Origin of the sequence: Companilactobacillus musae, assembly GCF_003967595.1 — a bacterium.
GTDB lineage: Bacteria > Bacillota > Bacilli > Lactobacillales > Lactobacillaceae > Companilactobacillus > Companilactobacillus musae.
In genome coordinates, this window is sequence record NZ_BIFW01000001.1 from 519042 (window position 1) to 576712 (window position 57671).

A 57671-nucleotide genomic window follows, 5' to 3' on the forward strand; every position below is an offset into this window, starting at 1 on the left:
TAAATCAGGATCAGCTAAATCTCCTAATTGATTAGTCAACAACTGACTTGCAAACATAGAATCATCGATCTTGTTTGGATCTATTGAACCATTAACTGCTTTAATAGCCAAGTTTTGAGCCGCATGAATAATTTCAGCACGGCCACCATAATTAAAAGCAAAATTGAGGATCATACCAGTGTTATCCTTGGTGTCCTCAACAGCTTTCAAAACTACTTTTCTCGTTCTATCAGGTAAATGGTCCGTAAATCCGGTTACCAATACTTTTATATTTTCCTTAATTAGATCTGGCATAAATGTTCCAAAAAAATCAACCGGTAAACGCATCAAAAAATTGACTTCTTTACTTGGTCGACTCCAGTTTTCAGTTGAGAAGGCATACAAACTTAATACCTTAACACCTAAATGACTGGCAGCAGTAGCAATTGTTTTGACATTATTCATGCCTTCTTTGTGTCCAGCAATTCTTGGTTGACCTTTTTTCTTAGCCCAACGACCATTACCATCCATAATGATTGCAACATGCTTTGGAATAGACATTTCAGGATCTAATTGTTTCTTTATATCCTCTGTCATTGAATTACCCTTCAGTAATTTCCTTTTCCTTGTCCGCAGCCAATTGATCGACTTGAGCAATAGCGTCATCAGTTACTTTTTGAACATCTTTTTCAAGAGTGTGGAATTCATCCTCAGTAACATCACTAGCTTTTAATTGTTTCTTCAAATCGTCCATAGCTTCACGACGCACGTTTCTAATGGCAATACGGCCACCTTCAGCTTCCTTACCTACTTGCTTAGCAATTTCTTGTCTACGTTCACCAGTAAGTTGTGGGATAACCAAGCGAATAACGTTACCATCATTAGCAGGATTCAAACCAAGATCAGATGAGTTGATTGCATGTTCAATATCATCAAGCGCTGTCTTGTCATAAGGTGTGATCATCAAAACACGTGCTTCTGGAATATTGATTGAGGCAACTTGATTCAATGGCACTTCAGTACCATAGTACATAACCTTAACATTGCTCAAAATTGAGGCATTAGCTTTACCAGCACGGATATTAGCCAATTCACGATTCAAAACATCGATTGATTTCGACATATTTTCTTTTGCTTTTGTAATAGCTTTATTTGTCATCATTACCACCCTTTATAATTGTTCCAATATTTTCACCTTGAACAACTTTTCTGATATTTTCAGGTTTATTCAAGTTGAAGACAATCAATGGAATATCATTGTCCATTGAAAGTGATGAAGCGGTTGTATCCATAACACCGAGATTCTTATTAATAATATCAAGTTGTGACAATTCTGAATACTTCTTAGCATTTGGATCTTTCTTAGGATCAGCTGAGTAAACACCATCAACGTTATTCTTAGCCATCAAGATCACATCAGCTTCAATTTCAGCAGCACGTAATACAGATGTTGTATCAGTTGAGAAGTAAGGATTACCAGTACCACCAGCAAAGATCACAACACGACCCTTTTCTAGATGTCTAACAGCCTTTCTTCTAATATATGGTTCAGCAACTTGGCGCATTTCAATTGAAGTTTGTACACGTGTAGGAACACCAATATGTTCTAGTCCGTCTTGCAATGCCAAACCATTCATAACAGTTGCCATCATACCCATGTAATCAGCTTGGGCACGATCCATTCCCATTTCAGCACCTGTTTCACCACGCCAGATATTACCACCACCACAAACGATGGCTACTTGAACACCTAAATCATGAACACTCTTAATTTGTTCAGCTATCTTTTTGATAACTGGAGGGTTAATTCCAAATCCTTTTTCTCCGGCCAATGCTTCACCAGAAACTTTTAAAATTACTCTTTTATACTTGATATCAGGCATAAGTACTCTCCTTTAATTTTGCTAATAAATATTTTAACATATTAGGCCTAGTAAATTTATTCTTTCTCACATTTTGATACTGCCGTCGTCCACGAAACCTCTATGGACCACTGGAACGTGGTGGACACAACTTGGAGCCCCTTAGTCTTGCTAAGTATCTTCAAGATTGACTTTATTCTAAATGGTCACCACTGAGAGTCCACAGAGGTTTTGCTCCCGACCAGGAATTGGTTTTCAGCATGCTGATTAAAACTTTAGTTTTTGAAATTCCTAATGCAATTACATTATTTAGAATACTTAAACATCTAACAAACGACAAGACACTAGTCCGGAACAACAAAGAAAATTGGCTCAGTAGTGAAATTCTATTTAGCTCACGTAGTGAGGTTAGTAGAAGGCCGAGATTTGAAACAATTGTGTACTTCAATTGGTTCAAATTCGTGCCCACTACGTTCCAGCCAAATTTTCTTTGTTGTGGAGGACGGCATAGTAAGAATCGGTAAATTTATCCAATGACTATTTTTAAATAAATTTCGTAAGGTTACAACCCTTTATACAAAGAAAAGGTCGTTTAATTCAAAATGAATTAAGCGACCTTTCTCAAAAATGTATAATTATTAGTTATTCATTTGGTTCTTTACTTCTTCAGCGAAATCTTCTTGTTTCTTTTCGATTCCTTCGCCAACTTCATAACGAACGTATGAAACTAACTTGCTGTTCTTTGATTCAACGAATTGTTGAACAGTCATATCTGAATCCTTAACAAATTCTTGATCAGCCAAACTAATTTCTGACAAGTACTTGTTTACACGGCCTTCAACGATTCTTGGAATAATCTTTTCAGGTTTACCTTCAGCTTTTGTTTCTTCAGTGAAGATCTTCTTTTGATGTTCAAGAACATCAGCAGGAACTTGATCACGATCCATGTATTCAGGGTTGATAGCAGCAACGTGCATAGCAACATCCTTAGCAGCTTCTTCATCAGAACCATCAAGTGTAACGATAGCACCGATCAAACCACCATTATGTAGGTATGAACCGAATACTTGTGAATCAGTCTTGTCAAGAACTTGGAAACGTCTCAAACTGATCTTTTCACCGATAACAGCTGTTAAGCCTGTGATAGCATCTTCAATTGAGCCTTCGCTAACCTTAAGTGCAAGAGCTTCATCCATAGTCTTTGGTTCATTAGCAACAATAGCTTTACCAATTTCGTTTACAAGATTGATAAACTTGTCATTTGATGAAACAAAGTCAGTTTCTGAGTTAACTTCGATGATAGCAGCTTTGTTACCTGAAATTTCGATATGTGTTAAACCTTCAGCAGCAATGTTTCCACTCTTCTTAGCGGCTTTAGCAATACCCTTTTCACGTAGTAAGTCAATGGCTTTGTCCATATCACCATCAGCAGAAACCAATGCCTTCTTAGCATCCATCATACCAACGCTTGTTCTATCACGTAATTCTTTAACTTGAGCAGCAGTAATTTTAGCCATTCGTAAATCCTCCAGTCGTATAAATAAAGCCATCTTACTCAGATGACTCTATTTTACGGATATTATTTTAATTATTTATTATCTTCGTTATTGTTCTTTGCGTTTGCCAAATCTTCGATTGATTTGTCATCAGCAGCATCGTTGTTGTCATCTTTAGCATCTTTAGCAAAATCAGCATCTGTAACAGCTTCTTCACCTTGTTTACCTTCAACGATAGCATCAGCCATCTTAGATGTGATTAATCTAACGGCACGGATAGCATCATCGTTTGAAGGAATGATAACATCGATAGGATCTGGATCAGTATTTGTATCAACCATAGCTACGATAGGAATGTTAAGTTTCTTAGCTTCGTTAACAGCAATGTTTTCCTTATGAGGGTCAACAATGAACATAACATCAGGGATTCTTGGCATATCTTCGATACCACCAAGGAATCTTTCTAGCTTAGCTTGTTGCTTTTGTAGTAAAGCAACTTCTTTCTTAGGTAGACGATCAAAAGTACCATCTTCAGCCATTGCCTTGATGTCCTTTAATCTCTTGATACGTTTTTGGATTGTATTCCAGTTAGTCAAAGTACCACCTAACCAACGATGGTTAACATAGTATTGACCTGCACGTGTAGCTTCTTCAGCAACAGCGTCTTGGGCTTGTTTCTTTGTACCAACGAATAGGAAAATTCCGTCATCACCGGCAACAGCCTTCATATAGTTGTATGCATCGTCGATCATGCGTACTGTTTTTTGTAAATCAATGATGTAAATACCATTTCTTTGTGTAAAGATAAATGGCTTCATCTTAGGGTTCCATCTTCTTGTTTGGTGACCGAAATGTACACCGGCTTCAAGAAGTTGTTTCATAGAAATAACTGACATAAAAAGTTCCTCCTGGTTTTTACCTCCACTTAAGTCATGTCTGACTGAAACGCGTTTGCGCACCATCAATCAAATCGTTAAGTGTGTGTATTCAATACAAGCAAATATTATAAAGGAAAATTATTTTGAAATCAAGTAGTCGCGCCAATTTATTCCATTACTTTTTAATAAGTTTTCTTTCTGATGTCTACTTAACTTCTTTATTGCATATTCGCGTTTTAAAGCCTGTGATTTATCGGCTAATGCTTCGGTGTACATCAGCTTAACTGGTCGCCTGATTTTTGTATACTTGGCTCCTTTACCAGCATTGTGCGTTGCAACTCTTTTTTTTACATTATTACTAGTTCCAGTATAAAAAGTCCTGTCGCTACACAAAAGCATATAAACATAATACTTATTATTTTCCATTGATTATTAAACTAGCCTCTTTTGTTAATCGATGCTGATCATCGTAGATCACTAAATCTGGTTCCACCTTTAGTGAAGCCTCTTTAACTGTTTTGATTAGATCTAATAAGACTAAATTAGCATCTTTGGATTTAGTAGTCCTGACAAAGCGCATTTTTTTGGGTTGCAGACGTTGTTGTGTCATAATACTGAACAATTCACTCAATCTTTCTGGACGATATACTAAGTAGGCATGTGAATTTTCCTTAAGTACCACTTTAATGGTAGAAAGAATATCAGTTAGATTTGCTTTTAACTCATGTCTAGCGATTGCTAAAACGGGATTATCCTTGATTACTGTCTTGTCACCCAGTTTAAAATACGGTGGATTACAAACAACAGTATCAACCGTATCGTGATCAATATATTTTTGAATATTTTTTAAATCATCGTTAATCGAATAAACTTGCTGTTCCAGGTGATTCTCAGCAATACTTTTTTGTGACAAATCAGCAAGTTGCTTTTGAATTTCAACTAAATAAATCGGTGCTTTAGTTTTGGCTGCTAATGACAGACCAATTGCGCCATTGCCAGCACAGAGATCAACTATTTTCCCTTTTTTTGCGGGTTTAGCAAAATTATAGAGTAAAATAGTATCAAGGTTAAAAGAATACAATTCCTTATCCTGATTGATGATTATTCCACTGTTGGAAATAACATCTTGCGAATTAATCGACATGTTTCACCTGCTTTATGGTATTTTAATAAAGTGTAAATTATTTTTGGGAGAATGATACTTTTATGTTTTATAAAGTTATTCGTGTTTTAGTAAGAGGTTTAGTATTTCTACTAAATGGGCGATATGACGTGGTGGGCAGAGAAAACTTGCCTGACAAGCCATATATCCTAGTTGCCCCACATAGAACTTGGTGGGAACCAATTTTCTTCGCTTTAGTAATAGCACCACGAGATGCTACCTTTATGGCAAAAAAGGAACTCTTTAAGAATCCAATTCTAAGATTTATTTTGATTCACGCTCATGCTTTCCCGGTTGATCGGGCACATCCCGGTCCTTCAGTTATCAAAACACCGGTAAAAGCTCTAAAAAAAGAAGGCAAAGTTTTAATTATGTTTCCTTCAGGAACTCGTTATTCCGAACAACTCAAAGGTGGTGCATCCTTGATTGCTAAACTTTCAAAAGCACCATTAGTTCCTTTCGTTTATCAAGGACCATTGACTTTCGGTGGCTTATTGAAACATCAAAAGATCACCATTGGTGTTGGACCAGAAATTGACTTCGATTTCAAAGCCAAACTTGACGAGAAACAAACACAACAAGTTAATGATGATATGGAAGAAGCTTGGAAATCAATTGATAATGAGATTGATCCTAGTTTTGAGTATATCCCACCAAAAAAGAAACATAAGTAATTATATAACACAAAAATAGCGACAAGATTCCGAAATGGAATTTTGTCGCTATTTCTTTTAAATTGAATTTTTACCGATATCTCGACGATAAAAAATATTTTCTGATTTCATTTTTTTGAGTGCCTGATAAATCAAATTTTGTGCATCTTTTAAATCAGTTCCTACCGTCTGTAAAAGATAGAGTCTTCCTCCATTGCTAACCAAATTTCGATCAACCTTCTTTACACCAGCATAGTTGATTACCAATGGACAATCTAGAAATTGTTCAATCGTTCCTAAATCCCCTGATTTTGGATTTTGTGGATAACCTTGACTAACGGCAAAAACTCCCAAATTTAAACCAGAATTCTGCCACTTAATCTGTTCTATTTTTTTATGATTGAGCATTGCCCAAATCATATCAGACAAATCAGTCTTCAATCTTGGTAAGACCACTTCTGTCTCCGGATCACCAAAGCGAGCATTGAACTCAATTACTTTCAATCCATCTTTAGTAAGAATCAATCCTGCATAGAGAATTCCAGTATATCTAATTCCTTGTTGGTATAATTCATGAACAAATGGTTTTAATACGGTATCAATTGCCATTTGTTCAACTTCTGAAGAAAGATTCTTTACTGGACAAACTGCTCCCATACCACCAGTATTAGGTCCCTTATCATCTTCAAAAATTTTCTTATAGTCTTGAGCTAATGGCATTGGATAAAATCGTTTATGATCAACAAACGCCATTAGTGAGAACTCTTCACCGTCTAAGTATTCTTCAATTACTATCTTCCTAGTATTGAACTTATGACCGTCCAAAAGCTCGCTGACAACTTCTAAGCCGCTATCCAGATCTTGAACGATATAAACACCTTTTCCAGCGGCTAATCCATCTGCTTTTATCACAATAGGAAAACTAGCCCGAACCGACAAATACTCTACTGCTGTTTCTAAATCGGTAATCTCTTGATACTTTGCCGTTGGTATATTAGCATCAGCCATTAACTTTTTAGTAAAAGTTTTAGATCCTTCAACTTGTGCACCCTTTTTATCAGGTCCAAAAATTTTTAATTTTTTTCTTTTAAAGAAGTCAACGATTCCATTAACCAACGGATCTTCAGGACCGACAATTGTAAAATCAATTGCATTAGTTTGAGCAAAATTAGTCAAATGTTCAAATTCATCTTCAGCAATGGAAATCGTTTTGATTCCGGACAATTTCATCCCGTCATTTCCTGGAGCACAGAATACTGTGTTATCAGAATTTTTTAAAAGTGATTTACAAATGGCATCTTCTCTTGCTCCAGAACCAACAACTAATATTTTCATTAAATGACCTCTCTAGTGTTTAAAGTGTCTTCTACCAGTGAAGACTATTGCAATACCATGTTCATTAGCCATATTGATGGAATCTTGATCCTTGATCGAACCACCTGGTTGAATAATAGCTGTAATTCCGTGTTCAGCTGCATATTGAACACAATCATCCATTGGGAAGAAGGCATCAGATGCCATGATCAATGGTTTATGTTCTTCAGCTTGTTCTTCTTGTTCAATAGCAATTTTAACTGAACCAATACGATTCATTTGACCGGCACCAATACCCAAAGTCTTATCAGTAGTTGAAATAACAATGGCATTACTCTTAACATGCTTAACGATTTGTTGACCAAACAATAGAGCCTTCATTTCTTCAGCGGTTGGTTGCTTTTCAGTTACCACTTTAAATTCACTGATTTGATCAACTGTTGTATCTCGTTCTTGAACTAAAAGTCCGCCCATAACAGAAACGTATTCGTGTTTTTCAGCATCTTTTGCCTTAGAGAAATCAAGTGTCAATAAACGAATATTCTTTTTACTTTCAAGAATTTCTAGAGCCTCGTCTGTAAAACTAGGAGCAATAACAATTTCTAAGAAGATCTTGTGCATTTCTTCAGCAATTTCCTTAGTAACCTCACGGTTGACTGCTACGATTCCACCAAAAATTGACATTGTATCGGCTGTATAAGCTTTTCTCCAAGCTTTATAAATTGACTCATCATCAACACCAACACCGCAAGGATTCATATGTTTCAAAGCCGCAACACAAGGTTGACTGAAATCAGAAACAATTCTCAAGACTGCATCGGCATCCTTAATATTATTGAAAGAAAGTTCCTTACCATGCAATTGTTTTGCGGAAGCAATTGAATATTCTGTTGACATAGCACTCTTATAAAAGGCTGCTTTTTGATGTGAATTTTCACCATAACGTAATTCTTGATGATAATCATAGCCAAGAACTTCAACATCTGGAAATTCATCCCCATTCAAATCAGTTAAGTAATGTCCAATAATACTGTCATATTCAGCAGTATGACGAAAAGCCTTAGCAGCTAGACGACGTCTTAAAGCAACATCATCTTCAGTTGATATAATACTTTCTAAGACAGTTTCGTAATCATTGGCATCAATAACAACATAAACACTCTTAAAATTCTTTGAAGCTGAACGAATCATTGAAGGTCCACCGATATCAATTTGTTCAATAGCTTGGGCAGGTGTAACTCCTTCTTGAGAAATTGTTTCTTTAAATGGATAGAGATTAACACAGACTAGATCAATTGTTTCAATATTAAGTTTTTCCAAAGTCTTCATATGTTCAGGATTATCACGTTTAGCAAGTAGTCCAGCATGAACCATAGGATGCAAAGTCTTTACACGCCCATCAAGAATTTCTGGGAATTTAGTTACTTCGTCAATTTCTGTAACTTTAACTCCGTTTTCTTGCAATTTCTTGTATGTACCACCAGTAGAAATGATTTCAAAATCATTAGCAATTAACCCTTTAGCAAATTCAACGACACCTGTTTTATCTGAAACACTGATCAATGCTCTTTTCATTATTTATCTCCATTGTTTTATTTTTTTCGATTAATTAATAGATCTAAAATTACTTGACGATACATCTGATGTTCTGTTTGATGAATCCGACTTTCTAGTGACTCTTCGGTATCATTTTCCAAGCGAACCACTTTGCATTGCTTAATTACGGGACCAGTATCGACCCCTTCATCGATATAATGAATCGTTACTCCTGTCACTTCATCACCTGATTCATAAGCTCTTGGAATGGCTTCTAATCCAGAAAATTTTGGCAATAGTGATGGATGAATATTAATAATTCGACCAGGATAAGCTGCTAGTAAAACTGGTGTTACTACTCGCATATAGCCTGCCAATAAAATGTATTCCAACTTTAAAGGTTTTAATTTTTCAATAATTGCTTGTTCATAAGCCCCACGATTGGAATAATCAGACAATTTATTTATAAAAACTGGAATTTGGTACTTAGCGGCACGTTCGATTACATGGGCATTGGGCTGATCACAAACTAACAACTCAATCTCCAATCCAGCTCTTCTAAGTTCGTCTGACTTAGCAATGGCTTCAAAGTTACTTCCGTTACCTGAAGCAAAGACAGCTACTTTCATAGTTTCTCCCCTTTCAGGATCAAATCATCGGTATCTTTAGTGACTACTTCACCAATCGTATAAGCGACTGTTTCTGATTCATTTAACAGTTCTAACACTTCAATTTCCTTAGTTGGATCAACAGCAATAACCATCCCCAGACCCATATTGAAAATATGATACATGTCGTTTAACTGTAATTGACCGTATTTTTGAAGAAGTTCAAATACTGGTAAAGTTGGCCAAATATCCACGTTGATTTTTGCTGCTAAATCATCATTCATCATTCGAGGAATATTTTCATAAAAACCACCGCCTGTAATATGGGCAATTCCATGAACTAAACGTTCTTCTAATAGTGGCATTACATCTTGAACATATATCTTTGTTGGTGTTAGCAATAGCTCACCTAAAGTTTTTTCAGGTACTTCTGGCAAAACAGTATCAGTTGTAAAATTGTTTTCTTCAAAGAAAATTTTTCGAACTAGTGAATAACCGTTCGAATGAATTCCCGTAGATGTCAAACCAATCAATACATCACCAGTTTTGACATTTTCTTTTTGTAGCAAGGCGTCTTTTTCGCAGATACCCACTGAAAAACCGGCAATATCATAATCATCAGGACCATAAACGCCAGGCATTTCAGCAGTCTCACCGCCAACTAGATTAGCATTGGCTTGGTTACAACCTTCAATTACGCCTTTGAGAATTTCTTCAACTTTAATATCTACCTTACCGGTTGAAATATAATCGAGAAAATATTGTGGAATTGCACCCTGTGCCAATATATCGTTAACACACATTGCTACACAATCAATTCCAATCGTGTCCCATTTCTTAGCTTGATTGGTCAACAAGAGCTTTGTTCCTACACCATCATTGCCAGAAACTAATACTGGGCGTTTATAACCTGCTGGTATTTCATAAATGCCACCGAAGTTTCCAATATTTCCATTATTATTAGTATTTTGTTTAACAAATTTGGAAATTTTGTAACCTGATTCAATATCCACACCAGCATCTTGATAGGGATTAGACATCGTATTTCTCCTTATTTTTTGGATTCATAATCATAAAGATAGGTTGGGTAATCTCCATTGAAATATGACATATCCAAGCCAGAATATGGTGCATCTTCCTTTAAGCCAATAGCATCGATCAAACCATCTTCACTCAAGAATTTCAGTGAATCAGAACCAAACATCTCATTCATTTCATCAATACTCTTATGAGCAGCAATCAATTCACTTTTCTCTTGAATATCGATTCCGTAGAAACATGGATGCATGAATCTTGGCGAAGCAATTCGTAAGTGGACTTCAGTTGCACCAGCATCTTTAAGCAATTGCACGATATACGCACAAGTTGTTCCACGGACAATTGAGTCATCAACTAAGATGACACGCTTACCACGAACTACTCCCTTAACGGCTGCCAATTTTTGACGAACACTCTTTTCACGCAACTCTTTAGTTGGTTGAATAAATTCACGCCCCATATATTGGTTTTTGATCAACCCCATTTCATAAGGCAAACCGCTTGCTTCAGCGTAACCACTTGCGGCTGACAACGATGAATTAGGAACTCCAACAACAATATCGCCTGGTGCTGGAGACTCCTTAGCCAAATTAGCACCCATTCGTTTACGTGCTGAGTGAACATTCACTCCCAAAATATCTGAATCAGGACGGGCAAAATAGATAAATTCCATTGAACAGATAGCTAATTTAGTTTCAGTCGTCCAATGATCGATTTTCATACCTTGATCGGAAATTGTAATCAACTCTCCAGGTTGAACATTTCTTACTAACGTTGCTCCTACCGCATCTAAGGCACAAGTTTCACTAGCTACAACATATCCACCATTTTCCAACTTACCAATCGACAAGGGACGAAAACCATGCGAATCTAAAGCTAAAACCATGGAATCCTTTGTCAATAAAATATAAGCAAAGCCACCTTGAATCTTATTAAGGGCTTCAATTATTTTTTCACGGAATGTTGGTGCTTTAGAACATTTGATTAAATGAACTAATACTTCTGAATCTGAACTTGATTTAAAAATATGACCTTTGGCCTCTAGTTCTTGTTTCAGAGTAATAGCATTAGTCAAATTTCCATTGTGAGCTAAAGCAATTTGATCATCTGTAAAATCAAATAGTAATGGTTGCACATTCTCTATTTTATTTTCACCAGCAGTGGAATAACGAACATGTCCAATTGCTGATTTACCAACTAAACCATTTAAATACTCTGGCTTTGAAAATACTTGAGTCAACAACCCTAAATTACGATAAATACGTAATTTTTGACCATCATTAGCGACGATTCCGGCACCTTCTTGACCACGATGTTGTAAACTGTGTAATCCCAAATAAGTCAGATAATTAGCATTTTCAGCTCCCCAAACACCGAATACTCCACACTCTTCATTTAAACTTCTGATTTCATTAAGCACGCAATCGCCTCTTTCCAATTACTTTTTACGACTGAGCCATCAATAATACTTGTTTCATCAGTCGTCGTTACTTTATAACTTGAATCTGCTGTTACCTGACCCAATAATTCAAAATCTTCTTGTATTAATCTTTCAAATACCACTTGGTTTTCAGGGGCAATTGTTACTAAGAAGCGTGATTGAGTTTCTGAGAATAATTGCGCTGATGTCAAACTAGTTTTAATTTCAAATCCTAGATTATTTTCAAAAGCCGATTCTGACAGCGCAACTGCTAATCCACCTTCTGATAAATCATGACAACTAGTTACCAAATCCTTTTCAATTGCTTGATGAATCAAATCTTGATGTAATTTTTCTTTTTCTAAATCTAAAACTCTTAGATCACCCTTTAATTGTCCCAATTGTTCCATTTGAATCTCGGAACCATTAAAGTCATCAAATGTTTGACCAACAATGTAAATTAAATCTCCAGCTTTTTTAAAGGCACTAGTCGTTACGTTTTTAATATCCTCAATCAAACCAACCATCCCTACCATAGGACTCGGATAGATGGCAACTTCGTTATATTCGTTATAAAGTGAAACATTTCCGGAAATCACTGGTGTATCAAGTGTTTCACAAGCACTGGAAATTCCTTCCACACTCTTGTCCAATTCCCAGAAGCTTTCTGGATCTTCGGGATTACCATAATTTAAACAATCGGTAATACCGATAGGAATACCACCTGAAGCCACAATATTACGTGCGGCCTCCATAACGGTAATTTGTCCGCCAACAAAAGGATTTAAATAAACATATTTAGAATTACTATCGTTAGTCATAGCGATAGCTTTTTTAGTACCACGAATCCTTACTACTCCAGCATCACTTCCTGGACGAACTAGAGTATTAGCCTTTACCTGTGAATCATAAGTCTGATAGAAGTGCTTTTTACTAGCAAGGTTAGGACGTTGGACCATCTTTTGCCAAGTCTCACTTAATGAATCAATCGTTGGCATAAAATGATAATCCTTATCATCAATCATTCTTTGTGGTTGTTTTTCTTCACGATCATATTCAGGAACATCTTCCGTCAAACTATCAACCGGAATATCTGTCACTAATTGCTCATGATGGTAGATTTTATATTGTTTGTCAGTCGTTACTTGACCAATTACGACTGCATCCAATTCAAAGTTTTTGAAGAAGTTTAGGACATTCTCTTCAAATTCTGGTTTCACACAAAGTACCATTCGTTCTTGAGACTCTGAGAGCATCATTTCATAAGCCGACATTTCAGTTTCACGTTGTGGAACCTTATCAAGATTTAAAATCAATCCTGAACCTGCTTTTGATGCCATTTCAGCTGTTGATGAAACTAATCCAGCTGCACCCATATCTTGAATTCCTAATACCCAATCAGAATGTTTCTCAATGATCTCAACACAGGCATCCATCAATAATTTTTCAATGAATGGATTTCCAACTTGAACTGCCGAACGTTGCTTATTCTTAGTATCCGTAAATTCATCTGAAGCAAAGGTTGCCCCGTGGATTCCGTCTCGACCAGTTTTGGCTCCAACATATATAATTAAATTCTTATCACCACTAGCTGTTCCGTGTTTAAATTCAGTGTTATTCAATAATCCGACACACATAGCATTAACTAATGGATTATGTTCGTAACAATCTTCAAAAGAAATTTCCCCACCGACAGTTGGCAATCCTATACAGTTACCATAACCACCAATACCAGCTACAACTTCATTCACTAAATGTTTAGTTTTGCCATCTTTTAAGGGACCAAATTTTAAACTATTTAAAAGTGCAATTGGTTGGGCACCCATAGAGAAAATATCTCTAATAATTCCTCCGACACCTGTCGCCGCACCTTGATATGGCTCAACTGCTGAAGGATGATTGTGACTTTCAGCCTTGAAAACTACTGCCTGATTATCACCAATATCAAGAATTCCCGCATCTTCACCAGGTCCTGCGATCACTCGAGAACTCTTATTAGGCATTTTTCTAAGTACTTTTTTAGAATTTTTGTATGAACAGTGTTCACTCCACATTACGGAATAAAGCCCTGTTTCTGTATAATTTGGTAGACGTTTCAGAATTTTTTCACTGATCAATTGATATTCAGAATCAGTTAAACCCCATTGTTGATAAAGTTTCTCTGTTTGAATTTGCTTTGCAGTTGGTTCAGTCATTAGTTATTCACCTTTACTTGGTAATTGATTATTGATTGGAACAACTTCAAGCCATCGTCAGATCCTAAAATCTTTTCGATTGCTCGTTCTGGATGGGGCATCATCCCCAAAACATTTTTTTGTTTATTAGTAACGCCTGCAATTTGTGCCACACTACCGTTAATATTTTGCTGATATTCAAAAATAATTTGGTCATTAATTTTTAAATCCTCGAGAGTTTTTTCATCGCAGTAATAACGACCCTCTCCGTGAGCAACAGGAATATTAATAATTTGACCTGCTTGATATTCATTAGTAAAAGCCGTTTGATTATTCAAAACTTTTAGGTCAACTGTTTCACAGATAAAGCAACTCTTTTCATTCTGGATCAAAGCTCCCGGCAAAAGGCCTAGTTCAGTCAAAATTTGAAATCCATTACAAATTCCTAAAACAATCTTACCTTCATTAGCAAAACGAATAATTTCTTTAACAATTGGTGCATGAACTGCAATTGCTCCGCTTCGTAAATAATCGCCGTAAGAAAAACCACCAGGAATTAAAACACCATCAAATCCTTCTAAACTTTCATTTCGATAGTCAACCAACTCCACTGTCTGTTTGATACCATCACGAATTGCATAATAGAGATCCATGTCACAGTTAGAACCAGGGAAATTAATAACGGCAAATTTCATTACTGTTCCTCCATGATTTCATAGCGATAAGTTTCAATATTAGGATTAGCTAATAAATCATCACAGATAGCGTTAACATCTTGATCTAATTGTGCGTAGTCATCATCAAAACTTAATTCAAAATATTTTCCCATATGAACATCTGCTAATTGTTTGTACCCCATAGTATTAATAGCTGATTTGATAGCTTCTCCTTGGGCATCTAAAACTGAATCCTTCAAAGTGACATAAACCTTAACTAATTTCATAATTTTCTCCTATTTATCTTGTAGTCGTTGTAAGACTGCTTGGTAAGTTTCAACTAAATCGCCTTTATGTTTACGAAAAACATCTTTATCCATCGAATGGTGGTCTTTTTTATTCCATAAACGACAATTGTCAGGTGAAAATTCGTCTACCAATATAATTTCATTATTGTATTTGCCATATTCTAGTTTGAAGTCGACCAAATCAAAACCAACTTGATCAAAGAACGGTTTCAAAAGTTCGTTTATCTTCAAAGTCATTTTCTTAATAAATTCAAGTTCTGTTTTATCAGCAATTTTCAAAGCATGAATTTGAGATTCATTAATGAACGGATCATCCAAAGCATCACTCTTGTAATAAAATTCAATAATCGGTTCTGCTAATCTTTGGCCTTCTTCAACTTGAAACTTTCTTACCAAAGAACCAGAAGTAATATTTCTCAAAACCACTTCTAATGGAAATACATCTGTTTTTTTAACTAATTGTTTATGATCTGATAAGTTCTCAACTAAATGAGTTTTAATACCATTTTTAATTAAATAATTGAAAACCAATTGTGATATTTGACAATCTAGAGTTCCTTTACCAGGAAGAATTTCTTTTTTCTTACCATTTAAGGCTGTTGCTTGATCTTTATAGACAATCAAAACTTCATCATCTTGTTGTGCTTGATAAACATTTTTTGCTTTTCCGGTATATAACAACTTATCTTCTGTCATAACTTACACATCCCAAATTGAATTATTTTCAATAGCTTGTTTCGTTGCCGCTAAATCTTCACTTAAAATCGTAATATGTCCCATCTTGCGATTCTTTTTTACAGCATCTTTACCATAATCATGGAAATGCCACTCCGGATGAACCGGCCATTGATTCTTAGCATTCTCAAGATGTTGACCTAAAAGATTGATCATTGCCGCTGTCTTAAATAGTTGCACCTTAGGCATTGGTAAATTGCAGACCCCTCGAACATGAGCTTCAAATTGTGAAAGGTTGCAGGCTTCAATTGTTAAATGACCTGAATTATGCGGTCTTGGAGCTATTTCATTCACATAAACTTCATCATTATCAGAAATAAAAAATTCAATGCACATTGTTCCAACCAACTCAAGCTTTTTCGCTAAAGTTTCGCCAACCTGATAAATGTGATGCTCTGATTGAGAACTGATCTGTGCTGGACAAGTACTCAAATGTAAAATATTATGCCGATGTACATTTTCAATTACTGGAAAAATTGAAGTATCGCCTTGGCTATTAGCGGAAACAACCACTGAAACTTCTTTTTTTAAGTTGATTTTTTTCTCTAAAATACAAGTTCCCTGCATTAATAAATGTTCAATATCGGCATAACAAACATTTTCAGGATCATCGATCAAAATTTGCCCTTTACCATCATAGCCACCACGAATAGTCTTTAAAATCACTGGAGCACCTAGTTTTTCAACACCTCTGTGATATTCAAAAATATTGTCGATAACAATATGTGGGACAACTTTAAAACCACTTTGCTCAATGAAGTCTTTTTCAGAAATCCTATTTTGAGTAACGCTCAAAGCTTTTGTACCCTGAGGTACCTCAGTATATTTTTTAACTTCTTCAATCGCTTGAGCATTCACATTTTCAAATTCATATGTCAAAACATCGCACGCCTTAGCTAACTCTACTAATTTATCTAAATCATCATATTCAGCTACAATTTGACCATCAGATACTTGAGCGGCTGAACAATTTGGTTGAGGGTCCAAGATCAAAACCTTATAACCCATTTCTTTGGCAGACAAAGCCATCATTTGACCTAATTGTCCTCCACCGATAATTCCAATTGTTTTACCTGGCAATAATGTCTTATTCAAGATTTTTCCCACTTTCAACTGATTTATCATGCATTGCTTTGACATAAGCATTTAAGGACTGTTGATATTCTGGATTCGAAAGAGCACAAATCTTAGTTGCCAATATAGCAGCATTCTTTGCTCCAGCTTCACCTATTGAAACCGTCGCAACTGGAACTCCGGCGGGCATTTGAACAATAGACAACAATGAATCCATTCCTTTAAGATATTTTGACGGAACAGGAACTCCAATAACTGGTAAGACCGTTGAAGAAGCTATCATGCCTGGCAAATGTGCAGCACCACCGGCACCAGCAATGATTACTTGATATTTATTATGCGCACTTTTAGCAAAATCCAACATCTCTTGTGGCATTCGATGAGCTGAAACCACTTTAGTTTCATAACTAACTCCTAGTTGCGTTAAAACATCGAGTGTATTTTGCATAACTTTCAAGTCTGAAATTGATCCCATGACTATCGCTACATCACACATTAATATTTCCACCTTTCCTGCTTTTGTATTCAAAGTTTATCAAGGAATGAAATTTCTTTCAATGCTAAATACGTATTTTTTACAATTATTTTCAGTAATCATTCGTGTTTATCGATTTCATTTTTCTTTTTATCATTATAAAAATTGTAATAGTTCGTAAATAGATACAAACTAATATTCAAGTATGATAAAAACAAGGATTTAAAAATAATCATAATAATTACCAAAATTTCGACATGAAATCTTTTTAAAATATGATTTTTTACAAAAAAATACCCGCACGATAATCATCTATGATGATTACCATACGGGTATCCTAATTAACTATTTATTATTCTTTTGTGAATTCTTCATAGTATTCATTAATTGATTAAGCTTCTTTTGTGATGGTTTTTGTCCCATTTGAGCCATCATTTGTCTAATCATATCGGCACTGATTGGTGGATTGTCTTGGAAATATTTCTTCATATACCATCTAGCAGCGAAGAAACCACCGACTAAACCAACCAACAAGGCTATAATACCAACGACTATTGTTGTTCCCATTTATGTTCACCCTTTCCATACATCTATTAATATTACAAAAAAAAGTTCCTAATTGAAAGACTAATCGTCACGTAATCCCTTTTTACGTTGAATTTCTCGAACTTTTTCAGGAGTAACTTCATTTCCCTTTTTATCAAAAACACGCATCATTTCAATTTGTGATCTGAATCCTTCGCGAAAATTCTTGAGGTATTCTTTACGAAGTTGGGCCTGTTGGTCCTCTTCCTCTTTAGTAATCGTGCCAGCTTTAGCCTTATGAGCTAACTCATTAATTTTTTTTAACAAATCTTTTTGTTCTTCCATAAACTATGCCTCTTTTTTATATCGAACACTTGTTTGAACTTGCATTCATATTTTGATACAATCTATTTAAGATATTAACAATGAGGTGTTCTAATGTCAAAAGCTGAAGGCTCTAAACAGTCACAAATTTTACAATGTATTTATGATTATTTAGACGAACATGGATATCCGCCTACCGTAAGAGAGATTTGCGAAGCTGTAGATTTATCTTCGACATCAACGGTCCATGGTCATCTATCTCGTCTTGAAAAGAAAGGTTTCATCCAACGTGACCCTACCAAACCACGTGCTATTGAACTAACTGGTGCAGGGCTAAATTCTATCGGAATCAAATCAAAACAAATTCCTATTCTAGGCGCTGTAGCTGCAGGTCAACCTATCACAGCTGAAAGAAACCCTGATGGATACTTTCCAATTCCTCCTGACTTAAATCGTGAATCTGGTGAATTATTCATGCTAGAAATTCATGGTGAGAGTATGATCAATGCTGGTATCTATGATGGCGATCATGTTATTGTTCACGAACAAAATTTTGCTAATAATGGTGAAATCATTATTGCCATGACTGAAGACATTGAAGCTACCTGCAAGAGATTCTATCAAGAAAACGGACATTACCGCCTACAACCTGAAAACGATACAATGGACCCTATTATCTTAGATAACGTTGAGATTTTAGGTAAAGTCGTCGGATTATATCGTTCACAAATCTTTTAAAACTATAATTATTATTAACAATCAAGTTAAGTTACAAATAAAAAAGAACAATATCTATCGAAAAGCATTCGAAGTATGTAAATACTCGAAATACTTATATAGATATTGTTCTTTTTTATTTCTTCATATCTTTTATTCAAAATTAATGATGCTTAATTACTCGTACTCGATATATTTCTTTAACTTTATCAAGCTCAGCAATCAAGTCCGCTTGATCTAAACCATTTAATCCATCTACATCAATGATTGTATAAGCAACTTTTTCTTTAGCAGCGTTAGCCATATTTTCAATATTGATTTCATGATCTGCTAGTTTTGTACTGATCTGTCCAACCATATTAGGAACATTCTGATGAATCACCGTAATACGATAGGCTGTTTCAAAAGGAACTTGCATATTAGGTAAATTGACACAATGAGTTGTATCACCACTTTCCAAATAATCCATTACGGTGTTAGCTCCTTGAATCGCTCCATTAGATTCAGCTTCTAAAGTTGACCCACCAATATGAGGTGTAATTGTAATTTGTGGATTATCGGCAATTACTGGTTCTCCAAAATCAGTACAGTAGTGGTTGATTTTTTTATTTCTTATTGCCTTTACAACTGCTTGATTATTTGTAATCCCTACACGAGAGTAATTAAATAAAACCACGCCATCTTTCATTTCATTTATTTCTTTAGTTGTTATCAAGTCAATTGTCTCATTATTTTTTGGGACATGAATTGTCACGAAATCAGCATTCTTAACTACTTTTTTCAACGATTCAACTCTTTTAACTTTATTGTTGATTCTCCAAGCAGCGTTAGCTGATAAATAAGGATCATAACCAACAACTTTCATTCCTAATGCCAAGGCGGCATTGGCAACTAAGGAACCAACATTGCCTAAACCAATCACAGCCAATCTTTTGCCTGCTAACTCAGTACCATTGAACTTGGTTTTATCTTTTTCAGTTCTTTGAGAAACGTCGGCCTCAGTATGGCCATTTGAATATTCGTTAGCTGCAAACAAATTTCTTGCTGTAGCAATCATCAAAGAAATGACTAGCTCCTTTACAGCATTGGCGTTACTACCAGGTGTATTAAAAACGGCAATTCCTTTGTCAGTTGCTCTTTGAAGCGGAACATTATTGACTCCCGCTCCGGCTCTAACTATAGTTTTTAAATTCTTAGGAAATTCAGCTTTTAACAAATTAACCGATCTAATTAAATAAGCATCTGGCTGTTTTGTTTGATTGATTTCAAAATTATCCGTAAAAGTATCTAAACCACTTTGAGCAATGGCATTAAAAGTTTTAATTTCATACATTAGCATAGCCCCCCATAATTCTTTTCAAATTTATCTAAGAAATCAACTAATTTCTCAACACCTTCATAAGGCATTGCATTGTACAAACTGGCTCTCATACCACCAACTGAACGATGACCTTTAATATTTAAAAGTCCTTCAGTGGCAGCTTGTGCAATCAATTGTTGATCTAATTTAGGATTTCCTGTAATAAACGGCACATTTGTTAAAGAACGAGCTTTCTTTTCTACCGGTGCGGTAAATAATTCGGAATCATCCAAAAAGTCATACAATAGGCCTGATTTTTGACGATTACGGCGTTCCATTTCTGATACTCCGCCCTGCTGTTTAAGCCATTTCAAAACTAACCCTGCAACGTAAATTGCAAAAACTGGTGGCGTATTAAACATTGAATTCTTTTTTGCAAACAAGTCATAATCCATCATACTTGGAAGATTCTGTACTTTTCCAATTAAATCATCCCGAACAATAACCAACGTTAATCCTGCAACTCCTAAATTCTTCTGGGCTCCTGCCATTACTAAGCCAAACTTACTAATATCGTATTGTTGACCGAGAAAATTTGATGACATATCACCAACTAATTCAGTTGGACCAGTTTCAGGCAACTTAGTATAAGCAGTTCCTTCAATTGTATTATTGGTCGTAATATGTAAATAATCATAAGTATTTGGAACTAAATCTTTCAATTCCGGTAACTTAGTATAATGTTGCTCTTTAGTCGAATCCAAAACATCAACTTTAATTCCTATTCTTTCAGCCTCTTCACGAGCTCGATCTGCCCAATGACCACTATCTAATAGAGCAATTTTTTGATATTTAGTAGCTAGATTCATTGGAGCTGCGGTAAATTGCAAGGTACAACCACCTTGAAAGAATAGTACTTGATAATTATCAGGAATATTTAAAAGATCTCGTAAATCTTGTTTAGCCTGATCAATAATTTCATCAAAGAGTGCGGAACGATGGGAAATCTCCATTACACTCATGCCGGAATTATCATAAGATGGTAGATCTTCCTTAATTCTTTGAATAACTGTTTGAGGCAAAGTAGCTGGACCAGCTGCAAAATTATAAATTGTCATAAAAATTCACTCCTTCGATAAAATTAGATAAAAAAAATCCTCACAGATGAATTCCTGTGAGGATGCCAATTTGTCTAAGATTAGAAACCTCACAGTTATGAATGTTTGAATTCATACATGAGGTTTACTGCATTGGTTAATAAGCCTACATGTATTGACGTGTAGACTTGGAGGAGACTGTAAGGTTTAATTTATTTTTAATGTTTGTCATATTAAAATACCTCCAATTAACTTAAAACAACTTTAACATTATTTTAATAATTGTCAACTAGCAATTATTAATATTTGTGAATATAATTAATTTAACACTTTTAAAAGGAGCAATTATGACTGAATTTTATATGATCCGTCACGGTCAGACCAATGCTAACGTGATGAAGATGAAACAAGGTACTATCAACACTGAAATGACCTACCTCAATGAAAACGGCCAAAAACAGGCACAAACCCTAGCCAATAACTTCGATATCAGTTTTGCCGACCGCATTATTTGTAGTCCTTTACACAGAACACAACAAACCGCTGAAATTCTTAATCATAAAGCTGATTTACCAATTAGTTATGATAAAAGATTATTAGAAATTTCTTATGGACAATGGGACGGGCAAAAAAATTCAGATCTTCGTGCTAAATATCCTAATGCCTATAATGAATATTGGAACGACGTTTTACCTAACTATACTCAATACGCTACCGATGGTGAAAAATTTGATGATGTTGTTACACGAGTCCATAGTTTCCTACTTGATACCTTCAAACAATATCCTAATGAAAAAATAATTTGTATCACCCACGGTTTTACCGTTAAGGCAGCAGCTTTAGACGTTCTTCAGCCAAAGGATCCCATGAGTCTGCCTGAGCCACGCAATACTAGTGTTACTAAAATTATTGGCGTAAATCCAAACGAATTTTATTTGGAATACTATAATCAAATTTTTAAATAAAATAATAGCCCTAATTCAAAACTCTAATACACCGCAAGCAAAACAGTCTATTAAAGTTTTAAATCATTAGGGCTATTTTTTATTCTAATTTTAATTGAGCCGAAGCTAGAGCATGCTTTACAACCCACATGACATCTTCACTGTGTTGTAATTTAATTTTAACTGTTGCTAGATCGTTCTCTTCAATAATTTTTTCAAACTCTACAAATTCTTGATACATTCGATGTGGATAAATATTATGATCTACTTTTTCAATCAACTGTTTATCCTTATCAAAAACATTAAACGATGGCATCTCATTTGTAGGGCCATTGACGACAATTGAACCTTTATTACCTTGAATGATTGTTTCAACAACTGGTGAAGTTGAATCTTTGGCACCAATAGCCACAGCTTTTGTCTTACCATAGTCCAAAGTCAAAATACCTGACGTATCAATTTCACGTTCAATATTAGGCAAATACGAAACTTTTTGCGGACGTCCCAATAATCCTACAATGAAATGAATATTATATATATTTAAATCCATTAAAGCACCGCCGCCTTTTTTAGGATCAAAGGCAGGGAGAACTTTACCAGCTTTAAACGCATCATAACGTGATGAATATTGCGAATAATTACTTTCTATTACTTTCAAATCACCTAATTCTGACACTTTTTGTTTCAAATCTAAATAATTTTGAAGATACTGATTAGTGATTGCTTCTACCAGCACTAATTTTTTCTCCAAAGCAATTTTCTTTAGACTTTCGAATTCTTCATATTTAACTGTAAAGGGCTTTTCTGAAATAACATTTTTGCCATGTTCTAAAGCTTTTTTAGCAAATGCATAATGCAAAAAATTAGGTACTGCCACATAAACTGTATCAAAATCACCTTGCTCTAAAGCCTGATCAAAATCAGTGTAAACTTCATTGATATGATACTCACTGCTTAATTGCTGTAAAACATCAACACTGCGCTCAGTTCCAATAATCGCACTCAATTCAGTCTTCTTTAAATCCTTAATAATCGTCAAAAAATCATGAACAATTTTTCCTGAACCAATAATTGCTAATTTCATTTCCACCACTCCTTCTTTGCTTTGCAAGTACATTTAAACACGCTAGAATGGTTATAACAGCATTATTTAGGAATCAGTAAAAATGTTCCCAAAATAACAGATATTTTTTAATAACAGGTGGAATATTATGACAATAATCGCACAGCTACAACAAAAAAATAACTTCAATGGGACTGAAAAAAATCTAGCTGATTTTATTTTAAGCAACAAAGAAGCGGTCCTAGAGATGTCGATACAAGACCTAGCTACAAAGACTTTCAGTTCTACCTCAACTATTGTCCGCCTCTGTCGAAAAATTGGTCTCAAGGGTTATAAGGACTTCAAAATTCAATTCTCAGCACAATTACAAAAGTATTATAACGACATTTCCACTGTTGACCCTGATTTTCCGTTTACGGATGATGATTCCAATAAAGAAATTGCCCAAAAATTACTCGGCGTCATGCAGGATGCACTAACGCAGACAAATGATCTCTTAACAAATGAGCTTTTGGAAAAGGCAGTCAGAATAATTTCTGAAAGTGACAAATTAGGTATCTTTGCCTACGGTGACACCTATGTTTCTGGATTAAGTTTTCAAAATAAATTAATGAAAATCAATATTGATGCTACTCTACCAGTTTTGTTTGGTGAAAATAAATTCTTAGCTACCAACTTTAGCAAGCATGACTGTGCCATTTTAATTTCTTATAGCGGCAAAAGTAAAGATACTTACCAAATTGCCAAAATTCTCCGACTTAACGGTTGTAAAATTATAACTTTAACTTCAGATAAAAATTCGGCCATCGCCAAATTAAGCGACTTGATCTTACCAGTTATCAATCTAGAAAGTGAGTCTATAAAAATATCTCCGTTTGCTTCGCAGGTTGCCATTGAATACGTTTTGAATACTTTATACTCTTGTCTCTTCGTTGCCAACTACGACAACAATCAACGTCATCGAATAGCTGCCGAAAAATTATTTTCTGATTCTCGTTTTTCAAAATAAAAAACCGTAACTCTCATATTGAGAATTACGGTTTTTTTAGAAGTTAAGTTGCTTCATATGTGTATTAATTAGATGTCGCGACGACGTTCCTTAATACGAGCAGCCTTACCTGTACGAGCACGTAGGTAGTAAAGCTTGCTACGACGTACACGACCATGTCTGATAACTTCAACTTGTTCAACACGAGGTGTGTTTAATGGGAATGTTCTTTCAACACCAACACCATTACTCATCTTACGTACAGTATATGTAGCACTGATACCTGCACCATGTTTTTTGATTACGACACCTTCGAATAATTGAATACGTTCACGGCTACCTTCAACAACCTTAGCATGTACACGAACAGTGTCACCACTACGGAAGTCAGGAATGTCAGAACGTAATTGTTCTTTAGTAATATCTTGAATTAATTTATTCATAAATAATTTCTCCCTGCCGACACTCTTATACATCTCTGACATACAGCGGAATATCGTTAATATGTGCGTTCAAACACTCTTAATATGATACTTTATTTGAACACGATTGTAAACTAGTTATTTTGACGAATTTTACGCAAAAGCTTTTCTTCTTCTTCAGTCAAATCAGCACCCTCTAATAAATCCGGGCGTCGTTCTAAAGTTTTCTTTAAGGCTTGCGTTAAACGCCAAAGACGGATTTTTTCGTGATCCCCACTTGTTAATACTTCTGGTACTTTTTTACCACGGAAATCAGCTGGACGTGAATATTGAGGATACTCTAACAAATTATTCGAGAAAGATTCCTCTTCAGCTGAAAATGAATTGCCTAAAACTCCTGGAACGAATCGCAATGTAGAATCAATCATACTCATCGTTGGCAATTCTCCACCAGTCAAAATATAGTCGCCAATTGAAACTTCATCAGTAACTAAGTCTTTTACTCGTTCATCAAAGCCTTCATAATGACCACAAATAAAGACCAATTGGTCCTCTTTAGCAAAATCACGAGCCATAGCAGTATTGAAAGTTTTTCCAGCTGGGTCTAAAAGAATAACTCTCTTCTTCCCAGGCTTTTTTTCTTCAACATAATCCATGGCATCATAAATCGGTTGAGCTTGTAAAAGCATCCCTGCACCACCACCATATGGTGCATCATCTACGTGATTTTGTTTATTGGTTGTAAATTTTCTAAAATCAACGACATCAATATTAGCAAGTCCTTTTTCTTGAGCCTTACCAATCAATGATTCGTCTAAAGCCTGAAACATTCTTGGAAAAATACTTAAAATTGTAATATCCATTAGTCTATCAATCCATCCGGTATTTCAACTTTGACAACTTGGTTATCAAGGTCGACTTCTTTAATTACATCATCAATATAAGGCAGCAAAATCTCCTTATACTTAGTTCCTCTAACGACCCAAACATCGTTGGAACCTAATTCCATGATCTCTTTGACCTTACCAACTTCGCCTAATTCTTTGTCTACTACTGTCAAACCAATAATTTGCTTATAAAGAAATTCACCTTCGTTAAGATCAGAAATCTCTTCACCATCCGCAAATAACTCCGATTTAACATATTTTTCAACATCATTGATATTATCGTAGCCCTTCAATTTCAAAAGCACAAAGCTCTTATGAGGGCGCGATGATTCAACAGTAAATTCGGTAACTTGATCTTTGTTTTTAAGGTAGAGCTTAGCTCCTGACTTAAAACGATCTTCTGGAAAATCAGTAATAGGAATAACTCTTAATTCACCCTTAATACCATGTGTATTAACGATCGTACCAACTCGATATAATTTTTCGGTCATTTTTCCTCCGTGAATAAAAATAGGACCACGACAAAACATGTCTGGCCCCATCAAAAATTACTATTTTGTGAATTTGCTTTCGTGGAACTTTTGCATAATTCCGTGTTCTTTCAACAAGTGACGAACAGTATCTGAAGGTTGTGCACCTTTGTTCAACCATTCAACGATCTTGTCATCGTCTAATTTAACTTCTTCTGGTTGTGAAATTGGGTTGTAGTAACCAACTTGTTCGATAAAGCGGCCATCACGTGGTGAACGTGAATCTGCAACAACTAATCTATAAAATGGGCGTAATTTACTACCCATACGTTTCATTCTAATTTTAACTGACATGTATTTGTTTCCTCCTAAATACTTAACTTCGTTAGTATACACAAAAAAAAGAGTGCTGTAAAGTTTTTTTCTTTACACCACGCTTTTTTTACTTATTTTATGACTTAAAGCGCTTGATCTTCTTCAAACGTTTCTTCTTATTCTTCTTAGTACGGCGAACCATTGAATGCATTGCCATCTTACCTAGGCGGCCTTGAACACCATTACCCATTAGTTTATCCATACCGGCCATGTTACCTTTACTCATTTTGTTCATCATGTCACGAGATTGCTTAAATTGCTTAATCATTCGATTAACATTTTGAACGCTTTGACCAGAACCGGCAGCAATTCTACGACGACGTGATGGATTCAATAAATCGGGATCTTCACGTTCAGCTGGTGTCATTGAATAAACAATTGCTTTAAGATGAGCAATGTCTTTTTCACCAATATTGATATTAGCCAATTGAGGATTATTGGCCATTCCAGGGATCATCTTCATTATTTCATCCAATGGTCCCATTTTTTGAATTTGATCCATTTGATCGATAAAGTCATTGAAATCAAAACTATTCTCACGAATCTTTTCAGCCACTTGTTTGGCTTGCTTTTCATCGTAATCAGTTTGAGCTTTTTCAATCAAAGTAAGCATGTCACCCATACCCAAAATACGGTTAGCCATACGATCCGGATGGAAGACATCTAATTGATCAAGTTTTTCACCTTGTCCGATAAACTTAATTGGTTTACCAGTAACGGAACGAATTGAAAGAGCGGCACCACCACGGGTATCACCATCCAACTTAGTCAAAACAACACCAGTAATATCTAGTTGTTCATCGAAGCCTTGGGCAACCTTAGCAGCTACTTGACCAGTCATTGAATCAGCAACAAACAAGATTTCATCCGGATGAGCTAATTCTTTGATGTTCTTCAATTCATCCATCAACTGCTCGTCAATTTCCAAACGACCGGCTGTATCAATGATCACGTAATCATTCTTATTTTCTTCTGCTACTTTAAGACCATTACGAACGATGTCGACTGGATCATGTTCAGTTCCTTCATCGTAAACTGGTACATCTAGTTGTTGTCCAATTGTCTTCAACTGTTCAATCGCAGCAGGACGGTAAACATCACCGGCAATAAACAATGGGCGAGCTTTTTCAGTCGTCTTTAAACGATTAGCCAATTTACCAGCTGTTGTAGTTTTACCAGCACCTTGTAGACCAACCATCATAATGATTGTTGGAATATGTTTGGATTTATTTAATGGAACTGCTTCTTGTCCCATTAATTTAGTTAACTCTTCATCAACAATTTTAACAACTTGTTGTGAAGGCGTTAAACTTTCCATTACTTCAGCACCTAAAGCACGTTCTCTAACTGTCTTGACGAATGTCTTAACAACGTCAAAGTTAACATCAGCTTCAAGCAAAGCCATACGTACTTCACGCATTACTTTACGAACATCTTCTTCAGAAAGCTTACCTTTGCCTCGTAAAGAAGAGAAAACTTTATTTAAACGTTCGCTTAATCCTTCAAAAGCCATACTCTACTCCTACATTTCATTTATTTTAGTAATTCTCTTAACTAGTTTTAATAACTCTTTATCATTTGCATACTTAGTTTGAACTATTTGATTGAGTTTTTCAGCAATATCATCAATTTCTTGTGTCTTTTCGACCAAACCTAGCTCTTTTTCAAACGATTCTAATAAATTAACTGACCGATGCAAATTATCTAAAACCGCTTGCCGAGAAACTTCCAACTGTTCCGCAATTTCGCTTAAAGAAAAATCTTCAACATAATAAAGATCTAAATAACGACTTTGCTTTTTAGTTAAAAGTGAATGATAAAAATTATATAACAAGTTTACTCGTGTTGTCTCATCAATATCCATAACTATTTATCCGAGGATCCAACAATTAATTCCTTGAACAAACCATAAATGAACTTCTCTGGATCAAAGTCGCGTAAATCATCCATTTGTTCACCCAATCCAACTAATTTAACCGGAATATGTAACTCATTACGAATAGCTAAGACGATACCACCTTGAGAACTTCCATCTAGTTTAGTCAAAACAATACCAGAAACATCAGTTGTTTCATTGAATTGTTTAGCCTGACTTAAAGCATTTTGACCAGTTGAACCATCAAGAACCAATAACACCTCTTGAGGAGCCTCTGGTAATTCTCTGGTAATGACACGTTTGATTTTCTCCAACTCACGCATCAAACCTTCTTTATTTTGTAAACGACCGGCAGTATCAACTAACAAGATGTCAAAATCTTCATTGATAGCTCTTTGCACTGCATCATAAACAACAGAGGCTGGATCAGTATGTGCCTTACTTGCCTGAACAGGTACGCCATCACGTTTACCCCATTCTTGCAATTGTTCAATTGCTCCAGCTCTGAAGGTATCACCAGCAGCTAACAAAACTTTTTTACCTTGTTGTTGATATCTATGAGCCAATTTTCCAATCGTAGTTGTCTTACCAGCACCATTAACACCGACAAACAAGAAGATAGTTGGTGTTTTATCAGTACTAAATTTCAAAGAATTATCTTCTTCTTTTCCTTCTTCACCATACATATCTACTAATTTTTTCACGATAACATTAGAAACATCAGAACGTTTCTTAGCATTTTCCAATTTAACTTCTTCACGTAATTCGTCAGAAATACGAACCGCAGTTTCATAACCAACATCCGATTCAATCAAAAGCTCTTCCAAATCATCAAAGAAATCTTCATCAACACTTCTAAAGTTAGCCAAGAAACGATTCAAACGTGAACTAAATGAGTTACGACTCTTTTTTAATCCTTCATCATATTCTTTAACATCGTCTTTAGGAGTTTCTTCAGATTTCTCTTCGACTGTTTCCGATTCAGTATTCTCTGATTCAGGTGTTTCCGAGCTTTCCTCTACTTCATTATCAGTAGCATCGGTTGTTTTTTCAGGCTCTGATTCTTCCGGCTCTTCTTGAACGGTTGTTTCTGAAGATTCTTCCGGTGTTTTTACTTCTGAATTTGTTTTTTCTGATTCAGTATCTTCTTCAGGTTCATTATTTTCTTTTGATTCAGGTTCTGATTCTGAATTATCTTCTTCATCAGTTGTTGGTGCGCTTTGCTCTGAAATTTTTTCCTCTGGCGCAGACGTTTCTTCAGGCGCTTGATGGGTATCGGCCGATTCGTCGTTTTGGTCAGATTCTTTTTTAGGCTCTGATTCTGATACTTTTTTTTCTAAATCTTTTTCTTCAGAATCATCTTTGCCTGTGAAGGCTTTTTTAATTCGATCAAATAATCCCATTATTAACTCCTATTCTTTAACTTTTACTGAAAGCATTCTCGAAACTCCAGATTCTTCCATTGTGACCCCATAAAGGCGATTAACGTTCATCATTGTTCCCTTACGATGAGTAATTACGATAAATTCTGTATTGTCATCATATTGATTCAAATAGTTGGCAAATCGGTAAACATTAGCATCGTCTAAAGATGCTTCAACTTCATCTAAGATACAGAACGGAACTGGTTTGACTTTAATAATGGCAAATAACAAGGTAATCGCCGTCAAAGCTTTTTCTCCACCAGACAAAAGACTTAAACGTTGGAATTTCTTCCCTGGTGGCTGTGCGATAATCTCAATACCTGATTCTAATAAGTTATCTGGTTCAGTTAAAACTAATTTAGCTCGACCACCAGCAAACATTTCGGGGAAAATATCCTCAAATGCCGTTGCAACTTCATCAAAAGTCTTTTTGAATCTTGTTGTAACTTCCTTATCCATTTCAGCCATCGTATCCAATAATTGAGCTCTGGCTTGTAAAAGATCATTTTGTTGTTGAGTTAAGAACTCATAACGATCTTTGACCTTATCGTACTCCTCGATAGCAGAAAGATTAACCGTACCCAATTCTTCAATTCCCATCTTCAACAGACGAGCTTCTTTTTGCAATTCTTCAGGATCATAATCGGTCTGCTTTAGTTCTTGTAAAGAAGCTTCATATGTCAGTTGATATTCCTGAGAAAGTGTATCCAATCGACTGTCAATTTGATTAGAGAATTTCGTATTTTGAATTGCCAAAGTTTCTTGTTGATCTGAAGCATTTTTTTGTAAGTCAAAATTACGTTGTGCTTTAGCATTCAATTCACTAGCTAAATTTTGTTGTTGCTCACGTTTTTGCTTCAAATCAGTCACAGTATTCTGCAATTGTTCAATTTCTGAACGTGAATCCTTAATCCGAGCTTTAATCTCAGAATTGCTCAAATCCAATTGATCCTTTTCAGAATTTAAATCAGTTAATTGACTCTGAATATCAGTTATTTGCTCATCAGCCTGTGAAACAGTTTCTTTTAAGTAACTGTTTTGATCAGATTCATTAGCATATTTACTTTTAATAACTGCCAGCTTGGTTTGAATAGTCTGTTCTTGAGTATTGATTGAATTTAATTCAGCATCAAAATCAGTCAACAATTTTTGTTTCTGATCAATTTCAGCTTGAGTTTGTTCAATTTCTTTTTTAATCTCAGTTGACTTTTGAGCTTGTTTCTTCAAATCAGATTCTAATTCAGTTTGTTCCGCTTGGCTCTTAGAAAGATTATATTTAATGACATCTAAACGTTCACTAAAATGTTTAGTTTCATTCTGATAAGTCGAAATTTCATTTTCAAAATGACTCTTTTGTTGATTAAAACTAGCCAATTTATCATCCACAGCTTTTTTATCGGCATTAAAACTCACCAACTGTTCACGTAAATCTTGAACTGTCTTTTGTTTTTGATCCAATAATAATTCCTGTTTTGAAAGTTCAGTCGTCAAAGCTGTTAACTCATCTTTACGAGTTAAAATACTAGAATTTACTCGACGCTGTTGTCCACCGGTCATTGAACCACCAGCATTAACAACGTTTCCATCTAAAGTAACAACCCGATATTTGCGATTAACAGCGGCTGATATTTGCGTTGCTACATCAATATTTTGTGCAACTAATAAATTACCCAAAATATTACGCACAATATTCTCAACTCGTGAATCATAAGTGACCAAGTCACTAGCGACCCCAACAAAACCTGCGACTCCCTGTGCTTTGTTCAAATCATTAGCATAAATATTTCTTGGTTGAATAATATTTCGAGGTAAGAAAGTTGCCCGACCACCACGACTTTGTCTTAAAAAGCCAATCGCCTTTTTGGCAGCTGCTTCATCCTCAGTAACGATTGATTGTAATTGATTACTAACAACCGTTTCAATTGCCAATTGATAATTTTTTGGTACAGTGATCAACTCTGCTACCGCACCAACGATACCACCAATTTGCTGACTATTATTCAAGATATTCTTAGCACCCTCAAAGAAACCTGCATGCTCTTGTTCCATATTCTGGAGTACTTTTTTGCGAGCTTTGATTTCTTGAAGATTTTCCAAAACTTTTAAATAATTACTGTTTTCATTCTTACCAGTTTCAGTAATATCTTGAATCTTCTTTTCAAGTTGTTGGCTTTTTTCGATCAGTGACTTATTATCGTCAATCAATTTTTTGACTTGTTGATCTACAGACTGATTATCTGTTTTGGATTCATTCAGATTGGTTGTTACTTCTTTTAATTGAGCATTTTGCTCATTTAAAGTAGCTTGTACTCGTTCCAATTGACGCTGTGAAAATTTTTGCTCATTGTTATTTGAAACTTGATCCTGCAACAAATTAACATAATCATTCCGCAAATCGTCAATATTCTTTTGAATATCAGCAGGCGTCTTTTTCTTTAATTGTTGTAAATCTTTTAACTTTTTCTCAAATTCACTGATCTGCTTGTCATATTCAGTTAATTTTTGATTTGATTCAGTCAATTTCTTTTCATTAGCAGTTTTTTGTTGTTGCAAAACCGCCAATTGATTTTTCAAGGTTTGCTTAGTTGTAGAATTGAAACCATTTCGTTCATCAGCAACCGCAATTTTACGATTGTAGATTTCAAGATTTTTAGTAGCTTCAACTAAGCGAGCTTGTTTTTCATCAATTTGATTAGTTAAGTCTTGAACTGAAGCATTATTATCCTCAACTTGTTTGTTGGCAATTTTAACTTGTTGGGAAATATTTTGTAGACTAAGTTTTACTTCACGTAAATCCTTTTCTACTTGATGCTTTTGAACTGACAAATTTTTGATTTCAATCGTCAAAATCTTTTGATAAATACTATCGTATTTACTCTTTTGTTCCTTATAGTCACGTGCAATACTTGCTTGTTCTTTCAAGGGTTCAACTTGTTTTGACAATTCCGAAACGATATCTGACACACGGTGCAAGTTATCAGTAGTTTCGGTCATTTTACTTTCGGCCTGTTGTTTCTTTTGTTTAAATAAAGAAACCCCAGCTGATTCTTCAATAATACTTCTTCTTTCAACTGGCTTACTATTAAAGATTTCTTCAACTCGACCTTGAGAAATAATCGAAAATGATTGTTTCCCCATTCCTGAATCCATAAACAATTCGGTAATATCACGCAAACGACATTGTTTATTATTGATCAAAAATTCAGTATCACCATTTCTGAAGAGTCGTCGACAGATAACGATATTATCTTGAGCTGATTTCAACTCGTGATTATGATTGTCAAATTCTAAAACTACTTCTGCACGATTCATTTGAGAACGAGTATCACTCCCAGCAAAAATCACATCAACCATTTTGTCTCCGCGTAAACTCTTTGCTGATTGTTCGCCCATTACCCAACGAATAGCTTCTGTAATGTTTGATTTTCCACTCCCGTTGGGTCCAACGATACCAGTGATTCCACTAGTAAAATCTATTTTTGTTTTATCAGCAAATGATTTAAACCCATTGATCGTTAATGATTTTAACGGCATAAACTAAAACTCCTATAATTCTTCTAATGCTCTCTTGGCTGCCATTTGTTCAGCATGTTTCTTGCTATATCCAAGTCCCTTGGACAAAATCTTGCCATTAGCAATTAATTCTACTTTAAATTTCTTATCATGATCAGGTCCTTCTTCATCGATCACCTTGTAATCAATTTCAACTTCACCTGATTGTTGCAATCTTTCTTGTAAGTGTGTCTTGAAGTCTGTATCTTCAGAAAACTCACCTGAATCAATGTGTGGATAAACGACTTTCTTCAAGAAATCATCGACAACTTTGTTACCTTGATCTAAGTACAAGGCACCATTAAAGGCTTCGAAGATATCTTCCAAAAGTGTATGTCTTTGACGAGCACCCTGTTTTTCTTCACCCTTACCAATTAAAAGATACTTATCAATATTGATTTCTTTAGCAAAACGAGCAAAACTATCTGTTCTAACAATATCTGATCTTAAGCGTGTCAACTTGCCTTCTGGTAAATCAGGATATTTTTCAAAGAGATATCTAGAAATATTAATTTCTAAGACAGCATCTCCCAAAAACTCTAGTCGCTCGTAATCACCAATACCCAAACCTTTATGTTCATTGTCAAATGATGAGTGAGTCATAGCTCGCTCAACTAAACTTTTATTGTTAAATTTAATTCCGTACTTTTCATCTAAGAATTCTAAGAACTTTGGATCTAACATAACGTGTCCCCTTTCTAATAATACTAATTATACTAAACTTTTATCCTAAATAATTATTAGTATAAAAAAATAAGACCATCTGGCCTTATTTTGGATCTTTTTTAAATTTAATTTTGATGTGATGAAATATAGCTAACTGCTTCGCCGACGGTTGTAATTTTTTCTGCATCATCGTCAGGAATTTCTGAACCGAATTCATCTTCTAGTTCTAGTACGAATTCAACAAGGTCGATTGAATCTGCATCAAGATCCTTAGAGAAGGATGTTTCTTTAGTGATTGTTGAAGCATCTACTTCAAATTTGTCGGCAATTAAAGCTACGATTTTATCAAAAACTTCTTTTTCTGTCATGGAGTTCTCCTTATTTTTCAACACTCATTTGTTCAAAATATTTATTTGCTTTTGCGATTGTATCGTTAGTCAACATATCATTGATCTGCTTAACGGTATAATAGACCGTTTTACTGTCTGCAGCTCCATGGGCTTTAATGACTGGTGATTTCAAACCAAGTAAAACTGCTCCCCCGGCTTGAGATGTATCAAACATCTTCTTTAAGCCCTTAAGCGATGGTGAAACGATAGCTGCACCCATTTTAGTAAAAATACCATTATTTAGCAAGGCATCTTTTAATTCACTCAATAGGATCGTTGCTGTCCCCTCAGTCGCCTTCAAAGCAGCATTCCCAGTAAACCCATCAGTAACAATTACATCGGCTACCCCAGCTAAAATACTGCCTGATTCAATATTTCCTATAAAATTGATTCCTTCAGTGTCTTGTAAAAGTTGATAAGCCTCTTTATGTAAAGTATCACCTTTATCATATTCAGTTCCGTTATTTAACAAAGCAATTCTTGGTTTATCGATTTTTTTTACGTCATGTGCGTAAATCGAACCCATGATCGCCCATTGTTGCAAATAAGATGCTTTAGCTTCAGCATTTGCACCAACATCAAGCATATTAACACCTAATGGTGAATTAGTTGCTGGTAAGGTTGGCATCAAGGCTGGTCTTGAAACTTGTTTGATTCTCCCAACAATAAAAATTCCGGCTGCTAATAAAGCCCCAGTATTACCTAGTGAGAACAAAGCATCATTTTCACCATCTTTAACTGACTTAGCAGCTAGAACCATTGAAGCATCTTTCTTAGATCTAATTGCTCGAACTGGCTCATCTGTTCCTAAAATTTCTTCATCAGTGTGAACGATTGAAATACGTTCATCATTTTGTAAATACTTTTTAATTTCTGGTTCTTTTCCATATAAAACAAACTCTAAATCTTTCCATTCATCACGGGCACGTTCGATTCCTTCGACGATAACCTTAGGAGCATTATCTCCGCCCATAGCATCAACAGCTATTTTCATTTTATTTCCTCACTAATCAAAATTATTTAATTGGTCATATTCTTCATTAATAAACGACTTTAAAGTTTTCGTTTCAGGACTAGCCAATAAAGACTCATCATTGAATAACCTAGAAGCTTCTTCTTGAGCAACTTCCAAAATATTAATATCGTTAATTGGATTTCCAACTTTGAATTCTGGCAATCCTGACTGACGATTACCGAGTAAGTCTCCAGCCCCACGCATCTTCAAATCTTCTTCAGCTAAGACAAAACCGTCATTAGTCGAAGTTAAAATTTTCATTCGTTCTGCAGCCGATTCATTTTTAGGATCAGCAATCAAGATACAATACGATTGTTTTTCCCCACGACCTACTCGCCCGCGCAATTGGTGCAACTGTGACAATCCAAAGCGATTAGCATCATATATTACCATAACTGAAGCATTTGGTACATCGACACCAACTTCAATAACTGTCGTCGAAACCAAAACATCAATTTTTTTATCACTAAAATCATTCATAACTGATTCTTTTTGATCATTTGGCATTTGTCCATGCAACAAACCAATATGATATTTTTTACCAAACAATTCTGTAAATTTATCATAAATCAGCTCAGCATTTTTTAAATCAACTGTTTCTGACTCAGAAATCAATGGCGTTACCACATAAACTTGTGCTCCGGTAGTCAACTCTTTAGATACGAATTGATACATTTGTTCAACTTTTTGACTTCTGATCCAATAAGTTTCAATCTTTTTACGTCCTGCTGGTAATTGATCAATTCTTGAAACATCCATGTCACCATATGTTGTAATTGCCAACGTTCTAGGAATAGGTGTCGCGGTCATCGCTAAAACATCTGGATTGACACCTTTTTCACGCAAAGCTTTTCTTTGATTAACGCCAAAGCGGTGTTGTTCATCAATAACGATGAACCCAAGCTCCTTAAAATTAACGCTATCTTGAATCAGCGCATGAGTTCCAACGACAATATTTGTTTTACCAGTCTCAATATCTTCAGCAATAAAATCATGTTCCTTCTTAGTTAAGGAACCCGTCAACAAAGCCGTACGAATTTTCAACGGAGCTAATAATTTACTGATTTTATCAAAATGTTGCTGAGCCAATATTTCTGTCGGAGCCATAATTGCTGCTTGGTAACCGGCAGTAACTGACGCCAACATTGCAATAACTGAAACAATCGTCTTACCAGAACCAACATCACCTTGTAATAGTCTATTCATATGATGCTTTGAAGACATATCTTTCAAGATTTCTTTAGTTACGCGATCTTGAGCTTCCGTCAATTTGAAAGGCAAACTGGCGATAAATTTTTCAATAAAGGCCTCATCGTATTTTTCCACAATTCCGATATTCTGGGATTCATCTTGACGCTTAATGCTTTGTAATCCGCATTGAAATAAGAAGAATTCACGAAACTTAGCACTTCGTCTGGCCTCATCACTTTGTTCCTGATTTTTAGGAAAATGAATTCCAGAAACTATCTGTTCATCATCCAAGAGCTTATATTTCGTACGTAAGTATGCTGGAACTATCGTATCAATTTGATCATGATATTTTTCAAAAGCCGCCTTAATCAGATTGATCAAGGTTTTTTGATGAATATTTTTATTGACTGAATAAACCGAATCGACTGAATTATCATGGACATCAATTACTTTGATTCCCATCATTGAACGTCGATTCTCATTCCATTTACCATAAACAGCTACATCTGTACCAGTCTCAAATTTATCCTTTAACCAAGGCTGATTAAAGAATGTGATCATTACCGATTCGTTATCGACTAAGATACGAACATTCAAACGAGTCTTTTTATAACCGAACCTTGATACAACTGGTTCACTCGCAACAACACCTTTTAGAAGAATCTTTTCTTGATCTTGTGCATCGTCCAATGATTTAGCCTGCATATCCTCATAGCGAAAAGGAAAATAAAACAATAAATCATAGATATTATTGATTCCTAAAGATTGTAATGCTTCCAATTTTTTAGGACCAACCCCAGGCAATTGTGCCAATGATTCTTTTCGCAGATCCATAATCTTCCCCCTCTCTAGAAAACAGTAAAACCAAAAAAGGCCATGACAAAACAAATCGTTTCATCAATGCCTCCTTTTAATTATTCAACTGAGATCAAATATGGATAAACCGGTTGATCACCTTGGTGAATTTCAGTTTCTAAGTCTGAATATTTATCATCTAAGTAATCAGCTATCTTTTGAGCATCAGCATCATTACCGTCTTGACCAACTAAGATCGTAATAACTTCACTATCTTCATCAATCATCTTATCGAGCATTTTTTCAGTACCGTCAATAATATCTTCGTCATCAACTAAGATCTTACCATCAACAATACCCATATAATGTCCTTTAGTAATCTTCAAACCATCAATTTCAGTATCACGAATAGCTTGTGTAATTTGACCACTCTTAACAGTATCCAAAGAATCTTCCATGTTTTCTTTGTTGTCTTCAAGTTCTGCCTCTGGATTGAATGAAAGCATAGCTGTCATCCCTTGAGAAATTGTCTTAGAAGCAACAATAGCAACTGGAATATCAACTAGATCAACTGCTTGTTTAGCAGCCATAATAATATTACCGTTATTTGGCAAAATCAAAGCACGTTTAGCATTTGATTTATTGATAGCATCAACAATATCGTTAGTTGATGGATTCATTGTTTGACCACCACTGATAACGTGAGTAACACCCAAACTCTTAAACAATTCTGTCAAACCTGCACCTGATGAAACTGCAATAACTGCATAATCAACTGGTTCCTGGTTAGCTGGTTCTGATGTAACTGGTTCGTCTTCATCAACGATAGTTTCATGTTGAAGTCTCATATTATCAATTTTAATTTTTACAAGTGAGCCATACTTTCTACCAGCAGCCCAAACCTTGTAAGGATAATTAGTATGAACATGAACTTTAACTACTTCATCATCAGATACACAGATAAGTGAGTCACCGATACCATCTAAATAATTACGTAAAGTTTCATTGTCAAATTTTTCATCAGAGGAAGGGTTATCACCTAATTTGACCATCATTTCAGTACAGAAACCGTTCTTGATCTCATCTGTATTGAATTGTCCTTGAACTGATTGATGATGACTAGCATTGACCATTTCAGTCATATCGCGCTCATCAGGAATGTATTCTTCATCTCCAGTTTGGCCACCCAAACCTTCTAAGAATCCTTCATAGATAAACACTAAACCTTGTCCACCTGAATCGACTACGCCAACTTCTTTCAATACTGGAAGTAAAGATGGAGTTTTTTCAAGACCTACTTTGGAGCCTTCAACAACCGCCTTCATAACCTCAAGAATATCATTAGTACTTTCAACCTTTTTCATTCCAGCTTCAGCACCAAATCTAGCGACTGTCAAAATTGTTCCTTCAACTGGCTTCATAACTGCCTTATAGGCAGTCTTTACACCATCATCAAAGGCTTTAGCTAAATCCATTGCTGTCAATGTATCTTTATCTTCGATACTCTTTGAAAAGCCACGGAAAATTTGTGATGTAATAACACCTGAATTTCCACGAGCACCCATCAAAAGTCCCTTAGCAAGTGCTTTACCAAGTGTACCTACATGATTACTTTCTGACTCGTTTACGGCCTTAAAACCACTTTGGATTGTTAAACTCATGTTAGTTCCGGTATCGCCATCAGGAACCGGAAAGACATTCAATGAGTTTACAAACTTAGCATTTTTTTCAAGTCTGTGCGATGCAACACGCACCATATCTGAAAATTCTTTTTTTGTAATTAGTTCTTTGCTCAAAAGTTTCCCCTCCAACCAGCTTTACCTATTCGATATCGTCCAGAACTTTAATTCCTTGGACATAAATGTTAACAGTGCCAGCTGGTGTACCAAGCATTGTTTCTAGGTTATATTTTACTTTTTCTTTTAAATTTTTTGCAACTTCAGAAATTTTAATTCCATAGCCTACAATAATGTAGACATCAACGGCAAGTTTACCATCTTCTTGATGAATAACTATACCTCTTGAAAAATCTTCACGGTTTAGGATCGTATTCATACCGTCACGAAGTTGATTTTTGCTTGCCATACCTACAATACCGTAGATATCAGAAGCAGCTCCACCAACGATCGTAGCAACAGTATTTGTTGAAACGTCAATCTCGCCATGCTTTGTTTTAATTGTAACAGCCATTTCTGGATCCTCCTATTCTTGGACCTAAATGTATCATAAACAATAAAATTCTATCATAGCAACAATTCTAATTAAAGAATTAAACTTGATAAAACTATATTAATCCATAATTACTCTATTGATTTCAATTCTTAGTTATGGTAAATTAGTCAGGTGATATTTTAAAGAAAAAACATGTAGCCAAAGGAGGTCGGTCCCATGGCAAAAGATATTATTACAGGCCGTAAAACAGTGTTCGGTAACAAGCGTTCACACGCTCTTAACCAATCAAAACGTTCTTGGAAGCCAAACTTACAAAAAGTTCGTATTATGGTTGACGGTAAACCTAGACGTGTATGGGTTTCAGCTAGAGCATTGAAATCAGGAAAAGTTACTCGTGTATAATTATCACTTAATTATTTAAAAAGGACTAGCAATTTAATTGTTGGTCCTTTTTATTTTACACTATTATAATAAATTTCTAAAATTCATTTCCAAGGGGGCCTATTAATGAATAAATTTATCGTTGGCAATCAACAAAATAAAGACGACCAATTGGCTCAAGCTATCGTTGACGCTCAAGATGGCGATGTAATTGAATTATTACCAGGAACTTATTTCACCACAGAAAGCCCATTTATTTGCACGATCAGGAGAAATCTAACTTTTATTGGTAAATCAACAAACAAAGATGACATTAAACTAAATTGCAGTTTTACAGTCGGCGCTAAAAACATTATTATCTTCAAAAATTTAACTATTACCTTCCCTGCCAATGGCGAAAATACTTTATCCGCCTACGATGGAGCAGAAGTTTATGCCAATAATGTTTGTATCAATCGTGAAACCTCTGATAATTGGGACACGATATATGGCCAAAATGCTACTTTCTCATTTAAAGACTCGCAGATTTTAACCGGTTTAAAAACTAAAGCTATTGGCTTATCACTTGATAACAGTCAAATTTTTGCTGATAATACTTCTATTCAATTTTTATTCCAAAGAAAATCAAAGGCTTATTTGAAAAATTCCATTGTTACAAACGAATTTAAATTACGTCAACATTCAGAGACTTATTTTCGTAATTTAACTTTGGCCTCTTATGTTGTACCCCATAAAAATGATTTAACAGTTCACAGCGGATCATTGTTCCAAGGGCAAGATTTGATTTTTACTAGCCCTGAGCCTCGATTAAGAATCTTTAAAAGCACTTTTGAGGTTAATAATTTCCAACCTGAACCAAGTCAATTGCACTTCAAATTTGATGCAAATTCAAATGTTTTAGCTGATTCCAAAAAACCATTTAATGAAGATAATTTAAATACTAATGACAAATAGTTAATCATCAACAAGAAAAGCATCTATTTAATCTTCACAAATTTAAATTTATTAGAATATTCTTTAATAAGATTTGATGGTTCATCAAATACAAACATTTTCAAATTCAAAAAAATACGCTAGTTTCTCTAAATGAGAACTAGCGTATTTTTTGTTTTCATTATTTTCTAGATAACTGATTCAAACTATTAGCAAGATCTGCAATCAAATCCTTAGGGTCTTCAATTCCCACTGATAATCTAACCAATTGATGCGTTATTCCCGCCTTTAATTGCTCTTCAGGAGATAATTCAGCATGGGTCATCTTATAAGGCAACTCAATCAAACTCTCCACAGCACCCAAACTGACTGCTAATTGAATTAATTTTGTCCCTTCAACAAATTGGGTTGAATCTAAGCCGTACTTTAATTCAAAAGATACGATTCCGCCAAACCCATCAACTTCTTTTGCAGCTATTTCATGATCTCTACTACCGGCAATTCCTGGATAATAGATTTTAGCAATTTCTGCACGACTTTGTAAAAATTCAACAATTTTTTGAGCATTACTCAAGTGACGATCCATTCTAACCGCCAATGTTTGAATTCCTCGACGAACTAGATTTGAATCCTCTGGTGAAAGAGTTGAACCAATCGCATTTTGATTAAAATATATTCTCTTGGCAATTTCAGGATCCTTAGCCACAGCAATTCCGGCAATAACATCTGAGTGACCACTTAAATATTTTGTGGCTGAATGAACAACAATATCTGCACCTAAATTCAATGGTCTTTGTAAATATGGAGACAAAAATGTATTGTCAACAATTGTTAGAAGATGATACTTCTTAGCAACTTCAGCTGTCTTTTTGACACTTGTAACATGTAATAAAGGATTAGTAAAACTTTCAAAATAAATTGCTTTAGTATTTGATTTCACTGCTGCCTCAATTTCAGCAGGATTTTGAGTATCCACAGCAGTAAATTCTAAATTCCAACGTTTAAAAAATTCATTGATAATTCTAAACGTTCCACCATAAATTTCTTTTCCAATGATCAAGTGATCACCTGGTTTGAAAATGGCTAAAACTGCGTGAATTGCTGCTGAACCTGAAGAAAAGGCAAAGCCTTGATAACCATTCTCCAATTCTGCAACCTGTTGTTCCAAATAACTTCTAGTTGGATTGCCTGAACGAGCATAATCATACTTTACCTTAGCATCAACTGAAGGATAAATATAAGTTGATGAATTATATACTGGAACATTAACGGCTCCGGTATTATTATCTTTTTGAGATTTTCCATGAACTAATCTTGTATCAAATTCTGTCATAACTGCCTCCATAATTTCTTAACTACATTAAATCAGTTATTTCATACGATTCCTATAATAACAATAATTTTTATATAAATTTTAGGCAAAAAAGAAGAACAACACCTAAAATACTCAACAGCTGTTGTTCTTCTTTTAATTAAACTAATTCATAGTCATTCCACCAGTAACATTAATTCCTTGACCGGTCATATAATCTGATAACGGACTAGCAAGAAATAATACTACATTAGCGACATCCTTTGGCGTTCCAGTACGTCCTAAGGGAACTTGACTATTATCTTCCTTTTCAATGTCATCTGGCGTTAACCCACGAATCTTGGCACCATCTTTTCTTTCTCGATGCTTCATAGAAGTTTCAATAATTCCTGGACAAACCGCATTAACATTAATTTGATTCTTAGCTACTTCAATCGCTAGCGTCTTTGTCAATCCTAAAACGGCATGTTTGGAGGCAACATAAGCAGACATTGCTCGATAACCATTTTTACCGGCTTGCGAGGCAATTAAAACAACTTTTCCTGGTCGATTAGCCGCAACCATTAAAGAAACAATATGTTTAGTAACCAAATAGGTTCCACGAGTATTGACGGAAATGGTTTTATCAAAGTCTGATGTCTTACTCTCAAGTAAATAATCCATCGTTGAAATACCAGCCACATTAACTAAAATGTTGGGGGTTAAATTTCGAGTTTTCAATTGTGCAGCTAAATTTTTAACACTAATTTCATCACTGACATCCAAATGAATTTGATATTCCTGATTACTGATCTGCTTGAGTTCGGTATTTTGATAAGACAGATCGGCAACAACCACAATAGCTTGTTCATTTTGAAAGGTTGTTACAACTTGACGACCAATACCTTGATATCCACCAGTAACTAAAACAATTTGTTTTTCTAAAGATGTAAATAAACTCATGTTTACCCTCCTCTACTTTAGATTACGTGACGTTCAAATGGATCGTTTGAAATTCCCTCTTCGAGAATTTTCTTTGACCATTCCTTAGCTGAAAATAGTGAATGATCACGATAGTTACCACAACTATACTTATCTGTTCCTTGAACATCTTTCCATTCAATCTTATTGGCAATATCATCAAGGGCACCTTTTAGCGCTTCAGCAACTTCAGTGGTTGAATGTTCGCCCCATGTGATCAAATGAAAACCAGTACGACAACCGAATGGTGAACAATCAATGACGCCATCTAAACGATCTCTTAGAAGTCCTGCTAGCAAATGTTCAATTGTATGCAAACCAGCAGTAGGAATAGCATTCTCATTTGGTTGAACCAAACGAAGATCATAATTTGAAATTGTGTCACCTTTTGCTCCGTGTTCTTCAGTAATCAAACGAACATATGGTGCCTTTACCTTTGTGTGATCCAATGTAAAACTTTCAACTTTAGCCATAATTAAATATCTCCTTAAAATTTATTTATTTTCTAAATATGTTAATGGTTTATTAACTTCAATTTTTGTTCCGTAATATTTTTTCTTAATATATTTTTGAATTTCTTTATTGTGGTAGAGCTTAACTAATTTCTTATAATTAGCGTTGTTCTTATTCTTAGCAGCAGTTGCTAGAATATTGATATTATCTTTAGTGCTAAGATCAATCTTTTCGTGGTAAATTGAATCGGTCAAAACATGCAAGCCACTTTCTAAAGCGACTGTATTGGAAATGAGTACAACCGGTACATCATTTAAAACACGTGGTCCCGTGGTATCGTCGATTTCTTTAAACTTTAAGTTCTTGGGATTAGCGGTGATATCTTTAGTATTACCTAAAGCGTCAAACCCTTTTTTCAAAGTGATTAAACCGGCTTTTTGTAGTAACAATAAATCACGTGATGTGTTAGCTGGATTATTAGCAATCGCAACAGTTGTTCCATCTGGAATTTCATTGATATTCTTATACTTCTTGGAATATATTCCCAAAGGTTCCAAGTAAGTTGTTCCTAAAGCAGCCAATTTTCCTTTAGGATTTTGCTTGTTATAGGCTTGATAATATGACCAAGATTGAAAAGCATTGACATCGACTTGACCCTCGCTAGTAGCGTTATTTAATTGAGCCCCGTCGGTAATCTCTTTTGTCTTAATATTAAGTCCTAATTTTTTGGCCTGTGAACTCTTAGCAATATGTTCCCAAATATTTAGATCTGAACCTTGCGAACCAACAGTTATGGTATTACTATCAGTTGCTTTAGCTTGTTTGCCACAGCCAACTAACAAGATGACTGATAAAGCTAATAATGTGGTAAAAATTAACGTCTTTCCCTTTCTCATTTCCATTCCTCCTCAAATTTCTAATAATCCTTTAATTCTTATGTTGGTGCTAACCAAAATTCAAACATTCAAAACCCTCCTCATTTAAAATTTATTGTTCTGTCTATGTGGAATTAGACAAAGATTATTTTTTCTAACCAGATTAAACGTGAAGACAAAAAAATCGTCCCTACATGTACAGACTTTCTCTGTAATGTAGGGACGATTACCGTGGTACCACCCTAATTTATACTTTGCTTACACAAAATACCTCAACGACACTGACATGTCCGGGATGATATCGCATCCTTGCGTACCTTTGGCTTTCACCTAGGTAAGACTCCAAGCTCATCTTCAATCAACGTTTGTTCCATCTTTTCACTATCTGATGGTCACTTTGCAAACTAATAATTGATCTACTCTTCTCTTCATCGTCTAATTAGATTAAATAAGTTTTAATCGTTTGATTGGTGATTAATTTACACTTGCAGATTTAAGTTGTCAACTTAATTTTAATAAAATCGATACTTTAACCTCAAAATCAATACTATACCAATTATGAAATTTTGCTCTTTTGTGTATAAAAAAAGGCATTCATAAATGAATACCAAATTTTAATAATATTTTTATTATTTTTTATCTCGACTTTGGATAACAGCAACGATTCCACTCTCAAAACTAAAATCAACTGTATCCTTAACAAACTCGTTACTAGCCCAACTAACTGGATGCCCTGCACTAAAATCGTTCAATTTATACTTAGCATCCAAAATATTCAAATGTGTCACTGGACCAAGATTTACAAATGCTACGTATTCCATACCATTCTCATGAAACACAGAATAACGTCCTGGTTTAAAGAAACGAATCGTATTACGGGCAGATTTGTAATAAAGCTTGTCATAAAAATCTTGAAATCTAGGATCAAATGGCAAAAAGAGATTAACCAAAAAATGATCAATTCTTCCTCCAGTAGCTCCATAGACATAATATTCTTGAGCATTAAATTTCTGACGTGCTGCTAAAAGACATAATTCAGAATCAGTATCGTCTTTTTCTGGTGGGAACTTTTTAAAAATCGGCACATTATCTTGAACTAATTTTTGTTCTTTCTTGTCAATTGAATCAAAATCACCAATTGCAATATCAGGAATGATTCCATTGGCCATCAAATGTAAACTGCCTCGATCCGCACCAACCCAAGGACCAGGAATTGCTTTAATGCTCTTGCTTAATTCCGTGGGGTATTCACTCTCAGGACCACCTAAAAGGATATTTACTCGTTTCATTGCTTTGCTTCCACTGCCATTGAACGAAGTCCATCGATTCTTTCTTTAAGTCCGTCCTGTCCATCAAAGAGATATGAACCCGCTACAAAGATATCTGCACCAGCTTTAGCACACTGCTTGATTGTTTCAGGATTAATCCCTCCATCAACTTCAATATCAAAGTTGTCATCAGCTGCAGTTTGACGCAATTGATCCAAACGTTGAATTTTTTTAGTCATACCGGGAATAAATTGTTGACCACCAAAACCAGGATTAACTGTCATAACCAAAATTCGATCAATAATTGGGAACAATTCTTTAACAGTTTCTAAAGGTGTTCCTGGGTTAATAACAACCCCAGCTCGAGCACCTAATTTTTTGACCAATTCAATTGAACGATAAATATGTTGAGTACTTTCGGCATGGATCAAAACTGTACTTGCTCCAGCATCAATTACTGGCTTAACATAAGCATCTGGATTTTCCATCATCATATGGATATCAAGCGGTTTGTCAGTCACACGATGCATTCCCTCAACCACATTAGGACTAAACGACATATTAGGGACAAAGTTTCCGTCCATCATATCAATATGAAAAACATCAGCTCCAGCTTGATCGGCTGCTCTTACGTCACGTTCCAAATTCATAATATCTGCAGATAAAATTGATGGTGCAATCTTTACTGTCATTTAAATCAGCTCCTCAATATCTTTTTTTGTACGAATTAATTTCGTTTAAAAAGTATAAATAATTATCATAACGACTTTGCATTATCTCTCCTGCTGCCAATTCTTCTTTGACCTTGCAGTTAGGCTCATTAACATGACGACAACCTCTAAATTGACATTGACCACTGTATTTCAAAAATTCTGGGAACAATGTTGGCAATTCTTCCGGAGTAATATCCATCAAATCAATTGATGAAAATCCAGGCGTATCAGCGACTAATCCATCAGCAATATCAAATAAAGAAACTTGTCTAGTCGTGTGTTTACCACGATTCAAAGTTTGTGATATCTCTGCCGTAGCCAAACCTAATTCTTTATCAATATGGTTGAGCAAAGTTGATTTTCCAGCTCCTGACTGACCTGTAAAAACAGTCACTTTATTGGCAAAAGTTGACTTCAAACTGTCAACTTGAATGTCATTGTAGCTATCTTGATCAGTAAAAACTTGATATCCAGCCTCATGATAACCTAAAAGAACTTGTTTTAGTTCATCATATTTGTCATCAGATAACAGGTCAGCCTTTGTCAAATAAATCAATGGTTCAATATCGTTATGTTCGATGTTGACTAATATTTTATCCAATAAATTACTTGAAAAATTAGGTTCAGCTGATGAAGTTACCACAATTGCTTGATCAATATTCGCAATTGGTGGACGAACCAAACTATTTTCTCGGGGCAAAATTTCCAAAATATAGCCCAAATCACCAGTGGCATCAAAACTAACCTTGTCACCAACTAGTGGTTTGATTTTACGTTTACGAAAATTTCCTCGAGCTCTAGTACGTACTAATTCTTCACTTTCATCATCCAAAACATCATAAAACCCACTAATTGATTTTATGATTCTTCCTGTTCGTTCCATAAATCACCCATTTACTGAACCACCAAGTACAGTCTTATTATTACGTTCAACTATATATGATCCAGTTTGTCCATCCTTTAGATTAAAGCTTAACGTTACAGGCGTATCAGCCGTGATCGTCATGCTCTTATAAACCGAAGTAATACTGTGTGTTGCATCGGAAATATAAATTGTTACATCATTATTGCCACTAGAATCATAAGGAATCGTTATGTTCTTAGTAACAGTATTGGTACTAGACGAATTATTATTACTATTGCTATTATTACTATCTTTGTCATTTGAAGTTGTTTTATCAGTATCAGGACCCTTAGAAATAACTACTGACAAAGTACCACCTTGGCTAATTGTACTATTAGCAGTTGGCGTTTGACTAATCAAAAGTCCCTCTTCAACTTCATCTGAATATTGATAAGAGGTATTCAAAGTCAGCCCTGCTTCAGAAGCATAATCTTGAATACTCTTAAGGTTATAACCACTCAAATCCCGTACTTTAACGACTTTAGGCTTAACTGTTTTAGCCTTTGCCAAAGTCAGAGTTAATGATTTATTCTTAGTGACAACCTTTTTGCCGCTAGGAATACTTTGTTGGACGATTGTTCCAGGGTCATATTGATTTGTAGATCTGTATTTAAGATTAACTTTAAATCCACGTTTCTTTAAATTATCTGAAATATCTTCATAATCCTTACCAACTAACTTGGGCATTTTATAATATGTCGCACCTAAACTAACAACTAAGTTAACTTTAGCTCCATTTTTCAATTTTAATCCCTTAGCTGGAATTGATTTGATCACATGACCGGCATCAACATCATCATCATTTTCCTTAGAAACATCCCCTACTGTCAAATTAGAACTCTTTAACATGACATTGGCTTGTTTCATGGTCAAATTAAATAAATCAGGAACTGTTGTTTCTTGATTGCTCTTAATTACCATTGCAATTAAGAACAATATCAAAACAATTGGTACCATTGATGCCATCAAAATCATTTTACGTTTACGACTGATCTTCTGTGGTTTCTTCTCGGGAGCAGCTGCTTTGTCACTCGATTCTTTAATTGGTTCCATAACTCGAGTTTCTTCTAAATCGTTTATTGGGGTCGGTATAAATTTAGGCTCGTCAGCTCGTTCAGGCATCAAACAAGTATTCAGATCATCACACATTTCTTTAACAGATTGATATCTTTGATCTGGGTCTTTAGCTGTTGCCTTCAAAACTGCATTCTCAAGCGGTTGTGGAATATTAGGATCAATCTTACGCAGATCCGGCATTTCTTCTTTAGAATGCTTCAATGCTACAGTCACAGCAGTATCCCCTGTAAATGGAACATGCTTAGTCAATAACTCAAACAGAATAATTCCCAGAGCATAAATATCCGACAAAACAGTTGCCGAACGTCCCTTGATCTGTTCCGGTGACATGTAATGAACTGAACCTAGCAAAGAATTAGTTCTTGTAATAGAACGCTCACTCAAAGCTAAAGCAATTCCAAAATCGGAAACCTTAACTTGTAGAGGGTCCTTTTTCTCGTCTACCAAAATATTTTCTGGTTTTAAGTCACGGTGAATAATTCCATGTTCATGTGCATCCGACACTGCCATACAAATCTGCTTCATAATATCGACAACTTCGTGATAAGGAATTGGGAAATGATCACGAATATATTTCTTTAAATTCGGACCATCAACGTATTCAATTACGATGTATTGAACTCCATTATCATTTCCAACATCGAGAACATTAACAATATTTGGATTAGAGAGACCACTAGTTGCCTTGGCTTCACGCCCAAATCTCCTCTTTACAGATTCATCATCTTGAAGATCATACCGCAAGGCTTTAACCGCTACCTTACGATTTAAGAGCGTGTCATTGGCCAAATAAACATTGGCCATTCCGCCCTCACCAAGTGTACCTAGAATCTCATAACGACCGCCTACTAGGTAACCTTTCTCCATCTAGTGGTTACCTCCGTTATCTTTCGTAGAAAAGAGTAAGGCGGTAATATTATCTCTTCCACCAGCAGCATTGGCTTTGTCGATTAAAACATGACACTTCGTCTCTAAACTTATTTTTTGTGCTAAAACATCTTTGATTTCATTTTCTGGGACCATGTTAGTCAAACCATCTGTACACAACAAGATAATCGCATTATCGACTAAATCAAAATCCTTTACTCGTGGTTGCACTGTCTGTGAAACCCCGAGAGTTTGCGTAATGATATTTTTTTGTGGATGATTTTCAGCTTCTTCAGGACTGATCTGACCAGTTTCCAATAATTCATGAACTAATGAATGGTCAACACTTAATTGTTTTAACTCGTCGTCGGTAAAAATATAACAACGAGAATCGCCAACATTAACGACCATCATTTTTTCCCCAACAAAGAAAACGCCAACCATTGTTGTTCCCATACCATTAAGATCATCAAATTGATTCGACACTGAAACAATACGATCATTTTCTTTACTTAATTCTCGAATTATCCATTCTCGAAGTTCAGCAATATTATCGACTTCTGATTCTTCAAAATTATGTCCTAAATGAGATACGGCCATATTCGAAGCAACGTCTCCGCCTCTATGTCCACCCATGCCATCAGCTACGATGCCGAACACAATATTCTTTTTATTCTTGAAAACATTCACGTAATCTTGATTGTTTTCTCTGAGTTTTCCAACATCAGTTAATAACGCATATTCCATCAGTTTAGACCTTACCTCTTTAATTTTTTCTAACGAAAGTAGCAATAAAGAATCCATCTGTAAAGTAATCACTAGGAAGAACTTTCAACATACCATCTTTAACAGAATTATCCAAAGCTGGGTCATGCTTGACTGGTTCTAAAGCAAAATTCTTATGTTCAGCCAAGAATTTCTTTACGACCATTTCGTTTTCTTCATCATCAAAAGTACAAGTACTGAAAACCAACTTACCGTCTATCTCCAATAAGTCGACCATACTATCAAGAATTTGCAATTGAACTCTTTGTAGGTTCATTAAATCCTCTTCTTGACGGAAATATCTCAATTCAGGTTTACGTCTAATTAAACCAAGACCTGAACATGGAGCATCAACCAAAATCCGATCAAAGGTTGTATTAAGGACATCTTTAGCTTTACGAGCATCAATTGCTCCAGTGCCAATAATGTCGCTATACCCCATTCTGTCGCTATTCTCACGAATTAGTTTTGTCTTGTGTTTATGAATATCTAGAGCAGTAACAGCACCATCTTTAATGTAACTAGCTATATGAGTTGTTTTTCCACCCGGTGCAGCACAAGCATCAAGAACTCGACTATTAGGTTGAAGATCCAAAGCTGGTGCTACTAACATTGAACTTTCATCTTGAATTGTATAAAGTCCATCTCGAAATTCTGGAGTGTTAACTAAATTACCACTCTCACAGACTAACCCAACTGGGGAAATTTTGCTTGGTTTTACATCAAATCCTTCTTGATTCAAAGTTTTCTGCAAATCAGCGACTGTTGTCTTATTAGTATTAACTCTAATTGAAACATGTGAAGGTTGGTTGATTGTCTGTAAAATTTCTTCCGTCTTAGTCATTCCTTGTTGATCAACAAATAACTGTACTAACCAACGGGGCACACTGTACATACGACTTAAATCAAAGACTGTTTCCTTACCATGAATATCACGAGCACCATGACGTTGGAAATTTCTTAAAACAGCATTGACCAAGTTTCCAGCTCCACGATTAGCTTTTTGTTTAGCAATCTCAGTCGATTCATTTAAAACTGCATGAGCAGGTATTTTATCTAAATAACATAATTGGTAAATCGCTGTTTGCAATAATAAATCTAACCAAAGGTCTAATTTTTTATCTTTTAAATAGGGCTCTAATTGATATTCCAATACGTATTTATTTTGAATTACGCCATAAACAATATTTGTCATTAAACGACTATCAGCATCCGACATATCGGCTTTCTTTAAAATATTGTTAATTTCAATATTTGAATAAGCTTTATTTTGGAACACCTTAGTTAAAGCTTCTACGGCTAATGCACGAGGATTATTTTTCATTAATAACTTGTTGTCCTTTTTCTAGGTTTTTGCCCATTCCGTTCATATAATTGGCAATATCCATAATTTTTTTACCAGCTGGTTGAATTTTTTTAATAGCAACACCTTGACCATCACCAGCAACGATAACCAATTTCTTTTTACCTAAGTCAAAGATAGTTCCACTGGCCTGATCAGAATTTATTTCCACAACATCAGTCTTATAAAGCTTAGTTCTTTGACCATCTAACATTGTCCAAGCACCGGGATCTGGACTAAGGGCACGAATTTGATTGAAGACTTCTTGTGCTGGCTTAGTGAAATCGATATGTTCCTGTTCTTTTGTAATATTAGGTGAAAAAATTACCTTATCGGGATCTTGTTTGATTGGGTTGATATCGCCACTTAAAATTTTAGGAATAGTATCGAGTAACAACTCACGTCCAACAACAGCCATCTTTTCAAACAGACTACCATTATCGTCATCTTTTCCAATTGGTAACTTTTCCTGACTGATAATATCGCCAGCATCCATTCCTTTAACCATATACATAATCGTAATACCTGTTTCTTTGTCACCATTAAGTAATGACCATTGAATTGGTGCGCCACCACGATACTTAGGCAAAAGTGATCCGTGAACATTGATAGCTGCTACTTTGGCTGATTCCAAGAAACTTGTTGGTAAAAATTGTCCATAAGCTGCTGTAACAATTAGATCAGCTTGCAAGGCCTTTAGTTCCTCAACTTCAGGACTGCCAGGTAACTTGGCTGGTTGATATAATTTAATATTTTCATCTTCTGCAACAACTTTAACAGGGCTCTTTTGAAGTTTTTGCTTACGGCCAACTGGCTTATCTGGTTGTGTAACAGCCGCAATAACATCATAGCCTTCCTTTAAGAGTCCTTTCAAAACTGTAGCGGAAAAATCTGGTGTACCTAGAAAAATTATTTTTGTCATTAACTCACCCTTTAATCAATATGTTGTGGTTCATTGTCGATTGCAATTGTAAAACCTTTTTTTGCATCGGCTTGTGTTTCATTGAGAATTTCCAATAACCTTTGATGTAATTCTGGTTCATGTTTATATTTTACAATAATTTGATAATAATATTTATTTTGTTTACGTGTAATCATCGTTGGACTTGGTCCTAACAAAATAGCATTTTTAGACAAAGCAGACTGAAGCTGTTTCTTTAACCAGTAGCTTTGTTTTAAAGTCTGGCCTTCATCCTTATTTGCAACACTAACCAAGGTCGTAAAGTAATACGGCGTGTAATTAGATTGATGACGTAAATACATTTCTTGTTTGAAAAAAGTTTCATAATCTTGTTTGGCTGCATCTTTAATAGCGTAGTGATCAGGATTATACGTTTGAATAATAACATGCCCTGTTTTCTCAGCTCGACCAGCTCGACCACTAACTTGAGTCAACAATTGGAATGTTCTTTCACTGGCTCGAAAATCCGCCAAGCTCAAAGTCGTATCTGCATTGATTACTCCTACCAAAGTGACATCTGGAAAATCCAATCCTTTGGCAATCATCTGAGTTCCTAACAAGATATCAGCTTTATGCTGTCCGAATTGCTGTAAGATTTTTGCATGAGCACCTTTACGACGAGTTGTATCAACATCCATTCTTAAAATTCGAGCCTGAGGATACATCTCTTTCAATTGTTGCTCAATATTTTGCGTGCCCGTACCATAAAAGCCAATTTTCTTGCTATGACAATTGGGACAAATATTAGGAACGGCTTCTTCATGTCCACAATAATGGCATTTCATACGACCTAAATCTTTATGATAGGTCAATGAAACATCACAATTAGGACATTTCAAAACAAACCCACATTCGCGACACATCATAAACGAAGAATATCCACGACGATTTAATAATACTATGGATTGATCATGTCGATCCAAATTCTCTTGTAAGCTGTTCTTCAATGCGGGAGAAAAATCACCTTTGACGGCAGAATTCTCAGCATCACGCATATCAACAATCTGAACGTGAGGTAAAGTCTGATTATTGATTCTTTTTTTCATCCGAATCAGCTTGTAAACACCTTTTTCAGCCCTTGCACGAGATTCCAATGATGGTGTAGCACTACCTAAAACTACCGGACACTTATTGATCTTGCTTCGCCACTGTGCGACATCACGAGCATGGTAACGGGGATTGTCATCTTGTTTATAACTTGCCTCATGTTCTTCATCGATAATTATTAAACCTATCTTTTTTAACGGAGCAAAAACTGCACTTCTTGCCCCAACAACTACTTTGACATCATGATTTTCAATTCTAGTCCATTCATCATAACGTTCACCATTCGATAGACCACTGTGTAAGACCGCCACTTGATCACCAAACCGTCCGACCACGCGATTAACCATTTGCGGTGTCAATGAGATTTCAGGTACTAACATAAGTGCTGTTTTATCCTGCTGCAACGCTTTTTCGATTGTCTGCAAATAAACTTCTGTCTTACCACTACCGGTAACTCCTTCGATTAAAAAGGTCTGAGGAGTTTCATTTTCAATTGCCGTATCAATTTCATCAACAGCAACCTGTTGCTCATCGGTTAATGCTAAATTCGTAGTCTGCTCAGGCGTAATACCGATTGGTTTACGTAATTTAGTTACCTCGACAACCCTTACTAAATTATTTTTCTCTGCTGTTTTAATAGCAGCTCTAGAAATATCATATTCTTTTTCCAAAGCATTAAATTCAATTGGTAATTTATCCAGATTATCGGCTAAAAAAGTTAATAATTTAATTTGAGCCTTGGCATTACTACGAAGTTTACTCTTTGCTTCATGAAGTTGAATGATATTCAAATCAGTTGTTACTGCCTGACGTTTGACCTGAACTGCCTTATTCTCAACCACATATTGAATATCTACTTTTTGATTCTTACGTAATTTATTGATCAAACGAATAGTTGCATCATCAAGTTGATTAGTAATTTCAAAATTTGTTTGACCTGACATCAATGATTGAACCTCAGGGTCATTTTCAACTAAGGGAATCACAAATTGTTTATATTTGGCACGCATGACACTAGGCAACATTGTTTGTAAACAAGAAATCTGAAAGGAGTATGTTCGATCCGCCAACCATGATGATAATTTCAACATTTCTTCAGAAAGAACTGGTTTCAAATCAATTACTCGTGAAATAGGTTTTAATTTTCCTTGAAAATCACTCTCTGCCTTAACAGACATCACAAATCCCTGGATTTTTCTTTTACCACGGCCAAAGGGAACTTCGACTCGCATCCCACTGACAACGACATCTGTCAGTGCATCGGGAATTAGATATTCAAAAGGCCTGTTAGTCTGCATAGTGGGCACATCGACAATTATCTCTGCTACTGACATAAAAACCACCTATTCTTAATAGAATAAAAAAGCCCCCACTAATTCGAAAATCAGTGAAGGAATAATTTTATTAGTTGTCTTCTTTTTTCTCTTCTTCAACTTTTTCAGCTTCTTTTTCAAGAAGAATTGAATTAGGATCAATTTCGATTTTATCATCAGCAATTTCTTCAAAAGCACGACCAACAGTTCTTGGTGATTCGTAGTGGTTCAACAATTCAATATCACCATTTTCTAATTGGTGGGCACGCTTAGCTGCCAAAACAGCTAATGAATAACGAGAATCAACTCGATCTAAAAGTTTATCAATTGATGGATAAATAATCATAAATTATTAATCTCCTATTATTTTTTTGTATTTGTCAATTACGCGTGGCACTCTTAAGTGTTCGCTTCTAATTATACCTTCGATTTTTTCAACTGCATTAGGTATTTTATCATTAACGACGGCATAGTCATAGCTTGTCATCATTTGAATTTCTTTTTTAGCTTTTTCCATACGTTTGTCGATAGTTTTCTCATCGTCAGTTCCACGGTGAGTGATACGATCTCTTAAGCTAGTCAAATCAGGTGGTGTTAAGAAAATAAATACGCCATCAGGCATCTTCCCACGAACTTGCATAGCACCATTGACTTCAATTTCCAATAAAACATCAATCCCAGCATCAAGCTTTTGATTAACATATTTTAGTGGTGTCCCATAATAATGGTCAACATACTTAGCATATTCTAACATGCCACCATTATTTATTTCGTCTTCAAACTCTTCATTCGTTCGGAAATAATAATCGACTCCATCGACTTCGCCAGGACGCATTTGACGTGTAGTCATTGAAACAGAATAATCAAATTTAATTGATGAATTCTTTAACATCGCTTTTCTAACAGTTCCTTTACCTACTCCAGATGGACCTGATAAAACGATTAACATTCCCCTTGTTGACATAATTAAGTTATCCCTACTATCTATATAATATTGGTATCTATAATGCAATAAAATCGTATGATTTTCAAGGCTTTGACCTAGGTCAAGATAAAAATTCATTAAGAAATAAAAAAATAAAGTTGCTCTTTGGAACACTTGTTCGTATAATGAAGATACAAACAAGTGTTCGGGGGTTCAAAAATGCAAGCAAAACAATTACACAATCGCTTCACTACAAATTTAATCAACAATACCACTAACTTTATCAATAATAACTTTGATTTCAATCTTAAGAATGATACCAAAACTCAAATCAAACAGATGCCTTTAATGCAATTAAAGATTTTTGCAGAACAAAGTTTCCAAAAAAATTATTCTGTCGTTATTACAATGTTAAACGACAAACAACTTCATGGCAAATTTATTTCACAAGTTAACCAAAATAAATTTGTTTTCAAAGTCAATTCTAACTTTTTTAAAATCATTACGCTAGACCAAATCAAGTCAATTAATTTAGTCTAAACGTTTTTGCTCTCCTTGAGCTAATTCTAATAACTCTTGAGCATGCTTTCTAGTCAAATCGGTTACCTTAGTACCAGCTAACATCAGTGAAATAGCTTCAATTCTTTGAAGATCGTCAAGTAATGAAACCCTAGTTTCGGTTTTATCTTTGACGGTCTCTTTTTTTATCTCAAATTGCAAATCACTCATGGCCGCTACTTGAGGCAAATGTGTAATACAGAGCACTTGTAAAAATTGTGAAACCTTATAAATCTTATCACCAATCGCTTGAGCAACTCGACCACTGACCCCTGTATCAATTTCATCAAAAACAATTGTTTCAACATTCATTTTTTCAGCAATGATTGCTTCAAAGGCCAAAATAACACGGGATAATTCACCACCAGAAGCTACTTTAACTAATGGCTTATAATCTTCACCAACATTAGTCTTTAGATCAAATTGAATCTGATCAATTCCCTTAATGGAAAGATTTTCATCTGAAAGTGAAGTGAAGTTAACTCCAAACTTAGCATCAGGCATATAAAGATCTTTCAATTGATGATTGATTGATTTTTCCAAAGAAGTCGCTGTCTTATGACGTTGTTTGGATAATTCTTTCCCTAGATTGATCAACTCAGTTTGTAATTTAGAAATTTCTTGTTCTAATTTTGATTCAGTGTTGTCATCAATATCTATCTCTGATAACTCCTGATGAGCATTTTTCCCAAATTCAATCACTTCGTCTAAAGTAGGACCATATTTTTTCTTCAAATTATCCAACGTAATCAATCTCTTTTGAATATTATCCAAACGATTCTCATCAAAGTCTAAATTCTCCAATTGATCAGAAATAGTTGCTGCATTGTCTTGTAACTGATAATAAGCACCGTTGACTGAATCATAAAGTTCCTTATAAGACTTGTCGTAATCCATAATATCTTCCAATTGATCACGGACATTGCCCAACGCATCTACTACACCAACATTATTCTCAGACAAACCTCGATAACTTTCTTGCAAGGCCGAACTGATTTTTTCAAAATTAGATAACTGATTTTTTTCGTCCTCTAATTTATCATCTTCTCTGGCTTGAAGTTTGGCACTATCAATATCTTCAATCTGAAATTTTAGCATATCAATTCGTTGAACCAAGTTTTGAGAATTTTTTTGAATTGTTCTTAAACGACTACGTTTATCCTGATATTCATTAAAGAGGTTTTGATAATTCAAAAGATCTTTCTGAAACTTATTATCAGCAAAACGATCCAAGATATTAATATGATTATCTTCATCTAGAAGTTCCTGTTGCTGATTTTGACCATGAATTTCGACTAGAAATTGTCCAACTTGTCGTAAAACATTTGTTTTAACCAATTCATTATTGATTCGACAGACATTACGACCCTTACGATTTATTTCACGTTTGATAATCAACTGATTATCTTCATGAGCAATCCCATATTCATCCAATATAGCAAAAAGAGGACTACTTG

59 protein-coding genes (2 of these 59 cut by a window edge) are annotated in these 57671 nt (G+C 35.2%); 7 read left to right on the top strand and 52 right to left on the bottom strand.

What is annotated here, in order from left to right:
- From uppS to LAB100_RS02550, 7 genes are all read right to left on the bottom strand, one after another.
- On the bottom strand, positions 1-576 hold the 5' portion of the coding sequence (uppS, locus tag LAB100_RS11660) for an undecaprenyl pyrophosphate synthase (protein ID WP_119326090.1). It extends 168 nt beyond the left edge of the window; 576 of the gene's 744 nt are visible here — the first part of the coding sequence; the start codon lies at positions 574-576; its stop codon lies beyond the left edge, outside the window.
- A 4-nt stretch (positions 577-580) separates the two neighbouring features.
- Positions 581-1138: a ribosome recycling factor gene (frr, locus tag LAB100_RS02525; protein ID WP_119326089.1), complete on the bottom strand. Its 558-nt coding sequence runs from the start codon at positions 1136-1138 to the stop codon at positions 581-583.
- Positions 1128-1862: a UMP kinase gene (pyrH, locus tag LAB100_RS02530; protein WP_119326088.1), complete on the bottom strand. Its 735-nt coding sequence runs from the start codon at positions 1860-1862 to the stop codon at positions 1128-1130. Before pyrH ends, frr begins: the two co-directional genes overlap by 11 nt.
- 617 nt (positions 1863-2479) lie before the next feature.
- Positions 2480-3358 (bottom strand): translation elongation factor Ts, encoded by an 879-nt coding sequence (gene tsf / locus LAB100_RS02535; protein ID WP_119326087.1) that lies wholly within the window; start codon positions 3356-3358, stop codon positions 2480-2482.
- 71 nt (positions 3359-3429) lie between these two features.
- Positions 3430-4233 carry a 30S ribosomal protein S2 gene (rpsB, locus tag LAB100_RS02540; RefSeq protein WP_119326086.1) on the bottom strand — a complete coding sequence of 268 codons (804 nt, stop codon included), beginning with the start codon at positions 4231-4233 and terminating at the stop codon, positions 3430-3432.
- 120 nt (positions 4234-4353) lie between these two features.
- Complete coding sequence (locus LAB100_RS02545; protein ID WP_119326085.1) at positions 4354-4641, bottom strand: GIY-YIG nuclease family protein; 288 nt, start codon at positions 4639-4641, stop codon at positions 4354-4356.
- Positions 4631-5359: a tRNA1(Val) (adenine(37)-N6)-methyltransferase gene (locus LAB100_RS02550; RefSeq protein WP_119326084.1), complete on the bottom strand. Its 729-nt coding sequence runs from the start codon at positions 5357-5359 to the stop codon at positions 4631-4633. Before LAB100_RS02550 ends, LAB100_RS02545 begins: the two co-directional genes overlap by 11 nt.
- A 62-nt stretch (positions 5360-5421) precedes the next feature.
- Here LAB100_RS02550 and LAB100_RS02555 point away from each other — a divergent pair, with 62 nt between their 5' ends.
- Positions 5422-6051 (top strand): lysophospholipid acyltransferase family protein, encoded by a 630-nt coding sequence (locus LAB100_RS02555; protein WP_119326083.1) that lies wholly within the window; start codon positions 5422-5424, stop codon positions 6049-6051.
- 57 nt (positions 6052-6108) lie between these two features.
- Here the strand turns inward: LAB100_RS02555 and purD are convergent, their stop codons facing one another.
- The 13 genes from purD to LAB100_RS02620 form a co-directional block, all read right to left on the bottom strand.
- Positions 6109-7365 (bottom strand): phosphoribosylamine--glycine ligase, encoded by a 1257-nt coding sequence (purD, locus tag LAB100_RS02560; RefSeq protein ID WP_119326082.1) that lies wholly within the window; start codon positions 7363-7365, stop codon positions 6109-6111.
- A gap of 12 nt (positions 7366-7377) precedes the next feature.
- Positions 7378-8919: a bifunctional phosphoribosylaminoimidazolecarboxamide formyltransferase/IMP cyclohydrolase gene (gene purH / locus LAB100_RS02565; RefSeq protein ID WP_174233486.1), complete on the bottom strand. Its 1542-nt coding sequence runs from the start codon at positions 8917-8919 to the stop codon at positions 7378-7380.
- A gap of 17 nt (positions 8920-8936) precedes the next feature.
- Entirely contained in the window at positions 8937-9509 is a 573-nt protein-coding gene (gene purN, locus LAB100_RS02570; RefSeq protein ID WP_119326080.1) for a phosphoribosylglycinamide formyltransferase, read from the bottom strand.
- Positions 9506-10528, bottom strand: a complete 1023-nt coding sequence (gene purM / locus LAB100_RS02575; protein WP_119326079.1) for a phosphoribosylformylglycinamidine cyclo-ligase — start codon at positions 10526-10528, stop codon at positions 9506-9508. Before purM ends, purN begins: the two co-directional genes overlap by 4 nt.
- Positions 10529-10539: 11 nt before the next feature.
- Positions 10540-11946 (bottom strand): amidophosphoribosyltransferase, encoded by a 1407-nt coding sequence (gene purF / locus LAB100_RS02580; protein WP_119326078.1) that lies wholly within the window; start codon positions 11944-11946, stop codon positions 10540-10542.
- The gene (gene purL / locus LAB100_RS02585; RefSeq protein ID WP_119326077.1) at positions 11922-14141 is read right to left on the bottom strand and encodes a phosphoribosylformylglycinamidine synthase subunit PurL; all 2220 of its coding nucleotides are present in this window, start codon (positions 14139-14141) and stop codon (positions 11922-11924) included. The genes purF and purL overlap by 25 nt, the downstream gene beginning before the upstream one ends.
- On the bottom strand, positions 14141-14815 hold the full coding sequence (gene purQ, locus LAB100_RS02590) for a phosphoribosylformylglycinamidine synthase subunit PurQ (RefSeq protein ID WP_119326076.1): 675 nt from the start codon (positions 14813-14815) through the stop codon (positions 14141-14143). Before purQ ends, purL begins: the two co-directional genes overlap by 1 nt.
- A complete protein-coding gene (purS, locus tag LAB100_RS02595) occupies positions 14815-15063 on the bottom strand; it encodes a phosphoribosylformylglycinamidine synthase subunit PurS (protein WP_119326075.1) in 249 nt (82 codons plus the stop codon). Before purS ends, purQ begins: the two co-directional genes overlap by 1 nt.
- A gap of 9 nt (positions 15064-15072) precedes the next feature.
- Entirely contained in the window at positions 15073-15780 is a 708-nt protein-coding gene (gene purC, locus LAB100_RS02600) for a phosphoribosylaminoimidazolesuccinocarboxamide synthase (RefSeq protein ID WP_119326074.1), read from the bottom strand.
- Positions 15781-15783: 3 nt separating this feature from the next.
- Positions 15784-16914, bottom strand: coding sequence for a 5-(carboxyamino)imidazole ribonucleotide synthase (gene purK / locus LAB100_RS02605; RefSeq protein ID WP_119326073.1), 1131 nt, complete (start codon positions 16912-16914; stop codon positions 15784-15786).
- A complete protein-coding gene (purE, locus tag LAB100_RS02610; RefSeq protein ID WP_119326072.1) occupies positions 16907-17389 on the bottom strand; it encodes a 5-(carboxyamino)imidazole ribonucleotide mutase in 483 nt (160 codons plus the stop codon). Before purE ends, purK begins: the two co-directional genes overlap by 8 nt.
- Positions 17390-17713: 324 nt before the next feature.
- On the bottom strand, positions 17714-17935 hold the full coding sequence (locus LAB100_RS02615) for a YneF family protein (protein ID WP_119326071.1): 222 nt from the start codon (positions 17933-17935) through the stop codon (positions 17714-17716).
- Positions 17936-17995: 60 nt separating this feature from the next.
- Positions 17996-18238: a DUF896 domain-containing protein gene (locus LAB100_RS02620; RefSeq protein WP_119326070.1), complete on the bottom strand. Its 243-nt coding sequence runs from the start codon at positions 18236-18238 to the stop codon at positions 17996-17998.
- A gap of 93 nt (positions 18239-18331) precedes the next feature.
- Between LAB100_RS02620 and lexA the strand changes: the two genes are divergently transcribed.
- Positions 18332-18955, top strand: a complete 624-nt coding sequence (gene lexA / locus LAB100_RS02625; RefSeq protein ID WP_119326069.1) for a transcriptional repressor LexA — start codon at positions 18332-18334, stop codon at positions 18953-18955.
- A 142-nt stretch (positions 18956-19097) separates the two neighbouring features.
- Here lexA and LAB100_RS02630 read toward each other — a convergent pair whose 3' ends face one another.
- Complete coding sequence (locus tag LAB100_RS02630) at positions 19098-20267, bottom strand: phosphoglycerate dehydrogenase (RefSeq protein WP_119326068.1); 1170 nt, start codon at positions 20265-20267, stop codon at positions 19098-19100.
- Positions 20267-21352, bottom strand: coding sequence for a 3-phosphoserine/phosphohydroxythreonine transaminase (gene serC / locus LAB100_RS02635; RefSeq protein WP_119326067.1), 1086 nt, complete (start codon positions 21350-21352; stop codon positions 20267-20269). The genes LAB100_RS02630 and serC overlap by 1 nt, the downstream gene beginning before the upstream one ends.
- A gap of 326 nt (positions 21353-21678) precedes the next feature.
- On the opposite strand from serC, the gene LAB100_RS02640 reads away from it, so the two are divergent.
- The gene (locus LAB100_RS02640; protein ID WP_119326066.1) at positions 21679-22296 is read left to right on the top strand and encodes a histidine phosphatase family protein; all 618 of its coding nucleotides are present in this window, start codon (positions 21679-21681) and stop codon (positions 22294-22296) included.
- A gap of 79 nt (positions 22297-22375) precedes the next feature.
- On the opposite strand, the gene LAB100_RS02645 is transcribed toward LAB100_RS02640, so the two are convergent.
- Complete coding sequence (locus LAB100_RS02645; RefSeq protein WP_119326065.1) at positions 22376-23359, bottom strand: Gfo/Idh/MocA family protein; 984 nt, start codon at positions 23357-23359, stop codon at positions 22376-22378.
- A gap of 127 nt (positions 23360-23486) precedes the next feature.
- Between LAB100_RS02645 and LAB100_RS02650 the strand changes: the two genes are divergently transcribed.
- Positions 23487-24347, top strand: a complete 861-nt coding sequence (locus LAB100_RS02650; RefSeq protein ID WP_119326064.1) for a MurR/RpiR family transcriptional regulator — start codon at positions 23487-23489, stop codon at positions 24345-24347.
- A gap of 68 nt (positions 24348-24415) precedes the next feature.
- On the opposite strand, the gene rplS is transcribed toward LAB100_RS02650, so the two are convergent.
- The 14 genes from rplS to LAB100_RS02720 all read right to left on the bottom strand — a co-directional run bounded on the left by rplS (position 24416) and on the right by LAB100_RS02720 (position 39578).
- On the bottom strand, positions 24416-24769 hold the full coding sequence (rplS, locus tag LAB100_RS02655) for a 50S ribosomal protein L19 (RefSeq protein ID WP_119326063.1): 354 nt from the start codon (positions 24767-24769) through the stop codon (positions 24416-24418).
- A gap of 113 nt (positions 24770-24882) precedes the next feature.
- The gene (trmD, locus tag LAB100_RS02660) at positions 24883-25611 is read right to left on the bottom strand and encodes a tRNA (guanosine(37)-N1)-methyltransferase TrmD (protein WP_119326062.1); all 729 of its coding nucleotides are present in this window, start codon (positions 25609-25611) and stop codon (positions 24883-24885) included.
- Positions 25611-26126, bottom strand: coding sequence for a ribosome maturation factor RimM (rimM, locus tag LAB100_RS02665; protein ID WP_119326376.1), 516 nt, complete (start codon positions 26124-26126; stop codon positions 25611-25613). Before rimM ends, trmD begins: the two co-directional genes overlap by 1 nt.
- 60 nt (positions 26127-26186) lie before the next feature.
- On the bottom strand, positions 26187-26459 hold the full coding sequence (gene rpsP / locus LAB100_RS02670) for a 30S ribosomal protein S16 (protein WP_119326061.1): 273 nt from the start codon (positions 26457-26459) through the stop codon (positions 26187-26189).
- A gap of 97 nt (positions 26460-26556) precedes the next feature.
- Positions 26557-27993 (bottom strand): signal recognition particle protein, encoded by a 1437-nt coding sequence (ffh, locus tag LAB100_RS02675; RefSeq protein ID WP_119326060.1) that lies wholly within the window; start codon positions 27991-27993, stop codon positions 26557-26559.
- Positions 27994-28002: 9 nt separating this feature from the next.
- Entirely contained in the window at positions 28003-28344 is a 342-nt protein-coding gene (gene ylxM / locus LAB100_RS02680; protein ID WP_119326059.1) for a YlxM family DNA-binding protein, read from the bottom strand.
- 2 nt (positions 28345-28346) lie between these two features.
- Positions 28347-29759, bottom strand: a complete 1413-nt coding sequence (ftsY, locus tag LAB100_RS02685; protein WP_119326058.1) for a signal recognition particle-docking protein FtsY — start codon at positions 29757-29759, stop codon at positions 28347-28349.
- 9 nt (positions 29760-29768) lie between these two features.
- Entirely contained in the window at positions 29769-33314 is a 3546-nt protein-coding gene (gene smc, locus LAB100_RS02690; protein ID WP_119326057.1) for a chromosome segregation protein SMC, read from the bottom strand.
- 12 nt (positions 33315-33326) lie between these two features.
- Positions 33327-34016 (bottom strand): ribonuclease III, encoded by a 690-nt coding sequence (gene rnc, locus LAB100_RS02695; protein ID WP_119326056.1) that lies wholly within the window; start codon positions 34014-34016, stop codon positions 33327-33329.
- Positions 34017-34123: 107 nt separating this feature from the next.
- Positions 34124-34366, bottom strand: a complete 243-nt coding sequence (gene acpP / locus LAB100_RS02700) for an acyl carrier protein (RefSeq protein ID WP_119326055.1) — start codon at positions 34364-34366, stop codon at positions 34124-34126.
- Between the two features lie 10 nt (positions 34367-34376).
- Positions 34377-35381: a phosphate acyltransferase PlsX gene (plsX, locus tag LAB100_RS02705; protein WP_119326054.1), complete on the bottom strand. Its 1005-nt coding sequence runs from the start codon at positions 35379-35381 to the stop codon at positions 34377-34379.
- A 12-nt stretch (positions 35382-35393) separates the two neighbouring features.
- Positions 35394-37427 carry an ATP-dependent DNA helicase RecG gene (recG, locus tag LAB100_RS02710; protein WP_119326053.1) on the bottom strand — a complete coding sequence of 678 codons (2034 nt, stop codon included), beginning with the start codon at positions 37425-37427 and terminating at the stop codon, positions 35394-35396.
- 80 nt (positions 37428-37507) lie between these two features.
- Positions 37508-39145: a DAK2 domain-containing protein gene (locus tag LAB100_RS02715; protein ID WP_162894198.1), complete on the bottom strand. Its 1638-nt coding sequence runs from the start codon at positions 39143-39145 to the stop codon at positions 37508-37510.
- 64 nt (positions 39146-39209) lie between these two features.
- Positions 39210-39578, bottom strand: a complete 369-nt coding sequence (locus tag LAB100_RS02720) for an Asp23/Gls24 family envelope stress response protein (protein WP_057866742.1) — start codon at positions 39576-39578, stop codon at positions 39210-39212.
- Positions 39579-39776: 198 nt separating this feature from the next.
- On the opposite strand from LAB100_RS02720, the gene rpmB reads away from it, so the two are divergent.
- Together rpmB and LAB100_RS02730 are read left to right on the top strand one after the other, a co-directional pair.
- Positions 39777-39962: a 50S ribosomal protein L28 gene (rpmB, locus tag LAB100_RS02725; RefSeq protein WP_119326051.1), complete on the top strand. Its 186-nt coding sequence runs from the start codon at positions 39777-39779 to the stop codon at positions 39960-39962.
- A 105-nt stretch (positions 39963-40067) separates the two neighbouring features.
- Positions 40068-40895: a hypothetical protein gene (locus LAB100_RS02730; protein WP_119326050.1), complete on the top strand. Its 828-nt coding sequence runs from the start codon at positions 40068-40070 to the stop codon at positions 40893-40895.
- A gap of 160 nt (positions 40896-41055) precedes the next feature.
- On the opposite strand, the gene LAB100_RS02735 is transcribed toward LAB100_RS02730, so the two are convergent.
- From LAB100_RS02735 to gmk, 14 genes are all read right to left on the bottom strand, one after another.
- A complete protein-coding gene (locus LAB100_RS02735; RefSeq protein WP_119326049.1) occupies positions 41056-42207 on the bottom strand; it encodes a trans-sulfuration enzyme family protein in 1152 nt (383 codons plus the stop codon).
- 144 nt (positions 42208-42351) lie between these two features.
- On the bottom strand, positions 42352-43128 hold the full coding sequence (locus LAB100_RS02740) for an SDR family NAD(P)-dependent oxidoreductase (RefSeq protein ID WP_119326048.1): 777 nt from the start codon (positions 43126-43128) through the stop codon (positions 42352-42354).
- A gap of 17 nt (positions 43129-43145) precedes the next feature.
- Positions 43146-43619: an S-ribosylhomocysteine lyase gene (locus tag LAB100_RS02745; RefSeq protein ID WP_119326047.1), complete on the bottom strand. Its 474-nt coding sequence runs from the start codon at positions 43617-43619 to the stop codon at positions 43146-43148.
- 21 nt (positions 43620-43640) lie between these two features.
- Positions 43641-44495 carry a MetQ/NlpA family ABC transporter substrate-binding protein gene (locus LAB100_RS02750; protein ID WP_119326046.1) on the bottom strand — a complete coding sequence of 285 codons (855 nt, stop codon included), beginning with the start codon at positions 44493-44495 and terminating at the stop codon, positions 43641-43643.
- A gap of 608 nt (positions 44496-45103) precedes the next feature.
- Positions 45104-45763, bottom strand: coding sequence for a thiamine diphosphokinase (locus tag LAB100_RS02755; protein ID WP_119326045.1), 660 nt, complete (start codon positions 45761-45763; stop codon positions 45104-45106).
- Positions 45760-46434, bottom strand: a complete 675-nt coding sequence (gene rpe, locus LAB100_RS02760; protein WP_119326044.1) for a ribulose-phosphate 3-epimerase — start codon at positions 46432-46434, stop codon at positions 45760-45762. Before rpe ends, LAB100_RS02755 begins: the two co-directional genes overlap by 4 nt.
- Positions 46435-46447: 13 nt before the next feature.
- A complete protein-coding gene (gene rsgA / locus LAB100_RS02765; protein ID WP_119326043.1) occupies positions 46448-47338 on the bottom strand; it encodes a ribosome small subunit-dependent GTPase A in 891 nt (296 codons plus the stop codon).
- A gap of 3 nt (positions 47339-47341) precedes the next feature.
- Positions 47342-49303, bottom strand: coding sequence for a Stk1 family PASTA domain-containing Ser/Thr kinase (pknB, locus tag LAB100_RS02770; RefSeq protein WP_119326042.1), 1962 nt, complete (start codon positions 49301-49303; stop codon positions 47342-47344).
- Positions 49304-50050 (bottom strand): Stp1/IreP family PP2C-type Ser/Thr phosphatase, encoded by a 747-nt coding sequence (locus LAB100_RS02775; protein WP_119326041.1) that lies wholly within the window; start codon positions 50048-50050, stop codon positions 49304-49306.
- 19 nt (positions 50051-50069) lie between these two features.
- Positions 50070-51392: a 16S rRNA (cytosine(967)-C(5))-methyltransferase RsmB gene (rsmB, locus tag LAB100_RS02780; protein WP_119326040.1), complete on the bottom strand. Its 1323-nt coding sequence runs from the start codon at positions 51390-51392 to the stop codon at positions 50070-50072.
- Positions 51382-52332, bottom strand: coding sequence for a methionyl-tRNA formyltransferase (gene fmt, locus LAB100_RS02785; protein ID WP_119326039.1), 951 nt, complete (start codon positions 52330-52332; stop codon positions 51382-51384). Before fmt ends, rsmB begins: the two co-directional genes overlap by 11 nt.
- Positions 52333-52343: 11 nt before the next feature.
- Positions 52344-54752 carry a primosomal protein N' gene (gene priA, locus LAB100_RS02790; protein WP_119326038.1) on the bottom strand — a complete coding sequence of 803 codons (2409 nt, stop codon included), beginning with the start codon at positions 54750-54752 and terminating at the stop codon, positions 52344-52346.
- A 70-nt stretch (positions 54753-54822) separates the two neighbouring features.
- Positions 54823-55077, bottom strand: a complete 255-nt coding sequence (gene rpoZ / locus LAB100_RS02795; protein WP_119326037.1) for a DNA-directed RNA polymerase subunit omega — start codon at positions 55075-55077, stop codon at positions 54823-54825.
- A gap of 6 nt (positions 55078-55083) precedes the next feature.
- Complete coding sequence (gene gmk, locus LAB100_RS02800; RefSeq protein WP_119326036.1) at positions 55084-55695, bottom strand: guanylate kinase; 612 nt, start codon at positions 55693-55695, stop codon at positions 55084-55086.
- 180 nt (positions 55696-55875) lie between these two features.
- Here gmk and LAB100_RS02805 point away from each other — a divergent pair, with 180 nt between their 5' ends.
- Entirely contained in the window at positions 55876-56196 is a 321-nt protein-coding gene (locus LAB100_RS02805; protein WP_119326035.1) for a hypothetical protein, read from the top strand.
- On the opposite strand, the gene recN is transcribed toward LAB100_RS02805, so the two are convergent.
- Positions 56188-57671, bottom strand: the 3' portion of a protein-coding gene (gene recN / locus LAB100_RS02810) for a DNA repair protein RecN (RefSeq protein WP_119326034.1). The gene runs 214 nt beyond the window's last position; only the last 1484 of its 1698 coding nucleotides appear in the window; the start codon falls outside the window, past its right edge; its stop codon occupies positions 56188-56190. The two genes, LAB100_RS02805 and recN, sit on opposite strands and share 9 nt — an antisense overlap.

Bases quoted from the DNA above. Each gene is read 5' to 3' on its own strand.
- frr (WP_119326089.1), bottom strand. From the start codon at position 1,138: ATGACAAATAAAGCTATTACAAAAGCAAAAGAAAATATGTCGAAATCA.
- pyrH (WP_119326088.1), bottom strand. From the start codon at position 1,862: ATGCCTGATATCAAGTATAAAAGAGTAATTTTAAAAGTTTCTGGTGAA.
- tsf (WP_119326087.1), bottom strand. From the start codon at position 3,358: ATGGCTAAAATTACTGCTGCTCAAGTTAAAGAATTACGTGATAGAACA.
- rpsB (WP_119326086.1), bottom strand. From the start codon at position 4,233: ATGTCAGTTATTTCTATGAAACAACTTCTTGAAGCCGGTGTACATTTC.
- LAB100_RS02545 (WP_119326085.1), bottom strand. From the start codon at position 4,641: ATGGAAAATAATAAGTATTATGTTTATATGCTTTTGTGTAGCGACAGG.
- LAB100_RS02550 (WP_119326084.1), bottom strand. From the start codon at position 5,359: ATGTCGATTAATTCGCAAGATGTTATTTCCAACAGTGGAATAATCATC.
- LAB100_RS02555 (WP_119326083.1), top strand. From the start codon at position 5,422: ATGTTTTATAAAGTTATTCGTGTTTTAGTAAGAGGTTTAGTATTTCTA.
- purD (WP_119326082.1), bottom strand. From the start codon at position 7,365: ATGAAAATATTAGTTGTTGGTTCTGGAGCAAGAGAAGATGCCATTTGT.
- purH (WP_174233486.1), bottom strand. From the start codon at position 8,919: ATGAAAAGAGCATTGATCAGTGTTTCAGATAAAACAGGTGTCGTTGAA.
- purN (WP_119326080.1), bottom strand. From the start codon at position 9,509: ATGAAAGTAGCTGTCTTTGCTTCAGGTAACGGAAGTAACTTTGAAGCC.
- purM (WP_119326079.1), bottom strand. From the start codon at position 10,528: ATGTCTAATCCCTATCAAGATGCTGGTGTGGATATTGAATCAGGTTAC.
- purL (WP_119326077.1), bottom strand. From the start codon at position 14,141: ATGACTGAACCAACTGCAAAGCAAATTCAAACAGAGAAACTTTATCAA.
- purQ (WP_119326076.1), bottom strand. From the start codon at position 14,815: ATGAAATTTGCCGTTATTAATTTCCCTGGTTCTAACTGTGACATGGAT.
- purS (WP_119326075.1), bottom strand. From the start codon at position 15,063: ATGAAATTAGTTAAGGTTTATGTCACTTTGAAGGATTCAGTTTTAGAT.
- purC (WP_119326074.1), bottom strand. From the start codon at position 15,780: ATGACAGAAGATAAGTTGTTATATACCGGAAAAGCAAAAAATGTTTAT.
- purE (WP_119326072.1), bottom strand. From the start codon at position 17,389: ATGTGTGATGTAGCGATAGTCATGGGATCAATTTCAGACTTGAAAGTT.
- LAB100_RS02615 (WP_119326071.1), bottom strand. From the start codon at position 17,935: ATGGGAACAACAATAGTCGTTGGTATTATAGCCTTGTTGGTTGGTTTA.
- LAB100_RS02620 (WP_119326070.1), bottom strand. From the start codon at position 18,238: ATGGAAGAACAAAAAGATTTGTTAAAAAAAATTAATGAGTTAGCTCAT.
- lexA (WP_119326069.1), top strand. From the start codon at position 18,332: ATGTCAAAAGCTGAAGGCTCTAAACAGTCACAAATTTTACAATGTATT.
- LAB100_RS02630 (WP_119326068.1), bottom strand. From the start codon at position 20,267: ATGTATGAAATTAAAACTTTTAATGCCATTGCTCAAAGTGGTTTAGAT.
- serC (WP_119326067.1), bottom strand. From the start codon at position 21,352: ATGACAATTTATAATTTTGCAGCTGGTCCAGCTACTTTGCCTCAAACA.
- LAB100_RS02640 (WP_119326066.1), top strand. From the start codon at position 21,679: ATGACTGAATTTTATATGATCCGTCACGGTCAGACCAATGCTAACGTG.
- LAB100_RS02645 (WP_119326065.1), bottom strand. From the start codon at position 23,359: ATGAAATTAGCAATTATTGGTTCAGGAAAAATTGTTCATGATTTTTTG.
- LAB100_RS02650 (WP_119326064.1), top strand. From the start codon at position 23,487: ATGACAATAATCGCACAGCTACAACAAAAAAATAACTTCAATGGGACT.
- rplS (WP_119326063.1), bottom strand. From the start codon at position 24,769: ATGAATAAATTAATTCAAGATATTACTAAAGAACAATTACGTTCTGAC.
- trmD (WP_119326062.1), bottom strand. From the start codon at position 25,611: ATGGATATTACAATTTTAAGTATTTTTCCAAGAATGTTTCAGGCTTTA.
- rimM (WP_119326376.1), bottom strand. From the start codon at position 26,126: ATGACCGAAAAATTATATCGAGTTGGTACGATCGTTAATACACATGGT.
- rpsP (WP_119326061.1), bottom strand. From the start codon at position 26,459: ATGTCAGTTAAAATTAGAATGAAACGTATGGGTAGTAAATTACGCCCA.
- ffh (WP_119326060.1), bottom strand. From the start codon at position 27,993: ATGGCTTTTGAAGGATTAAGCGAACGTTTAAATAAAGTTTTCTCTTCT.
- ylxM (WP_119326059.1), bottom strand. From the start codon at position 28,344: ATGGATATTGATGAGACAACACGAGTAAACTTGTTATATAATTTTTAT.
- ftsY (WP_119326058.1), bottom strand. From the start codon at position 29,759: ATGGGATTATTTGATCGAATTAAAAAAGCCTTCACAGGCAAAGATGAT.
- smc (WP_119326057.1), bottom strand. From the start codon at position 33,314: ATGCCGTTAAAATCATTAACGATCAATGGGTTTAAATCATTTGCTGAT.
- rnc (WP_119326056.1), bottom strand. From the start codon at position 34,016: ATGTTAGATCCAAAGTTCTTAGAATTCTTAGATGAAAAGTACGGAATT.
- acpP (WP_119326055.1), bottom strand. From the start codon at position 34,366: ATGACAGAAAAAGAAGTTTTTGATAAAATCGTAGCTTTAATTGCCGAC.
- plsX (WP_119326054.1), bottom strand. From the start codon at position 35,381: ATGAAAATAGCTGTTGATGCTATGGGCGGAGATAATGCTCCTAAGGTT.
- recG (WP_119326053.1), bottom strand. From the start codon at position 37,427: ATGGATCTGCGAAAAGAATCATTGGCACAATTGCCTGGGGTTGGTCCT.
- LAB100_RS02715 (WP_162894198.1), bottom strand. From the start codon at position 39,145: ATGGTGCGTGTTGCATCGCACAGACTTGAAAAAAATGCTAAGTTTGTA.
- LAB100_RS02720 (WP_057866742.1), bottom strand. From the start codon at position 39,578: ATGGCTGTTACAATTAAAACAAAGCATGGCGAGATTGACGTTTCAACA.
- rpmB (WP_119326051.1), top strand. From the start codon at position 39,777: ATGGCAAAAGATATTATTACAGGCCGTAAAACAGTGTTCGGTAACAAG.
- LAB100_RS02730 (WP_119326050.1), top strand. From the start codon at position 40,068: ATGAATAAATTTATCGTTGGCAATCAACAAAATAAAGACGACCAATTG.
- LAB100_RS02735 (WP_119326049.1), bottom strand. From the start codon at position 42,207: ATGACAGAATTTGATACAAGATTAGTTCATGGAAAATCTCAAAAAGAT.
- LAB100_RS02740 (WP_119326048.1), bottom strand. From the start codon at position 43,128: ATGAGTTTATTTACATCTTTAGAAAAACAAATTGTTTTAGTTACTGGT.
- LAB100_RS02745 (WP_119326047.1), bottom strand. From the start codon at position 43,619: ATGGCTAAAGTTGAAAGTTTTACATTGGATCACACAAAGGTAAAGGCA.
- LAB100_RS02750 (WP_119326046.1), bottom strand. From the start codon at position 44,495: ATGAGAAAGGGAAAGACGTTAATTTTTACCACATTATTAGCTTTATCA.
- LAB100_RS02755 (WP_119326045.1), bottom strand. From the start codon at position 45,763: ATGAAACGAGTAAATATCCTTTTAGGTGGTCCTGAGAGTGAATACCCC.
- rpe (WP_119326044.1), bottom strand. From the start codon at position 46,434: ATGACAGTAAAGATTGCACCATCAATTTTATCTGCAGATATTATGAAT.
- rsgA (WP_119326043.1), bottom strand. From the start codon at position 47,338: ATGGAACGAACAGGAAGAATCATAAAATCAATTAGTGGGTTTTATGAT.
- pknB (WP_119326042.1), bottom strand. From the start codon at position 49,303: ATGGAGAAAGGTTACCTAGTAGGCGGTCGTTATGAGATTCTAGGTACA.
- LAB100_RS02775 (WP_119326041.1), bottom strand. From the start codon at position 50,050: ATGGAATATGCGTTATTAACTGATGTTGGAAAACTCAGAGAAAACAAT.
- rsmB (WP_119326040.1), bottom strand. From the start codon at position 51,392: ATGAAAAATAATCCTCGTGCATTAGCCGTAGAAGCTTTAACTAAGGTG.
- fmt (WP_119326039.1), bottom strand. From the start codon at position 52,332: ATGACAAAAATAATTTTTCTAGGTACACCAGATTTTTCCGCTACAGTT.
- priA (WP_119326038.1), bottom strand. From the start codon at position 54,752: ATGTCAGTAGCAGAGATAATTGTCGATGTGCCCACTATGCAGACTAAC.
- rpoZ (WP_119326037.1), bottom strand. From the start codon at position 55,077: ATGATTATTTATCCATCAATTGATAAACTTTTAGATCGAGTTGATTCT.
- gmk (WP_119326036.1), bottom strand. From the start codon at position 55,695: ATGTCAACAAGGGGAATGTTAATCGTTTTATCAGGTCCATCTGGAGTA.
- LAB100_RS02805 (WP_119326035.1), top strand. From the start codon at position 55,876: ATGCAAGCAAAACAATTACACAATCGCTTCACTACAAATTTAATCAAC.